The following is a 57,671-nucleotide window of genomic DNA, read 5'->3' as shown; positions in this document are numbered from 1 at the left end:
TCTACCTCATGGATTTCTGAACGCTGCAAACTCCGAATCTCCGTAGCAATATTTTCAACACCGGTCCCAATCAAAGCCAACGTGGCAATGTAATCGGCATGTAGGTCTCGTGGCAACACCTGACTAGCCACTGGCTGCGCACTGATACCTAACTGATCACAAACAAACGCCTCGACTTCTGGTGGCACGTTGGCAAACGTCCCAACGGCGCCACTAATTTTCCCAGTCTCAACGGCCGCAGCGACCCGGTCAAACCGGTCTAAGTTTCGTTGCATTTCAGCGTAGAACCGAGCTAACTTTAACCCAAATGTCGTAGGTTCCGCTTGAATACCATGTGTCCGGCCAATCATGACCGTTTCTTTATACTGAAGAGCCAATCGCTTTAACGTCGCGATGATGGCAACCAGGTCCTGACGTAAGACTGCATTAGCTTGCTTCAGTCGGTAACCCTGAGCTGTGTCGACCACGTCAGTACTCGTCACACCAAAGTGAATCCATTTGCGTTCAGCGCCTAAGGATTCAGAAACGTTACGTGTGAAGGCCACAATATCATGGTGGGTCACGGCTTCGATCTCAGCAATACGGTCAACGTCAAATTTGGCATTATCCCGGATTTTTTGAGCATCCGCAACCGGGACTTCTCCTAACTGCGCCCAAGCTTCGTCAATGGCAATTTCAACAGCTAACCAGGACTGGTACTGATTCTCAAGGGACCAGATTTTGCCCATCTCTGGTCGGGTATAGCGCTCTAACATAGTGTTTTCCTCCTGTGAATTCAGGTAAAACCCGAACATTAAAGACTTTATTCGTTCTTTTCTCCACAGACAATCATATCATAGAATATCCCATTTTAGCTAGTTATTCCACCTTTGTATCTTTATGTAATTAGTTGTTTCCCTTAATTAAAAGAACTTTAACCTATCATAAATAAATAATTGTTCGTTTTTAGCTTGCTTTTCTCATCCGAACTTGATACACTTATTTCTGCTGGGCGTTCGGCCTAGCAAATAATAACGATGAGGTGTTTGCAATGTCATCAACAGTAGTAGTTGGTAGTCAATGGGGCGATGAAGGTAAAGGAAAGATCACGGATTTTCTGAGTGAGAAGGCTGATGTCATTGCCCGCTACCAAGGTGGTGACAATGCCGGTCATACCATCGTCTTCAATGGTCAGACGTTCAAGTTACGCTTGATTCCTTCAGGGATCTTCTACGCCGACAAGACCAGTGTGATTGGTAACGGTGTCGTCTTAAATCCAGAATCTTTAATTGAAGAACTGGCCTACCTTAACGAACATGGCGTCGCAACCGATAATTTACGAATCTCTAACCGCGCCCACGTTATCTTGCCTTACCACATCCTGTTAGATCAGGCGCAAGAAAAGGCCAAGGAAAACAAAATTGGGACAACAAACAAGGGTATCGGTCCTGCCTACATGGACAAGGCTGAACGAATTGGTATTCGGGTGGCCGACTTATTGGACCACGATATCTTTGCTGACAAACTGCGCCAAAACTTAATCGAAAAGAACAATGTTTTAACCAAATTATATGATGAAGAACCTTTAGACTTTGACGAAGTCTTCAATAAATACTACGCTTTAGGGCAACAAATCAAAGACCACGTCACCGACACCTCCGTTGTCATCAACGATGCCATCGACGCCGGTAAGAACGTCCTCTTTGAAGGTGCTCAAGGGGTCATGCTTGATATCGACCACGGAACTTACCCATTCGTCACGTCATCCAACCCAGTTGCTGGTGGCGTTACTATCGGTTCCGGTGTTGGCCCTACCAAAATCGACCACGTTGTCGGTGTTTGCAAGGCTTACACATCCCGAGTTGGTGACGGACCATTCCCAACGGAATTATTTGATGAAATTGGTGATACGATTCGCGAAGTTGGTCACGAATATGGAACTGTTACGAAACGGCCTCGCCGAATCGGCTGGTTCGATAGTGTCGTCCTTCGCCACGCCAAGCGGGTTTCCGGCTTAACTAGTCTTTCATTGAACTGTTTAGACGTCTTAACCGGGTTAAAGACCCTGAAGCTCTGTACCGCCTACGAATTAAACGGCGAAACCATCTACCACTATCCAACTAGTTTGGTCGACCTGGACGCTTGCCAACCAATCTATGAAGAATTCCCTGGCTGGACGGAAGACATCACCCACTGTCATTCCGTTGAAGAACTGCCCGTTAACGCGCAAAACTACGTGAAGCGCTTAGCCGAATTAGTCGGCGTTGACCTGGCTACTCTCTCCGTCGGTCCTGACCGGGAACAAACCAACATCTTACAAGACGTCTGGAACGCCTAACCTAACTAAGTACAAGGAGTGACCCACATGCATCCTGCTGAAGTATTTGATTACGAAGACATCCAATTAATTCCCAATAAATGTATCATTGAAAGCCGTAGTGAAGCTGATACCAGCATTGAATTTGGCCCCCACCGGTTTAAAATTCCGGTCGTACCGGCTAACATGGAAACGGTGATCAATGAACCGTTAGCAATTTGGCTGGCGCAACACGATTACTTTTACGTGATGCACCGATTCCAACCTGAAGAACGGCGCGGATTTATCGAACGGATGCATGAAAAATCACTCTTTGCATCCATTAGTGTTGGGGTTAAACCCGATGAACAAGCTTTTATTGAAGAGCTGGCTGCCGCTGACCTGGTGCCGGAATACATTACCATCGACATTGCACACGGCCATAGTGACGCGGTGATTCGCATGATCAAGCAAATCAAAACGCACTTGCCAGACAGCTTTGTTATTGCCGGTAACGTTGGAACTCCTGAAGCTGTCCGTGAACTGGAAAATGCTGGTGCCGACGCCACTAAAGTTGGTATCGGTCCTGGTAAGGCCTGCATCACAAAGCTCAAGACTGGCTTTGGAACTGGTGGCTGGCAATTGGCAGCCCTGCGGTTATGTGCCAAAGCTGCCCGCAAGCCAATCATTGCCGACGGTGGTATCCGGTACAACGGTGATATTGCAAAATCAGTTCGCTTCGGCGCTAGCATGGTCATGATCGGTTCAATGCTGGCCGGTCACGAACAATCTCCTGGTAGCTTGCTGACTATCGACGGTCGGACCTTCAAGCAATACTGGGGTTCCGCCTCTGAAAAGCAAAAGGGTGCTTACCGCAACGTCGAAGGTAAGCAAATGTTGGTCCCATTCCGTGGTGACATTGCGAACACGCTCAACGCCATGGAAGAAGACCTGCAATCCTCTATTTCATATGCAGGTGGTCGTAATCTCTTAGATATTCGAACAGTCGACTACGTCATCGTTAAGAGTTCCATCTTGAATGGCGATAGTTATTAATTAAACAAAAACACGCCGATAAAATCAGGTGATCTGATTTTATCGGCGTGTTTTTTCTATAATAAGGCTACCGGACAACTAATACCGAAACCGGCGCATATTTGGCCATGTAAGCCGCCTGACTGCCAAAGTGCCGACTGACACCCTTCTTAGCAATCGACCCCACCACCAAAATATCTGGTTGTACCTGGGGAATCACATCCTTAACGATTGTTTCACCGGGCTCGCCCTCCGCAATCATCATACGCACATGCTTAACCCCAGCATCACGAGCCTGTTGCTGGTAACGTTGAATGTGCGCCTTCAATTCATCATATTCGCCATGAATGTAGTCATTATCCAAAACTTGATAGACACTCATCGTTTCATTTTCTAGGACAGACACAATCACTAACTCCGCCTCATCCCGAACTGCCTGATGAATCGCGTAATCAAATGCTAGTAAGGCGTCCGCCGAATCATCCACCCCAACTAAAATTCTTTTGAAAGTTGTTGGCATGTATCCTTCCCCCTACTCTGAATCTTTAGCTTTAGCTGCCGCCAGCCGCCGATTACCGCGGTGCAAATCGACTACCGTCCACGTTAACAACGCCAACACTGCAAAAATTAATACGTAAGCAATGCCATTGGCAAGTATCAGTTTATCGCCCGTCACATTGCTCCCAAAGAAGCCCTGGACCTGGCCCGGCAAGCCTTCCATGTTCAAAAAGGTCAGACTGATTACGGAGAACCAGCCAAGAATCTTTAACCACCAAGAATTCTTGAACCGTTCTCCCATCTCTAACTTGCTATCCGTCATCATCAGCAATGGTAACATCGAGAATGGCAACGCAAACGCCAGAAAGACTTGTGAGTTATTCATTAGATCGTTGAGGGCTTCGTGTTCAGCGATGTCGCTCTTCCCGCTAGTCAACATGACACAGATCAAAACGGGAATCACGGACAACAACCGGGTCACTAACCGCCGCAACCACAGTGGCATCCGCATGTGCACGAAGCCTTCCATAATAACTTGCCCAGATAACGTCCCGGTAATTGTGGAATTTTGCCCAGAGGCTAACAGCGCCACCGCAAATAGCGTAGATAAAACGCCGGTCCGCGCAACACTACTCAATAACCCGTTGCTCATGGTGCTAGTATCTGACAACGCGTGGAACAGCCCGAAGAACGAGGGATCCTTGACCGCACCGGTCTTGAAAACCGCTACCCCCATGATTAGGAGTAAGGCGTTGACGAAGAAGGCAAAGGTCAACTGAATGTTGGAATCCAGCCCCGCAAACTTAACCGTCCGCGCCACATCATCCTCATCATTATGGTCAATCGACCGCGTTTGAGAAATGGCAGAGTGCAAGTATAAGTTATGTGGCATGACGGTCGCACCAATGATGCCTAATGCCCCATTTAACGGGGTCATCCCACTGACCTGCGTGCCCGTAGAGAAAGTTTTCGTCGTCGGAATCAATCCCTTAACTACCCCTAACCAATCCGGTTTGGACAGCGCAACCTGATAAACGAAGACGAACAGAATCACCATGATCAAACAAACAACAATTGCTTCAATCTTGCGGAATCCCACCTTCGTTAATAGCAAGAGCAACAGGACATCAAACACCGTGATAAAGACGGCAATGACTAATGGAATGTGGAAGAGTAGGTACAACGCGATTGCCGCCCCAATGACCTCGGCAATATCCGTCGCCATAATAGCTAACTCCGTGAGTAACCACAGGACCACGCCCAATGATTTACTGGTCCGAGCCCGAATGGCTTGGGCCAAATCCATCTGACTCACGATGCCAAGTTTAGCCGCCATGTACTGCAAGAGCATCGCAATCAAACTTGACATCAAGATGACAGACATCAATAAATATTGAAAGTTTTGGCCACCAGTAATGGAAGTCGACCAGTTCCCAGGATCCATATACCCCACGGCAACCAACGCACCAGGTCCGGAATATGCAAACAGCGTTTTCCAAAATCCCAGGTCTTTGGGAACCTTGACCGTGCCATTGATTTCTTCCAATGACCGTCCGTTGGCATACTCAATCAGTTTGTGTTTCTTTTCCTTGTCCATCCAATCACTCCCCCTAACGACCCAACTTACCTGAGCCACGGCAAGTGTAAGGCTAGTCGCTCACGAAAAGTACCGTTTGCCCTCCCATTTAAAAAGTTTCTTGTGGCCACCAAACAATCGATTGCAAAAAGCCGGCCAGACTGGACTTCCAGCTTGACCGACTTCGGATAAGTTATTTTACTTTCGTAATGTTTAACGGACTACCATGACCGAAATCTTGGCGTACTTGGCCATGTAGGCTGCCTGGCTCCCAAAATGCCGGCTAACCCCTTTCTTGGCAATCGATCCAATCACTAGTAAATCCGGCTCAACGTGAGGAATCACATTCTTCACAATTGTTTCACCGGGTTCCCCCTCAGCGATGATCACCTTAACCTTGGTAACGCCTGCCTCTTCAGCCTGTTGTTGATACGTTTTAACGTGTTCCTTCAGTGCATCCCGTTCCCCATGGATGTAGTCACTGTCCAGTGCCTGGTACACGTTCATTTCATCATTCTCCAACACGGAGACAATGACGAGTTCAGCATCATCCTTCTTTGCCTGGTGAATCGCGTAATCAAAGGCTAATAAGGCGTCCGCCGAGTCATCGACCCCAACTAAAATTCGTTTAAAAGTCGTTGCCATTGGTTAGGCCTCCTCTTTCGCGGTTGCATCCTGTTCAGCACGGAGCTGAGCGGCAACCCGCTTACTACCACGATGTAATTCAAGAACCGTCCAGATCAACATGGCAACAATTGCAGCATCCAAGACATAGGCCAAATCATTCGCAAAAACTTTTTGACTAGCCGTAATCGCATCCCCATAAAATCCTTGAATGGACGCTGGCATATTAATCAGGTTCAGGTAAGTCAGTGCTAACACTGAAATCCACCCCAGTATCTTAACCCACAGGGTGTTCTTGAACCGCTTACCCATTTCCAGCTTACTATCTGTCATTAACAACAACGGCAGCATAGAGAACGGTAGCGCAAACGCCAGAAAGACTTGCGAGTTATTCATTAAATCGTTCAAGGCTTCGTGTTCGGCAATCGCACTCTTACCACTCGTTAACATCACACAGATCAGAACTGGAATCACTGAAATCAATCGGGTGACTAACCGCCGTAACCACAGTGGCATCCGCATGTGAACGAAACCTTCCATGATAACTTGACCCGTCAAAGTCCCTGTGATAGTTGAGTTTTGCCCAGAAGCCAGTAAGGCAACGGCAAACAGCGTCGAGAGAATTCCTGTTTTAGCTACGCCAGCCAATACACCGTTACTCATGGTGCTCGTATCAGATAAGGCTTGGAACAGACCAAAGAACGATGGGTCCTTCACGGAACCACTCTTGAACACAGCAACTCCCATGACCAACAATAAAGCGTTAACGAAGAAGGCCAAGGTCAACTGAATGTTGGAATCCCAGCTGGTGAACTTAACTGTACGTGCAACATCTTCTTCATCATTGTGGTCAATTTCCCGTGTTTGAGAAATTGCTGAATGCAGGTAAAGATTATGTGGCATGACCGTGGCCCCAATAATTCCTAAGGCCCCACTGATTGGGGTTTGGCCACCAACCTGTGGTGTAGAAGAAATCGTCTTAGCACTTGGTACTAAACCGCCAATAACGCCACCCCAATCGGGATTAGACAGCGCCACTTCATAGGCGAAGACCACTAAGATAACCAGGATCAGACAAACCACGATGGCTTCAATTTTCCGGAAGCCAATTTTAGTCAGCAGTAATAATAGCAAAACATCTAATACCGTAATAAATACCGCAACAATCAACGGAATGTGGAAGAGCAGATACAGGGCAATTGCTGCCCCAATAACTTCCGCAATATCCGTGGCCATAATCGCAAATTCAGTCATGATCCATAAAACAATTCCCAAGGACTTGCTCGTCCGTGCCCGAATAGCTTGGGCCAAATCCATCTGACTCACGATACCAAGTTTAGCCGCCATGTATTGCAACAACATCGCGATCAAACTTGAGATCAAGATAATCGACATTAATAGATATTGGAAATTTTGTCCACCAGTAATGGACGTTGACCAGTTACCTGGATCCATGTAACCAACCGCAACTAACGCACCAGGCCCCGAATACATAAATAATGTTTTCCAGAACCCTTTCCCCTTGGGTACTTTAACCGTACCGTTAATCTCTTCAAGTGAGCGCCCGTTGGCGTACTCAATGAGTTTGTGCTTCTTTGGTGTATCACTCAAAACGAAGACCCCCTTCTATTTCCTACAAGGCCCATTGTAACCCAATGTTTTGTTAAATCAAACACTTTTTTAGGGACACTTAACTCTTTAATACGCTCAAGTTAATTTTTATTTTAGCATTTTAAGCGCTTTCATCATTGCTAGTCCAGTCATCATTTCATTGACGACATCATCCGGAAATTTATGTAAAAATAATTTTAAATCAGTGAAAGAATGCCCAATCCACGGCATTTGCTTTCTAAAAGTACGCACAATTAGTCACCAAAATTGCGGTTAGAAAAAGATAACTTGCAACGTTCGCCACTTACAGGTAAACTTTTAGATGGAAAAAACATTTTTTAGGGGAGATTAACATTTTCTGATCTTACTGGGGAGTTGATTAGATGCAACACCAACGTCATTCATATTTAAAAATCATTGCTGAGTGCAGTTATGCTCGGCCACGAGTCAGCAACAAACAGATTCGTCACTTCGCCAATGTTTCACCAGCTACCGTGACAGAAACCACGCGGCTACTACAACGTGACGAATTGGTCGACCGCCGCCGCTACACTGGAGTAACCCTCACCGACCGGGGGCGTCGCCTTGCCTGCCAACTACTACATAACTACCGGCTTTGCGAGGTTTTCTTAACGCAACAATTGAAGTTGCCTTTATCGCAAGTCCCCGCTCAGGCCTGGGCCATGGCGGACACGTTAACACCGGAAACGGCCACCGCCCTCAATTCTTATCTCGGCCTACCAGAACGTAGCCCCTTTGGTGGCGTTCTGGAGCCCTGTCGCGTTCTGGATGACACCCATGTCACCCGCCTTAGCGACGTCGTTACTGGTCAACAAGTAATTTGTCAAAGTTACTTAGAAACCGCCGATTTAGTCGATTACCTCCAAGAAGTTGCGCTGCCGTTGGACGTCCCCGTGCAGATTACCAAATGTGACCGCAACTTGAATCTATTGTATTTAGAATTGCCACAGCACCGGGAAATTACGTTGAATCTTAACGCCGCAGACTACATTTACACAAAAAAAAGCCAACACCTCTAGGGTGTTGGCTTTTTTTACAAAATTATTGATTAACGGCCATCAGCAGCCATCGTTGCCGCCGTAGCACTACTGTCGTCACTAGAAGGCAGGCGCTTCAACCCAACACCAGTGAAACCACTGAGGATGGAGAAGATTGGCGATAAGAGACTGAAGAAGCAGAATGGCAGGTATGCCAACGTAGAGACGCCTAACGTGTTGGCAGCGAACACGGCAGCAACCCCCCATGGAACCAGGTAGTTGATAACGGTCCCACCATCTTCAAGGACCCGGCTCAAGGCCAAGTTGTCTAAGCCACGGTCGTTGAAGGTTTGTTTGAAGGCCTTCCCAGGTAAGATAACGGATAAGTACTGTTCACCAACGAAGATGTTCACGCCAATCCCTGACAGGATAGCAGCTGTAACCAATGAGCCGGAACTCTTCAGGCGCTTAGCCAACGGTACCATCGCCGTTTGGATGATGTTGAACTTCATCAACAAGCCGCCTAAGGTCAACGTCAGGATAATCAAGGAAACGGTGGCCATCATGGCACTGATCCCACCACGTGTCAGCAAAGCATCTACACTAGCGTTACCAGTCTTAGAAACAAAACCAGATTCAATCATGGTCGCGATACTGCTCAGAGACGTTGAAGGCTTTTCAATGAAAATCATGACAATGGCCAACCCAATGTTGATCAACAACGTTGCGATTGCGGGAACTTTCCGCCAAGCACAAACCAGCATAACAACTAATGGTAAAGCTGCCCACCAAGTAATACTAAAGTGGCCGTTTAACGTAGCCAACGTCGTATTGATTTTACCTAAAGCATTGGTATCAGAGGCACCAGTCCCCAAGATGAAGTACAGAACTAAGGAAACTAAGAAAGCGGGAATCGTGGACCACATCAGATTCTTAATGTGAGCAAATAATTCAGATTCAGCGATGGCCGATGCCAGGTTAGTTGAGTCAGAAAGTGGTGACGTCTTATCACCAAAGATAGCACCGGAGATGATGGCCCCAGCAACTAAAGCTGGGTTGAAGCCCATTGTGGTCCCCATTCCGAAGAGCGCAATTCCGATAGTTGAGATGATGGTGAAGGCACTCCCAATGGACGTTCCGATAATAGCACAAACTAGGAATACGGAAGGAACGAACCACTGTGCAGAAATTAAATGAAACCCGAAGACCATCATGGAAGGAATAATTCCAGCGGCGATCCAAACACTGATCAACGCCCCGATTAAAATAAAGATGAAAATGGGAATAATACCAGTTTTAATTCCTTCAATAATGCCGCTGTGAATGTCATCCCATTCGGCGCCACGAAGCTTGGCCCACAGAATGACTAACGCGATCACCAATAACACGGGGGTCATTGGTGATAACCCAAACTTGATAACCCCAAATCCCATAATGACTAACATTGCTAATAAAATGGTAATGGCTTCGCCAAAATGTACTGGCCGCCAATTTGTCTTTGGTTGTTCTTCTTTCATATCAAATCGCTCCTCTTTATATCTTATCTTCGCCAAGTTATGTACAAAAAAATCGTCCCCGCTGCAACTATGCAACAGGGACGATTAGACTTAAACCGTGGTACCACCCAACTTGAGCCACTGGTTCTAGACCCAGCAACTCCACTCTCTAGATGGTAACGGCTCTAGTAATTGTCCGCCTGGCGTACCAGGACATTCCACTGTATTTCGTCGTAATCACCCTGATCGGTTCGCAGCAACCACCGACTTTCTGACACACAGATGACACGCTACTTGGTAATGGAAATTAGCGTTCGTTATTTGATTGATTTGATAATAGCACGATGAGAAAACCCCGTCAACCTCTAATCTAAATTTTATTTAAATGAGGCTGGGTATTCGATCATCCCACCAACGTGAGCTAAAGCCCCAGCCGTCAGTGGTTTGATCAAGTTACTCCCCATCGGTACTGGTAGTGAATTATGAATTGAAAAATCTTCGGCCATCACGTAACCGCGACCCCCGTAGAAGTTCATATCCCCCACCACGCTGACCGCCGTAAATCCAGCCAGTCGTGCCCGGGTCTCTAATTCACTCAGCAATTGACTCCCGATAGCCTGTCCCTGTTGATCAGGTGCCACAGCCAGGGGTGCTAAGGCCACGATGGTCGTGTTATGCCGACTTCCTCGGATAGTTACGGGGGTCAGTAACCCATGGCCGACCACCGTCGTTAAATCGGTCTTAGCGACCACTTCTAAACTAGGTTGATAGTCGTACGTTGCTCGCAATCGGTGTATCAGAGGTACCTCATCGCCGTCGCTTTCTTCACTAGCAGCGAAGGCACTCTTGACGATCTGGTCGACCTGTTCGTAGTCGGCCGGCTGAATCGTTTCAAAACTTAAACTCACTTTGTCTACCTCTCATTTCTTCGCGATTGACTTCATCATTGTTCTTGATTTTGGTTGGTTTCTTGGGTTGGCCGCCTTGCCAGGCGAGAAAAATAGGCTGGAACGCTGTGAACGCGATTTCGAGACAAAGAGCGGTCTCGAAACTCGGTTCTGCCTAACCACGGAAAATCGCCGCGCTAAGGCAGTGCCACGGCTGAGCCTATTTTTCTCGCCCTCTCGGCTAACATCGACGTCAACCCAGTTATCTGGTCTAAGCTAACTTCAGCCGTGAGGGCCGCCCGGTAAGGCGTATATTACGCCCAAACTAGATAATACCGTGTTATTATACACGACTGGGGGTTAATGTCTAAACTTTCGGGGAAGATTTAACGAAATTGCTTGAATTTCCCCAACCAAACCACGTACACTAGGAGCACAAATCTAAACAGAACGAGGTGCTACATTTGACGCATAAACAGCGTTGGGCCGCTCTTTCCATCGGGCTTTATCTCATCTTTGTCGTGGCCGCAATCTTCATCGGGTTCCTCAACCCCAGTACAATTGGGCTAGAATGGACGATTTTCTGGTATTTTGTGGTAGCTGGACTCTGCTACTACTTCTATTTTAAAAACTTCAGTTACCGGGAAGTCGTATATTACGCAAAAAAACTAGATCTTCACAAGGAAGACCTAGTCGCATTAGTCCCTAAACTTAAGGAGACCCAGGACGTTCCTGACCCGGATCATCCCCACTTCTTCAGTCCATTTGCCCGGATACCTATTACGGTCGTGAACACATTGACCGATCAATTGGCACCCCAGGCAACGGCCAAAGACATTCCACCGTACCGCTAATTACTTGCGGCTACTGTAGGTCTGTGACTTCTTTAACCAGGCGGCATCGTCTGGGTCTGGACCCACTCGTTTGCCGGCGTCGAGGTTCGCAATGGCCCGCATTTCATCTTGATCCAACCCAAAGGCAAAGATATCGCGGTTCTGTTGAACCCGAGCCTCATGAATGGACTTTGGAATTACAATTTCTTCGCGTTGAACGTGCCAACGTAAAATGATTTGGGCAGCACTAACGTCATGCGCAGCGGCTAATTCATTAATCACTGGGTCGCTCAAGGCGTTGTTGTTCCCGCCGCCAAGTGGACTCCAGGCTTCATGCAAGATACCCTTGCTTTCAAGGTAAGCGTGCATCTCGTCTTGTTGGAAGTATGGGTGCGTTTCAATCTGGTCAACGACTGGTTTAACCGTCCCTGCTTCCAAAATCTCATCCATCTGCTTCTGATTGAAGTTGGAAACCCCAATGTTCTTGATCTTACCTTCCTTGTAAAGGTCTTCCATTGCTTTCCAGCAGTCAACGTAACCAGGAGCTGGCCAATGAATCAAAAACATATCCAGGTAATCCAATCCTAAACGGTCCAACGTTGCTTGGAAGGCCGCCTTCGTCTCATCATAACCACGTTCGCTGTTCCACAGCTTAGAGGTCACAAAGATGTCCTCACGCTTGAGGCCACTCTCACGAATAGCTTCGCCGACCCACTGTTCGTTGCCGTAGTATGCGGCTGTATCAATGTGACGGTATCCAGCTGCCAAAGCCCACTTAATCGCGTTCTTGGTATCTTCAGCGTTATCGACTTGGAAGACCCCTAAACCGAGTTGGGGAATCCGGTTGCCATTATTTAACGGTAATGCAGGAATATCATTATGCAAAATAAAAACCACCTTTCAGACTTAGTTCCACTCCTATCATACAATAGGTTGACTGATTTCGCGGTAAGAAAGGTTAAGAAATCTCCGAAATCAGCAGGAAAATTTTGTTCTGGCGGTGTTTTGCGGTATTATGAAGGGTGTGGTAGTTTGTCGTCTCGACGGCAAGCTTGTTTTTTCACACCGTTCTGGACATGGAGGTTTTTCAGTTGAACAACCAAGAACCAAAATCACGCGTACAACGGTATAACTTTAACCAGGGGTCAGATCAGCCCACTCGCAAACGGCCAAGGAAGCCGCGTCGCTGGTGGCCATGGATCATGACGTTATTAACGCTGGCTATTGCCATTTTGCTGGTCCTAGCCATTAACCACCACAACAACCCTTCTGGTGCCAGCACTGGTAGCTCATCCAGTGTTAGTGCTTCCGTTGCGGCTCGTTCCTCTTCTGTTTCGGAGCAGTCCGCCTTTGAGAGCTTCAAGAAGCGCTACAGTCAATACGATGACAGTGGCCTTACCGTTACGCAAAAACAAAAATTACAGAATATTATTAACAATGAGTCGAACAACGCTGTTCAGACCCGCGAGCAAAAACTACTGGATCAGGCACAAACGAAGAAGAGTTCTGCTAACAGCACATCTAGTGCGCCTAACAAGAACAGCAGTCACAACCCAACTTCGTTTGGCACGACCCACACTTTTTCGTCGGTCGCTGATGCCCAGAACTGGGCCCAGGCCTCCAAGAACCAATGGCTTCAAGAAGGTTACAGCACCTATACCATCACCTCTGATGGTCAAGGAAATTACAATTTACAATTTGTTCATTAATCACGGTGACACGCCACTTCCTAATGGGAGGGCGTGTTTTTTTTCGTCGTTTTTTCTAAGGAAGTAATCTTATCTTGGAGCTGATCGACCTTCGCGGTGAGGGTGTCGATTTTCGTCAATAATTTCACCAAGTCAGCCTGCTGCTGGGCTTCGTGGTCAGTGGCTAATTGTGTGGTCCGACTAGTAAAGAAGTCCATGATGGTACTGGTCAACAACCCAATGAAGCCAACCCCCCCGAACATCAGGAAACTGGCGACAATCTTGCCCACTGCCGTATGAGGTGTCTCATCCCCATATCCCACGGTCGTGGCTGTCGTAATCGCCCACCAAAGTGAATCGGCCAGACTTTGTTTCTCAGCCAGCGAGAAGAGAAAGGCACTCAGAACAATGATAGCCACACTGATTGAAAATAAATAGATAAATCCCGTTTTATAGATGAACCGATGGTAGGTCTTCGTCCATTTGCCCGCAATCCCTAACCGCCAAAAAAGGTGGTGAAACCGAATCAGTCGGACCAACCGACCTAGTCGAAAGAAAGCAAAGACGGGGTGCAGCGGAATAATCCCCAGCAAGTCAAAGGCCGACTGAATGAGAAAAATTTTACGGTTCTTCGTCACAACTAACCGGACGAAATAATCAATGGCAAACACCACTAATAAACTGTTAGCAATCGTCAATTCAACCGCATGGCTTCCCAGTCGCAGAATCATCAGACTCACATTGATCACCGACCAAAGCGTTAGCAGCGTCACGCCAGTATGATAAATAACTAATCCACGTTGTGTTCGTTTCGCCATCAGACTTACTGCCCCCTTACCCAATTACTTTTAAATATAATCAAATCGGTCAAAATTACCAGAAATTTGATGCAAGCTTAATTAGTTTGCTAGCTTCTATTCGCAATCTTAATAATTAGATACCTATCGCGGCCTCCGGTTGGCGGGATGGGTGCCCGCTGTGGGGACCGCCTAAAGCCACAGTGCGGTCTTTAGGCTCGACTTGAAACCTCGAAAGTTCATCGAGTTTTCAAGCTCGTCCCGTAGTCTTAGCTGAGCTCACTCAGCTAAGACTACTTTCACGGCTGGCACCCACCCCGCCAACCTCTGGCTACACTGGTTTTCTCCAATTAATTTTGTGATTGCGCTCATCAAATAATAGTGAGGATCCATCAATTTGGCTACTTAACCTTACATTCAATCTACTCCCACGATTACAATACATAATTAATCTTTACATCAAAAAGGGCCGAGATCACCTCTCAGCCCTATTACTACACTACATTCACTTCAGTACCGGCAGTTCCTAGTCAACTGCCAACTACTCACCACACAACTAGTCCACCGCTGCCTTCAACGTCTCCTCAAAGAACGCTGGGACCAATGCCTCGTAGACCTCAACAGCCTGTAAGAATTCCTTAACGGAAATGTATTCATCAACTTGATGTGAGGTGTTACTCCCCGGGCCAATTTCAATGCTGGTAAAGTCTGCCTTAGCCCGCAAGAACTCGGCCCCATCGTTGGCGCCACCAGAACCCACGATCTGCGTATCGTGCCCACAGACCTCATCGCTAATTTGCTTGGCTAACTGTACCAATGGGGCGTGGGGATCACCTGGGATTGCTTCTTCAGGATAACTGTAACTCAGCGCCAAATCTACATCAGGTTCTTCATTTAATTTAGCAATCAATGCTTCCAGCTCATCGTAAATCACCTGGTTAGGGTAAGCAGGAATCGTCCGCATGTTGGCCATCAGTTCCGCGTGAGCCGGGATCGAGTTGATTTGTTCACCACCAGAAATTAAATCAACGTTGTGCAAGAGACCACCCAAAACGGGATCAGTTTTGGTGTGTTTCGCCATAATCGGTCCCACCGCGTTATAAAATTTCATCAAATTATCAATCGCATTGACGCCTTTTTCTGGCCGCGCACTGTGACTAGCCTTGCCCGTAGACACGACCTTATAGTCAATGACTCCCCGCGCCGTGTAGACCACGTTGCCCAAGCCACTAGGCTCCGCAATAACCAAACCCGCCAAATGATCTGCGTACCCTTCATCCGTGAGCTTTGCCGCACCGTATTCCCCGGTCTCCTCGCCGACGGTCCCCATCAACCGGACGCTCCCCTTGAGTTGAACGCCCTGTTCCAAAAACTCCAGCAAAGTGATGACGATGGCTGCCAGACCACTCTTCATATCAGAAGCACCCCGACCAAAGAGTTGGTCGCCGACCACTTCGCCAGCAAATGGCGCGTGGCTCCAGGCCGATTCATCCCCGGCCGACACCACGTCCATGTGCCCACACAGTCCTAGCTGAGGTCCGGTTGGATTACCAATCGTTACCACTAGATTATCTCGGTTCTGAGCAAACGGCACTTTTTCAATCTTGGCTTGCGGATATGGTGCAAACAAACTGGCAATGTAGTCGGCAACGTCAGTCTCATGATCATTTACTGAGGGAATCTGAATTAAATGCTGAAGAATTTCAACCTTTGCTTGGGGGGTCATACGAATCATCCTTTCTGAGTAGCGAACTAATTGTTTCTAATCATACGCTAATAATTCCGTAAATCAAGCTATTTTTGAAATTATATTAGATATATTCCTCTTATACGGATAATTATACATTATTCATGAATATTCACAGTTTGCCAGCTGCCTGCGGTATAATGAAGGGAGTTAAGCGTCATCAATAGGAGGGATTTCATGCGAATTTTTGTGCCAACAGAAGACGGCTATTTAGCCGATGAATACAGTAAGCACGCCACTGGCGACGATGTGTACGCCGGTGACCCCGTCAAATCATTTCCCATTAGTCTATCGAAACTACCTAAGAAAACCAGCACCATTGCCTTAAACCTGATTGATTTCGATGCTGTTCCAGTCAGTGGCTTCCCCTGGATTCACTGGGTAGCCGCCAACTTTCCCGGAACCACCCGTGAAATCACGGCCGACGTTTCCCGGACGAACGCGATTCCTCACGTCCACGGCCGCAACAGCAATGCCGGTTCCTTGGTTGGCAATACGGATCCCGCTATCTTTCAAAATTACACGGGACCATTCCCCCCAGATAAGGACCATGACTACAGCTTGACGGTCTACGCGCTGAACACCAAGCTGGACTTGGAAGACGGCTTCTGGCTCAACGACTTTCTTCATCAAATCAACGGCCACGTCCTGGATACAGCCACCATTACCTTAAAGGGACGCGTCTAAACTACTATTAAAGAAGGTTAATTATGGAACAGAATTACTCACGTATCCTGGTTCCCCTTGATGGATCCGTTCAAGCCGAACTGGCGCTTAAAAAGGCCGTGGACGTTGCGCAAAGAAATCACGCGCACATTGACCTCCTGAACGTCTTACGCATCAATCACTATGGTTTTTACGCCAGTGGGGCGATGCCCGGTGGTGTCATCCACGAACTCGCTGAAGACGCCCAGTCCTACCTGAACTCACTAGTGGAAACGACCAGTGCTGCCACTGGCTTCAAGGATATGGACATCCACGTGCGGTTCGGCAATCCCAAAACGGTTATCTCTCATGAATTTGTACAAGACCACCATGATGATCTGATCATGCTGGGTGCTACCGGATTGAGCGCCATGGCCCGCGTTGTCGAAGGTTCCGTAACGGCCTACGTCAGCCGCATGGCTAAGGTTGATGTCTTTGTGGTTCGGACTAACGAACAGGGCGAACCCATCGATGCCAAACGCGCCGCTGCCAAGAACGCTGAACAGCCTAAGCTTTCCTAGCTAGGTGGTCTGTCTCCGGTTGGCGGGGGCTGGTCGCTGTGGGGATCGCCTGCGGCCTGAGGGGCGGTCCTCCGGCTCGACTTTAAACCTCGGAAAACCACCGAGGTTCAAAGCTCGTCCCGTGGCGTTAACTCGGTAAATCACCGAGTTAACGCCACCGACACAGCGACCAGCCCCCGCCAACCTCCGACTATCCAAGCTCGACTTCAACTGTTCACTATCTTGTTTGCTAACTCAATATGCGGCAGACAACTTTGTTAAACGAACTAATTTAAGATCAACCTAAAAAGATTCCTCAGCCTATTACGGTTGAGGAATCTTTATTTTTACCATTTTTAGTTCCAAAGATAATAGCAAATCCGAATCTTTAACTCGCGACAAAAGATGCTAATTCAATCTAAGCCGGAGGTGCTCAGGGCTGGGGACAGCCATGGGCGCCTTGAAAGACACGGGTTTCTACGTGGCTTCAAATCGAGCGAGAAGCCCGCCCTTTGGCTGAAGCGTCCCCACGGTAGGCCCCGCTTCTGGCCACCGGAGATACTAGATTATTTTCGCCAAAATGTCGTACAGTCCGCCTTGTCCGCAATGTTAAAGGCAATGATCTGTTTTAATAGGTCGTAATCCACGTCTTGGGTCCATTTAATCCGACCAAATTTCTTGCCAGGATTGTAATGTGCCGCCGCGATCTGGTCAGCGAACGCTTCCATGACTGGCCCTTCCGGTGCAAATGCCATGTGGGGCTTGGCTACGCTGAAACCAATAATAAACGTGCCGTGGTCCGTAAACATGGGCTGGTTCCACGCATACCGTTGTTCTAGCTGCGGGAAGGTCTCCTGGACCCAATTTAAAACGGTACGCACCCGTTCCTGATGCGCTTCATCTTCAATCTTCCCTAGGTACTCCTCAAACTCTGCAATCATCTAGTCACCCCTCAACATTTTCAAAAAGTTGCCCCCATTGTACCATGTTCTCTTAGTCGTTAGGCCAGTAAACTTTTATTACAACAAAATTTATGTTCGGATTTACAGCATCTGTACAGAAACCTAATTGAACCGTGACATTCATCTGATAACGTGAGAAATGGTTAAGGATCACAAACTATTTCCTAGGGAGGAATTACCATGTCTCACTCAGTCACTGCTCGATCAATTAAACTGCTCTGTCTGTCACTCCTGCTGGCCGGTGTTATCGCGCCAACCGCGTCCGCAGCAACTCAGGCTGCCCCAACTGCACCAACGACAACCAAGGCTAACACTGCTAAATATTCTTCTGCCAGCAGTTCCAGCTACGTCATCCCCGCCAAGCCCAATCCCGACCACCGAGTCGTCCTCAGCGGGACAAGGAACACCCGTGACATGGGTGGCATCAAGACTGCCGATGGTAAATGGCAGATTCGTCCCAAAGCTTTGATCCGGTCGGACCGGCTGTACAGGCTGGATGACCACGACGTCACCGTCCTCAGTCACGACTACAACGTAAAAAACGTCGTGGACTTTCGGACGCCCGGCCAGGTAGCTGGTTCACCCGACGCCGCCATTCCTGGAGCACCCATCACCTATCTCTCAATCTTCGGGCCCCAAGCGGCAGCCAACCACGGTCTAGGTGATGGTGACTTCTACGGTTCGCGCCTTGAGTTAGGCTACTACGCCATTACGGGCTATCGTCAATTTCTAAACAGTTTGTTAACCAATAAAGGTGCCACCCTTTTTCACTGTGTCACCGGGAAAGACCGAACGGGAATCGCAGCCGTCCTCATCCTTTCCGCACTGGGAATGGACAAGCAAACGACCGTCGACGACTTCATGTTATCCAATTTTTACTATGGTCGAGAAGCCGTTAAGCAGAGCTGGATCGATGAATACTATCAGGTCATCTCACAAAACTACACCAACATTTCAAATTATCTGACTCGCGAGCTGAACTTCCCGGTTGCCAAACGTGAACAACTGAAGGCCCGCTACCTGGTCTCAACTGACGGCAAGAACACGCCTTACAGCTCGGCTTATACCACGGCTAAGCCCAATCCTAGCGTCCCCACCACGCCAGCACCTAGCACACCTAAACCCGCAACTCCCGCACCAGTAACGAAACCTTCTACCACTACGACCGTCACTGAAGCTGGGCAAGGCGACACCATCAAACCAGCGAAGAAAGCGAAAAAGACCGTTAAAATTACGGCTACTAAGAAACGCCACACCAAGTACATCTACCGGTTAAAGGGTCACAAAGTCTGGTTCAAGGACGCTCACCTCAAGCACAGCAAGGGAAAGACTGCCAAATCAGCTAAAACTAAGTGGCGGATCACCAAACAGGAAACTATCAAAATTAATGGCAAGAAGGCCACGTATCTAAAAGTACAGGATAACCACCATCACACCGCGTGGATCTTGAAAAAATACGTCGTGAAGATTAAGCAGTAACTAGTCTAATCGTACAAATAAGGTCGGGACAAATAGTTGTCCCGACCTTATTTGTACAAAATGCGCGCTAATGGAATTGCATCCCACCATCAACTTCAATCGTTTGGCCAGTAATGTAGTTTGAGTCGGGACCAGCCAGGAAGGAGACCACGTTAGCAACGTCCTCAGGCTCTTCTAGCCGGCCTAACGCGATATCCTTGGCAAATGTCTGCATCCCCCATTCATCGCTCTCACCGGCATTCTCGCCGACCTGATGGGCGATGTCAAACATCATTGGAGTCCTAACGATTCCCGGTGCGTACGCGTTGACGGTGATTCCCTCAGCCGCCAAGTCCCGAGCGGCAACCTGAGTGATCCCTCTGATGGCAAATTTAGTGCCACTGTACAGGGCTAAGTTAGGATTCCCCACCACACCTGCTTGGGAAGACGCGGAGATTATTTTGCCACCATGACCTAACTCACGAAACTTGATGTGGGCCGCCTGGATTCCCCAGAGAGCGCCACCAGCATTGACCCGGTAGACCTTATCAAATTGTTCCGGGGTAATCGTGTCTATGGGAGTGGTTGGTCCGAGGCCAGCGTTGTTGACCATCACGTTGAGGTCACCAAATTCTTCGACAGCAGCGTCAACCGCCTTGAAGACACTTGCGCGGTCCGCAACGTTGGTCCGAATCGATCCCGCCCGACCACCAGCGGCTTCAATCTCTTCTTCCACTAAGTGTGCATTCTCTAAGTTCAAGTCTGCCAGCATAACCGCAAACCCGTCGTGCACCAGTCGCATGGCGATGGCTTTCCCGATTCCTTGACCACCACCAGTAACCAGTGCTACCTGCTTTTTTTCTTCCATAACATTCACTCCTTAAGGTGAGTCTTTTTTGATACGACTGAACTTTAAGTGCTTAACGACTTAAACGGAAATCCTTTTATCCAAATAGACGTAGTTTGTTAACTAAACCTTGAACCTTGGTCGGTCTCAATGGCCGCCTCCGGTTGGCAGGGAGTGGGCTGGCTGTGGGGACCGCTTTCGGCCTGAGGGGCGGTCCTTCAGCTCGACTCAAAGCCCCCGCCAAGTTCGCGCGGTCTCTGAGCTCGTCCCGTGCTGTAGGCCCGGGCAACCCCGCCCGGACCTACAGCACCGACACAGCCCGCCCGCTCCCTGCCAACCTCCAGCTATACTAATATTGATCAATTAAACCGGCTTGGTAAATGCCCACTGATTTCACGTTTAGTTTCAATCAAAGTAGCATCCCAGTTAATCAAACTAACCAGCAGCCTCTCACCAAAACCTGCTCATGACGCCCTTTAACCACCAAACCTTCCTCACTAAAAAACTGAAAAAAAGAAGCCACCCTCTCAGGAGTGACTTCAGTCTTTCACTTAATTTTAAATTGTGCGCCGGGAAATTGACCACTCATAGCGTTATTGGCAATTTCTCAGGCACCACGTTCATTTACTTTTGTGCGGCGCTCAAGCTAGAAGCATCTTCGCCAGCCTTAGCACGTAAGGTGGCTTCGATATCTTCCAAGGAACGGTTCCGTGTTTCGAAGACTTTCTTTTGGACGAACCAGATGGAAACCAAGCAGAGAACACCATAACCGATGAACAAACTCCCAGTACCGAAGAAGTCCAACAGAGATGGGAAAGTTAAGGAAACAATCATGTTAGCAGTCCAGTTGATCACACTAGCAAATGAGTTCCCTAACCCACGAATGTTCAATGGGAAGACTTCACCAATCATAACCCACATTACAGGGCCCCAAGTTGCGGAGAAGAAGGCAATGTAGATGGTCAAGGCGATAACGGAAATAATCGCAGCAGTTTGAGAACCACCGGAGAACTTCATCCCAAGGCTCATCACGAACAGTGAGATGGCCATCCCAACAGCCCCAATGATCAGCATCTTCTTACGGTCAACCTTATCCATAATGGTTACGGCAACGGCAGTAACGATCACGTTAAAGATCCCGATACCAATGTGGGCTAACAGTGCGGCGGAAACCCCGAAACCAACATCCGTAAAGATGGTTGGTGCGTAGTACAGCACGGTGTTACATCCCATGACTTGTTGGAAAATTGCTAACCCAAAACCAATGGTCAATGAAGGACGAACCATCTTACTGAAGAGTTCCTTCCAGCCACCACTAACGATCTTGGCTGATTCTTCGATTTGGGCAACTTCCTTGTCAACTGCGGCTTGGTCATGCTTGTTCATGGTATCCAGCACCTCACGTGCTTCGGCCATGTGACCTGACTTAACCAAGAACCGAGGGCTTTCTGGCAGGACCAACCCACCAATGAACAACAGAGCAGCTGGAATAGCAGCGAACCCTAACATCCAACGCCAGCCGGTGTACATACCAGAGAAACTGTAGTTGGTGATGTAAGCCAACAGGATCCCAGTCATAACCATCAGTTGGAACAGACTAGAAACGGTCCCCCGCTTATCAGCAGGTGCCAATTCAGCCAGGTACGTTGGAATCAAAGCTGAAGCAGCCCCAACGGCCATCCCTAAGATGATCCGGGAAACAATCAGTGTCCAGAACTCTGGTGAGAAGGCAGATCCTAAAGCACCGACCAAGAAAATAATAGCTGAAAGCAGCAATAACTTCCGCCGACCAAAACGGTCAGAGGATGGTCCAATGATGGCGGCACCTAAGATGGCACCTAATAAGACGGCACTAACGACCCAGCCTTGTTGCCAAGACCCTAAATTCATTTGTTTCTGGATAAACAGAATTGCTCCTGAAATTACCCCGGTATCATACCCAAAGAGGAGACCCCCAAGGGCGCCGAAGAAGTAAACAAAGCCAGTTGAAACTTTTCGCATGTTCTTACTTCCTTTGACGGTTCGTCGCCGCATAATTTTTTTGCAATATGTAAGTTGGCACATTTAGCGTTGGTTGATTGCCACAACCAACTAGAAGCTATGATAGCACTTTCATCAAATTTTTGAAAGCGTTTCCTACGGAATTTCGTAAAGGTTTTCGCAATCAGGGTAAACGGTTTCACAGCACAATCTCGTGACTTTCCTTATAAACTCTATGTTTCTCACCACCACTGATAAATCCAAGTCACTTTAAAATTTTTTACAAAAAAAAACGAGAAAGCCATCCTCGCAGGAATGGCCCTCTCGCAATCAAAGGGAATACTTAACTTATTTGGCAGCGTTCAGGCTAGCTTCTTTTTCGTCAGCCTTAGCACGCAGCGTTGCTTCGATATCTTCCAAAGAACGGTTCCGAGTTTCGAAGACCTTCTTTTGAACGAACCAGATAGAAGCAAAGCAGAGAACCCCGTAACCGATAAACAGACTACCAGTACCGAAGAAGTCTAACAGAGATGGGAAAGTTAAGGAAACGATCATGTTAGCGGTCCAGTTGATCACACTAGCAAAAGAGTTCCCTAACCCACGGATGTTCAATGGGAAGACTTCACCAATCATAACCCACATTACGGGACCCCAGGTTGCGGAGAAGAAAGCAATGTAGATGGTCAAGGCGATAACGGAGATGATGGCTGCGGTTTGAGAACCACCGGAGAACTTCATCCCGAGACTCATAACGAACAGGGAAATCCCCATCCCAACGGCACCAATGTTCAACATCTTCTTACGGTCGATCTTATCCATGATCATTACGGCAATCGCAGTAACGATCACGTTAAAGATCCCGATACCGATGTGGGCTAACAGGGCTGCGTTGACCCCGAAACCAACGTCAGTAAAGATGGTTGGTGCGTAGTACAGAACGGTGTTACAACCCATGACTTGTTGGAAGATCGCCAAACCGATACCAATCGTCAATGAAGGACGAACCATCAGGCCAAAGAGTTCTTTCCAGCCACCGTTCTTCATCTTAGCTTGTTCTTCAATTTGTGCTAATTCTTTGTCAACAACGGGCGTGTTGTGCTTGTTCATGGTGTCCAAAATTTGGCGTGCGTGGTCACTGTGACCCGTTTTAACCAAGAAACGAGGACTTTCAGGTAAGATCAAGCCACCTAAGAACAGGATTGCGGCAGGAATTGCGGCAAACCCTAACATCCAACGCCAGCCGGTGTAGAAGCCAGCAAATCCGTAGTTGGTGATGTAGGCTAACAGAATCCCGGTCATAACCATCAGTTGGAACAGACTGGACATCGTCCCCCGTTTGTCAGCGGGTGATAGTTCAGCTAAGTAAGTTGGAATCAGGGCTGAGGCAGCCCCAACGGCCATCCCAAGGACGACCCGTGAAACAATTAATGTCCAAAACTCTGGTGAGAATGCGGAGCCCAAGGCCCCCACGAAGAAAATAATTGCTGATAATAGCAGTAACTTCCGCCGGCCATAACGGTCAGAGGATGGTCCGATGATGGCAGCCCCTAAAATGGCCCCCAACAGAACGGCACTAACGACCCAGCCTTGTTGCCAGGAACCCAGGTGCATCTGCTTTTGAATAAATAAAATGGCTCCAGAAATTACCCCGGTATCGTAACCGAATAGTAATCCACCCAAAGCCCCGAAGAAATAAACAAATCCGGTCGAAACTTTTCGCATAGATATCGCTCCTTATGCGGCTTTCGCCGTAAAATTCTAAAGTGGCAGTGTATGTGACGAAGTATAGCTGAAAATGTAAGTGTAAGTTGGTGTTTTTAACAGTTGTTGGTTGATTGGTTCAACCAACCATGTGCATATAATAACATGGTTCAAATCGTTTTGGAAGCGTTTTCTTGAGAAAATAAAAAAAACTCGGCATTTCGCCGGGTTTTTCTATCAGATTACTTGCATTTCATTGATGAAACGCAACGTGCTAGTTAAGTTCTTCGCGCCGGTAGTCCAGTAATTGCGCACTGATCGACTTGGTCTGTTGGTAGACCTGCTTGTAGATTTTGTGCATCTTAGCGTACTTTTTGGCGTTCTCAGGGTTTGGTTCGTAAGCCTTGCCAAAGTGGACGAAGGTTTCCGCACAATCCTGCAGGGAGTCGAACCAGCCGAGACCGGTGGCCGCAATCATGGCAGCCCCCATTCCTGGCCCCTGTTCGTTCGTCAGGCTGACAACTTTACGGTTAAAGATATCGGCTTGAATTTGCAACCAGAGCGGACTCTTGGCCCCACCACCAATGGAAACGACCGTATCAAAGTCGCCGCCATTTTCTTCGTAGATGTCAAAGAGATCCCGGAAGGAGAAGACGATACCTTCTAGCACGGCCCGCACGAAGTCGTAGCGTTTGTGAGTGCCATCGACCCCGGTAAAGCTCCCCCGGATATCAGCGTCGGCGTATGGTGCCCGTTCACCGACGATATAGGGCGTGTAGAGCAGCCCATTGGCCCCAACGGTACTTTTAGCCGCACTGGCCACAAAGTCCGTGAAATCGGCTTCTGGAGCGAAAGTCTTCTTGAACCAGCTCAAAGAATAACCGGCTGCCAGAGTGACCCCCATAGAGTAGTACTTGTCGGGAATGGCGTGGTCTTCAAACTGCACGACACCGTGATAGTTCACGTCAGCCGTGTCTTCATACTTCAGAACAACCCCAGACGTCCCAATACTGGACAGAACCATGTTGGGATGCAGGATCCCGGCACCAACGGCACCAGCAGCGTTATCAGCGGCACCACCATAGACCTTAGTGGCCGTGGTCAAGCCAGAGAATTCGGCGTAGGCCGGTGTAACCGTCCCAGCAAAATCAACGGACTTGATCAAAGGTGGGCACATGCTCATTGGGATATCAAAGGTATCACAAATTTTCTGGCTCCATTCACCCTTCGCAACGTCGAGGAGAACGGTCCCAGTCGCATCTGAATAGTCCATGGCCAGGTTACCCGTCATGCGGTAACGCACGTAGTCTTTAGGCAGGACAAAGTACTTAGCCTTAGCCCAAATGTCAGGTTCATTTTCTTTGACCCAAAGTAATTTCGTCAGCGTAAAGCCTTCGAGGGGTTGGTTCCCAGTGATGTCGACAAATTCGTCGCCCATCTTGGCTTCAATTTCTTCACGTTGTGGCGTGGTCCGCGTATCGTTCCACAAAATAGCGGGACGTAAAACTTTCTTATTTTCGTCAAGCAGAACCATCCCGTGCATTTGTCCAGAGTAACTCAGGCCTTCAATGTCAGCGGCATCTAAGTGATCGTTTAAAATCAACCGCACAATCGCCACCGTTGTTCCAGAAACCCAGTCCTCTGGGTTCTGTTCGTTATAGCCAGGCTTCTTTTGAATCAAATCATAGTCAAAACTTTCTTGGGCGACAATTTGCCCACTGTGGTCTAAGGCCGACACCTTAACGGCACTGGTCCCTAGGTCAACACCGAGTACATACTTCCCCATCGGTCATTCCTCCTAAATATTTTAGTGGTTGAGGCCGCTTCCGGTGGGGACGGGTCACGCTGTGGGGCAACCCCGGAAGCCACAAAACGGTCTTCCGGGGCGACTTGGTGCCCCACCAGAACCGTGGGTCACCAAGTACGGCCCATGTTCTAAGCGGCAAAAACCGCCACTAAGAACATCGACACTGCGTGACCCGTCCCCACCTCCAGCTAACTACTGGCAACATGCCGTTGCTAATACGCTGGTGAATGGGCCTAGCCATCTATTCGTTTGGTTATCCTAATTATGTTAAAACAGTTATTATTTCAGATAAATTACGTGAGTAAATCTAACACTTTACAGACCTCTATCACTTAGAAAGCCTACCAAGAATATCACAGTCATGTGCCAGATATTGTTTTGCGTGACCACCCTAGCTATCCAGAGCCGGTGGCCGCCAGTTACTGCGCAGTGACGGTGGTGTTAGCTAGCGTTCTTAGCTAGCTTAGACCACGGGCCACGAGGGAAACACGCGGGTTAGGCGGGGTTCTCTCGTGCCTTTTCAGACCGCACTTTGGCTGAAAAGGTTGCCCCCACTGCGCAGTAGCTGGCGGACGCAGGCGGCACAACTAACAGCAAGCCACAAGCATAAAAATGGCGGACGAACACACCGTCCGTCCGCCATTCTATATGATATTTATTTTCGCAAAGTCCGAGATTACTTGCTCAGAGTGTCAATGATGTAATGGTTGATCGTATCCTTGACTTCTTCCAAGTGGTCAGAGTGCGTAGCAGCAATCAATTCTGATTGTGGCTTGTCGATAGCGTACTTTTCAAGGGACTTGAAGTCTGCCTTGCCGCTTTCGATATCAGCACCGATACCGGATTCGTATGAACTGTAACGGTCCTTCTTCAAGTTGTCTAAGAAGCCGTCTTCCTTCATAGCAACAGCAACCCGTAAGCCGGCAGCAAAGCTGTCCATACCTACGATGTGGCCGTAGAAGAGGTCTTCTGGGGCAAATGATGAACGACGAGGCTTAGCATCGAAGTTCAAACCACCGCGAGGGCCGATGCTGCCGTTTTCAACAACTTCGTACATTGCAGCAGTCGTTTCGTACAGGTTAGATGGGTATTCATCAATATCCCAGCCAATCAGCTTGTCGCCTTGGTTGGCATCCAATGAACCTAACAGACCTGCTTCACGGGCAGTCCGGATTTCGTGTTGGTAAGTGTGACCAGCTAAGTTAGCGTGGTTACCTTCCAAGTTCAACTTGAAGTCTTTGTCCAAGCCATATTCCTTCATGAAGGCAATGGTGGTTGCGGCATCGAAGTCGTATTGGTGAGTCGTTGGTTCCTTAGGCTTTGGTTCGAGCAACATTTGTGCATCGAAGCCAATTTCGTTAGCGTAGTCCTTAGCCATGTGGAAGAACTTAGCAGCATGTTCTTGTTCTTCCTTCATGTTCGTGTTCCAGAGTGATTCGTAACCTTCACGGCCACCCCAGAAGACATAGTTTTCGGAGCCAACGCGCTTACCAATTTCCAAACTATGCTTCAATTGAGCGGCACAGTAAGCAAAGATGTCAGCGTATGGAGAAGTAGCAGCCCCTTCAACGAAGCGAGGGTTCGTGAACATGTTTGACGTGTTCCACAGAACCTTCATGCCACTCGTCTTTTGGTATTCGACGATCTTGTCAACGACTTTGTCCAAGTTAGCGTTGGTTTCACGTAAAGTGTCGCCTTCTGGAGCTAAGTCACGATCGTGGAAGCAAAGGTAATCTACACCTAATTTGTCGTAAAATTCAAATGCAGCATCAACCTTGGCTAAAGCCAAATCCATTGGATCTGTGTACTTGTCGTAAGGACGTTGGGCAGTTCCATCACCGAATGGGTCAACCAAACGTTGATCGAATGTGTGCCAGTAAGCTACGGCGAACCGTAACCAATCCTTCATTTTCTTACCGCCAATAACTTCTTCTGGGTTGTAGTACTGGAACCCTAAGCCTGACTTTTTATCTGAGTGCCCGACGTATTGAATCTTGTCGATGCCTTTCCAATAACTTGTTTTAGTATCCATAATTAGTAAAACCCTCCTAGTTAGTTCGTTGCGACAACCAACTTACAAATCCTAGTATAACAGGGAACAATCTAAATGCAAGCGTTTTCGAAAACTTTTTCCAGAAAAATGATAGCGGTTGCGCGTAATCCTTGTGCTACCAACTATCCACGTTCCAAAAGAATTTATCCCCAGTCTTTGGTGGCACCTATTTCCTCCCCCAACCAGCTTAGTTGGGCGAGAAACTTAATAAACTGAAACCAGTCTGTGACGGGAAAACCCAGTGTCTGTGAAAATCGTCACATCTAAATTGGTGAATTTAAGAATTATTCTTCTTATAATGAAGGCAATTAATGGGTAAGGTCACAACTCATTTATCTGGGAGGGATATCTGATGGATTTACATATAAATCATCAATGGGGGCGCCATCTGCTCACCCTACTAGTCGTGATTGGATTACTGTGCACTATTGGGGGAATCACTACAGCAACAACGACCAAAGCCTCAGCCTCTGCGCAGGTTACGCGCAAGGTCGACCCCAACGTCAAGGTCAGGGCCGCCGTGAAGGATTCAGTTACTTGGAACGCCGCTCACCAGCAAAAAGCGCTGTTACCACAAACCAATGACCAGATTGTTTCGCCCTGGTTAGGTATCGGCCTCTGCCTTATCGGAACGGGGCTGGTAGGCCGTCAACTGCGCCGCGTTAGAGAGCATGACTAACGAATTGCGATGCTTGCTAACTTCCCCAGCGAACTTGGTAAGCATTTTTCAGTTACTAAAGGTTGAAAGTACTGAAACACCCACTATACCTGGTACAACAAGAATTGAGTATTAGAGTTTAGTCAGACATCGTGGGAAATTGTCGCCTTACCGTTCGCCAAATTTGGACTGGAACGCGGTGGCAGGACGGGACAAGCCATTCAAGTAAAGTCCTTCGCCACGATTCACAAAATTTAACACTAGCACCAGTTGGAAGTCTGCCACTGCTAGCAATCATTTTTGCTCCTGATCAATGGCAGCACTGTCTTTGGAAGTCATTTATCCTGAGGGGGAGTTTAAAATGTTTAAGGGTAGCAACCAATCACGACACTACAAAATGTATAAGAGCGGTCGTGCCTGGGTTTTCGCCAGTATTGTCACCGCTGGAATGGCAGTCACCTTTGGTGGAACACAAGCCAGTGCGGACACCACCGCTGATAACGACCAGTCAACCACCGCCAGCCAATCAACTGAGCCGACGACCGACCAGCAGGAGTCAAAACTAAAGGAAACACCAACAATCCAACCCGCATCAACGTCAGCAGCGACCCCGACGCCAGTAGCCAAATCCTCTGAAACAGCGGTACATACTCCTAAGACACCTGAACAAGCACCCAACCCGGACAACACAACAACGCCGCCACTGGCGAAAAATCTTCAGACTAGTCGGCCAACCAGTCGTTTGGCCCAGTTGCCAGCCTATTCCGCCCCTAAGGTCGCCGTGCCAAAGGCTGCCCCAGCTACCGCAGAAACGATTGACCAGTGGATGCCCAATAAAAAGCTGCAAAGTCTCGTGGCTGCTGCGCTCGGCAAAAACGCGGCTGCCTTGACCAAAGACGACCTGTTAAAATTGACCAAGCTCGAAGTTGGCCACATGAACATCGCTACCACCACCTCCAACGACGGGATTCATCCCTACTCTCTGCAGGGATTGGAATTCGCTACGAATCTAACGTATCTGGATTTATCTTGGAGTACCAACGATATGATGTTGTTAGGCTACGATCGAGGCGACATCACAGACATTTCGCCATTAAGTGCGCTAACTAAGCTAACTTATTTAGACCTCTCCAACAACCACGTCAGCGACGTTACCCCGTTAGCTAACCTGACCCAACTGAAAACACTAATTCTCAACGGCAATGGCGTTTACGATTTCTCTTCATTAGATTACAATCAATTCACCAATCTTGAATTTTCCGAACAACAAGCAACGCTGACGACCCACTACGTCGTGGACCCAGCTAACCCCACAATCACCATTCCGCAACTCGTCAAACTACCCAAGAACTTCTCGGGTAAGTTATCGATCGACATTCCATCTGATTACAACGACGACCAAATTTTGGAAACCATCTATCAGGATCACATGAACGGTGGTGGACTCATGCGTATGTACTACCGGGGTGGCCACATTAAAACTGACGCGGACGGCAACCCCACCACCAACGCCGATGGTAGCGTGACCTTTCTCGACTTACCTGACCAAGTTTCACCATCCAATTATGGGGTTTGGCCTGGTTTCACGGCTGTTCAAAACCCAGTCAAGTACTACTTGATTGAGGACTTCTCGGGCTCTGGCGAAGGCAAATTTATCACGATTCGCCTCTTCATTCCTTACGTCAACCCGCAACCGGCCGAGGCCATCACCCTGCACTACCAAGACAGCTCCGGCAAGGCCATCAAGGACGATACGACCCTCCCCGCTGGGATGATCGGTGACGCCTACACGGTTCCCGCTGAAGACACAGTCATCAACGGTTACACACTCGTCCAAACAATTGGTGAAACGACTGGGACTTACGCGGACACCCCCATCGACATCACCTTCGTTTATGAAAAGCAGGCAACACCACCAGTTGTCACACCAACCACCCAATCCTCAGTGACCGTGCATTACGTCGACCAGCAAGGCCTGCAACTCGCCGCGGACAAAGTCCTGACCGGTGATACCGGCACCTCCTATCAAACCGCGCCACTAACCTTGTCCGGGTACACGTTGACTGCCACGCCAACCAACGCCACCGGGACGTTTGGCACGACAGATCTTGAGGTAACATATATTTACCGGGCCAATAAAACCGACGAGACCGGAAATACTGGGGACACTGGTAACAGCACTCGGCCTAAGAAGCCTAGTAAACCGGCCAAAAAACTAACTACGACCACGACTACGCCCACCCAAGTAGCCGCCCAGAACGGTGGTAACGCCGCCGGTATCATCAACAACCAGCGCGGGGGCAGCGCCGCCACGGTGGCTGGTCAAACCACCACCCTTTCCGCTAACGGTAACGCTAAGGTCGGCGCTACAATGCAGGACTCAGTTGCCTGGCATGTTGCCACTAAGCAGCAAAAAAGTGCATTACCACAAACCAGTGAACCAGCTTCCTCACCACTCATTGGAATCGCTCTCTTGCTTAGTTCTCTAATTGGATGGGGTATCTGGCGGAAACAAGACTAACTCATGACATGTAAAAAGACGTGCAATTCTGCACGTCTTTTTACATGTCTAATTTTATTCGGCATCTGGCCGTTCAAAGTTTAATTCAAAGTGATCCAGACCTAACACCCGGTGGGTAATCAGTGAGCAACCACCTAATACCGTGGCTAAACGGGCATTCTTTGTTAACTCAATACTCATTTCTACCTGTGCTAAGTTCGCAAAAATGGCGCGAATCTGGGTCAATAGCTCTGGCAACTCCTCAACCAACGGTGAGTTCAGGAAGAACGCATCAGGATCCAACGAACGCATCAAATTGTAGAGCATTCCCCCAATGGCGGCAGCAAAGTTAGCCAATGTCATCATTGTTTCCGGATCCCGTTCCCGATATAACTTCACGATGGCCGCTCGGTCCAAATTGTCGACGCCCTTCAAGTCCTCAATCCGTTGGATAATGGCGTCTTCTGAGCCAATATCTTCGGCGTGCACGGGATGTGGTGAATCCGCGGCATCCATCTGAATATCTGCGATGGTCTGACCGATTTCACCAGCATCCCCGTGTTCCCCACGGAAGAGGTCGCGGTGCAAGATAATCCCGGCACCGATCCCTCTATGGATACTGACGGTCACCGTACTATTGAGCTGGCGGGCACCGTTAAAGTCCCGTTCATAAATAGCGGACAGGTTGGCTTCGTTTTCCAAAACCACGGGCACCTGGTAGGCCGTGGAGAAGACCTGTTCCAGGTTTACCCCATCCATATCAATAAATGGTGACGTCTTCACTTGGTTGTTGAAGACGATTCCGTGGATGGAGAAGCAGATGCCAAGCAACCCATTACTGCTAGTATCTTCGCGTTGTAGATCCGTGATGTATTGATTGATGCGGTCGACCATTTCGTGAATTGACTGGCCCTTGGTATCGATCCGGTCATACTTCCAGACACTCCCGTCGAGCCAAGTTGCGAGTGCGTGCAGGTGCCGGTAGCCCAGATCAAACGTCAACGTGTAGCCGTAGCTATTGTTGATCTCAACCAAGGTTGGTTTCCGCCCACCAGCGGTTGACGCCTCCCCCAAGCCTAGTTCTGTTAAGTAACCTTCGGCCATCAGGGTATTGTACAACGATGAGACCGTGGACTTATTCAGGTTAAGCTGGTGAGAAATTTCAATCCGCGAGGTTGGGTGATTGTTGAAAATCTGTTGCAGGACAAACTTCAGGTTCTGGTCATGCAACTGATTTCGATTCATACTACGTCGAACCATTTAAATTCCCTCCTCAAAAACGATAACCGTTCCTCATTGCCGCCCCAAGTTAGTCTTATTGAAAAACCAACCAACCGTTCAGTCACACTTCCGCGATTAAATCGACGTTGCAAGCGGTAACAATATTTTTCATCATGGTTCAGTGAACCAACTAACCCCAGTATCGCTTATGTACAATCAAAATTCAACCGTTTTACCGAAATTTGTTCCGTTTCCCCGGAAGTTGTTGGCCAACTTAGTTAACGATTGAAAGGAGCCGCCCGCAGATTTGCTGGGCAGCTCCATATTTTGGTCGTACATTAATTTTCTAATCAGTCGTTTGCAGGGTGGTGATCAACTGCGCTACTTTGGTCTGAATCTCATCGCGAACTTCTCGGAATACGTCGAGGACCTCCTCGGTGCTGCCCGTTGCCTGCGCCGGATCTGGAAGCGGCCAATGTAACTTTTTGACGGTTGGTGGCGTAACTGGGCAACGGTCACGGGCATCCCCACAGAGTGTCACGACAATATCGCTCTGGTTGAGATACTCAGGATCAATCAACTTAGACTGTTGCTGCGAAATATCGATATCACACTCGGCCATGACCTTTACCGCTAACGGATTCAGACCGTGTTGCTCCACCCCCGCACTAGCTACCTGCCAGGTCTTCGGTGCGAGCTGACGGGCAAACCCCTCTGCCATTTGACTCCGACATGAATTACCCGTGCACAGAAAGTATAATTGGGTCATCGATGAGACCTCCTCTAATTATTAAACAAATGATATTGGTGGTACTATTCTACACCTTTTCTTTGGAAAACCAGACTTTTAAATGTCGCTAGTTTTCCTACTGTACCAGTCTGTTACGCTACCCCCTAATTGCCAATTACGGTCTATTATATTTGTCATATCATCCGGCCAGTATTAACCATTTTATAGCGGATTTATCCCTGACGGCAGAAAGTCATAGCTATTCCAACGGCTAACCGCTATGATGAATCTTAACAGCTTAATTCCTGAAAAGCTAGTCGGTCATTATCAAATGTAAACTCACAGGGGGTCAATCATCGATGGAGAACTACAAGAGTACCTGTATCAAATGTGGGAAACCTATTCCTTTAGGCGCCAACTTCTGCCATTACTGTCAAACGGCACAGGGCATCGATGCGTTCTCATATTCGCCAATAGACGACCATCCCGACCGACCTTATAACGAAACGACCGCCCCAGACCTAGTCACATCTAGCGTCCTTTTTTGCCGGAACTTAGGCAATTTAACAGGTCATATGGGTCGTGCTGACTTCTGGTGGTCGACCGTTGGTATCAGCTTGGTAGAAATGGTGTTAGGCTTCTTAGCCATTATTAGCTTTGGCAGTTTTCGCCGCTTGGGTGAAGAGACGAGTCTCCTAACCGCCGCTCCATTGCTGATTTTGTTGGCCATTGTGATTGCCGGTAACATTACGGCCCAGGTTCGCCGCCTACACGATACCGGCCATAGTGGTCGTTTGTGGTTGATCAATTTGATTCCGTTGGGAAGTCTGATTTTCCTCCTTATTTTATGTGAACCTTCGCGCCAACAACACAATCGCTACATTCAAAAAACCGGCAAGTAGTCGCCTGCCGGTTACCCATTAATCTGATGACCGATGCTCTTGATGCCACCGCTTAATGTACGCCAATCGTTCCTTGAAGCGCCCCTCGCGCCCCTGTTCCGTGGGTTCATAGTACACGTGGCCACGAAGTCCTGGCGGCATCGTCTCCATTTCAGTCAATTTATCCTTCGTGGAGTGAGCATACTCATAATCTTTACCGTACCCTAGATCCTTCATCAATTTCGTTGGCGCGTTACGAATCTGCAGTGGAACCGGTTCATCACGGGTCTCTTTCACATCCTTCTCAGCAGCCAGCCGTGCCTTATATAGCGCATTCGACTTGGGAGCCAAGGACAGGTAACTCACGGCCTCGACCAAATGGACGTCACACTCTGGCATTCCTAAGAACTGACAAGCCTGAAAGACGTTTACCGCAATGTTCAGCGCATTCGTATCCGCCAGGCCGATGTCCTCACTGGCGAACCGCACTAAGCGACGGGCAATGTATAACGGATCCTCGCCGCCCTCTAACATCCGGGACAACCAGTAAATAGCCGCATCGACGTCAGAATTTCGCATCGATTTATGTAGCGCCGAAATGATATTGTAGTGCTCTTCACCTGTTTTATCGTATAGGACAAATTTTTGGCTGATCAGTTGTTTTAAATCATCCATAGTGATCGTCACTTGATCACCCTGCTTGTCCCCATTTAGTACGGCCATTTCTAGTGTGTTCAAGGCCGTCCGCGCATCGCCATTGGCAAATTCCGCAATGGCGTGTAACTCATCAGCACCAATCTTGACCTGGACGTCAAATCCCGCGGGATTCTTTAAGGCGTTGGTTAATAGCGCCTCAATGTCCGCGGTCTCTAAGCCCTTTAAGACGAAGACCTTACACCGTGAAAGTAGCGCCGAATTCACTTCAAATGAAGGATTTTCCGTCGTCGCACCAATTAGAATAATACTGCCGCGCTCCACATATGGGAGAAAGGCATCCTGTTGTGCTTTATTAAATCGGTGAATTTCATCAACAAATACAATCGTCTGTTCCCCGATTTCACGGTCGTCTTCGGCTTGGTGCATAATCTTTTTAATCTTACTGATACTGCTATCAACGGCACTGAAGCTCAAAAATTTTGCCTGGGTTTGGCGGGCAATGATTTCAGCCAACGTGGTCTTACCGACACCCGGTGGCCCCCAAAAGATCATCGACGATACTTGATCATTTTCAATCAATTCTCGTAAAATCTTACCCGTTCCCAGCAAGTGCGTTTGACCCACGAATTGTGCGAGGGTGTGTGGTCGAACCCGACTAGCCAATGGCGAATTCTGCCGATTATTTGAAAACAACGATTCTTGTTCCACGAGAAGTCCCCCCTTTTATAGTCAATCATAACCCGTTTGGAACCGAAGAAAAAGCCCCGACCATCGGCCGTGACTTTTCTCGGATACATGACTACAGCCGGTCGCTTTCGGGAACTGTTCCCCGCTGGCTTGCCCAACGAAGATGGCCCCACAGCAGCCCAATGCCGAAACCAATGAAGGTTGGAACCAGCCAACCCAGACCAATGCTAGCGAACGGAATCACCCCGTGGTAAAACGCCAACAGGCTCTGAATTGGACCGAAACTGGTGATAACAGCTGGTGAGTTGGCCAACATATCTAAGATGGCCGGTAGAACCGTAAAACCAATCGTTACCTTGTAAACAATGCCCGCGTACGGCCGTTTGGAAACGGTCAGAGACAAGAGAATCAAAGCTAAGGACAACGGGTACATCAGCATGAGAATCGGGAGTGACCAGCTGATAATGGTATCCAACCCGGCATTGGCCACGCAGAAGGAAAGAATCGTGGTGACCCGCAACCAAGTCCGGTAACTAATCTTAGAGAATAACTTGTGGAAATCCTGGGCGAAAGAAGAAATCAGGCCAATCGCGGTCGTCAACACACCCAACGTTACCAGAGCACCTAACAATAACGTCCCAACGTTGCTAAAGTAATGACCCACAATCTGGGAAAGCGCCACCCCACCGTTGGCGGAAAGCTTTAATTCACTCATGCTCATGGCGCCCAGCAAAACTAAACCAAAGTAAATGATAACTTCTAGTGAAATACTGAGGATCCCCGCCTTAGCGGTTAATTTCGTCAGGTCACGCCCCCGATATCCGAGACCACGAATTGCGTGAATCAAGGTAACGCTCAAGGCTAAGAGTGCCACAGCGTCCAAGGTATTGTACCCTTCAAGCATGCCACCAATCGTGGCGTTAGCTTGGTAGGTCGCTGTTGGTGCTTGGGATAAATTCCCCATCGGCTTGATAAAAGCAATCAGAAAAATAATGGCAAGTAAGGCTAAGAAACCCACGTTCAGGTACTTCCCGACAATTTTGAGTAAGGCCCCCTGATGCATCGCTGCCAGGTACGCAATGGCGAAGAATAATCCAGTGAATAGGAGCATCCCAATCGTGGAAAAGCTTTTTGGAATAAAGGGTTCAACGGCCATTTGGTAAGCTGTCGCAGCCGTCCGGGGCGTTGCGAAGAATGGCCCAATGGTCAAGTGAACCAAAATCAAGAACATGGCGGCGTAGTGACGGCCAACTGGGCGGGCAAGGTCTAAGAGGCCATCACTCTTGGTAACTACCACGGCCAGGATAGCCAACAATGGGAAAAGTGACCCAGAGATTGCGAACCCAAATGCGGCCATGAACCAGTTTGACCCGGCCATTTGCCCCAAGTGAACTGGAAAAATCAGGTTACCTGAGCCAAAGAACATGCCGAAGATTAAAGAACTGACGACGAGTAATTGCCCCATATTTTTCTTTGGTGTTGCTGCAAGTTCTTCCATAATTGATTCCTCCAGTTTCTATATTTTTTACTCTTGAACGTTAAAAGAGCCCTCTTCCCATACTGGGAAAAGGGCTCTACAAGTAGAACGGTACCACCTTTTTGTGGCCAATGACGCACCACACTCATCGCGGACGAACATCCGCTAGCCATGTAATGGTGGCACCCACGATGGCCTTATCAACCACCGAACTCAGAAGTAACTTTCACGCACCCTTGACGGTCACTTTCCACTTACCGTGACTCCCTAGGCATCGCTGGGCGTGCTACTTTTTTCCTCAACGTTTATTAAGTATTGTTTTGTATTATAGTCACTATTTTCTTAAATTACAATGATAAAATGAGAAAAAGATGAGATTTTTTATTTTATAGTTGATTGCTGTCGGGAACGGTCAACTGAGTAGCCCACCGAACACGGCCCCAAACAAAGCCGATGACGAAGCCCAACAAGGTTGGCACAATCCAGCCTAATCCCAGGCTAGCGAACGGTACGACCGCGTGATAGAAGCTAAGTACGGCGGCCACTGGACCAAAGCCGGAAACAACGGCGGGAGCGGTGTTTAACATATCTAAGACAGCGGGAACGGCGGCGAAGGCAATTGTCAGTTTGTAAACCAAACCGGCGTAAGGCCGCTTGGAAACCGTCAGGGAAACTAAGATCAAGGCTAAGGAGAGTGGGTAGAGCAGCATCAGTACTGGTAAGGACCAAGCGATGATGGCGTTCAACCCAGCGTTCGCAACGACAAAGGAAACGAACGTCGTGACCCGTAGCCAGTTCAAGTAACTAACTTTTGGGAACAGCTTGTGGAAATCTTGGGCAAAGGAAGTGACCAGTCCTAAGGCTGTTGTGAAGACCCCTAACGTGACTAAGACCCCTAAGAACAGCGTCCCAAAGTTACTAAAGTAATGACCAACAATGGCAGATAAAGCCACCCCACCGTTAGCGGAGAGTTTGAGCTGACTCATACTGAAAGCACCCAGCAGGACCAGACCAAAGTAGATAGCGATTTCTAAGACGATACTCAACGTCCCAGCATGGGCGGTCAACTTGGTCAATTCACGATCCCGGTAACCCAGGCCACGAACGGCATGGACAAAGGTCACACTCAAAGCCAACAGGGCAACGGCATCAACGGTATTGTACCCTTCCAACAACCCACTGACAGTGGCGTTAGCTTGGTAAGCGGCGGTTGGTGTGTGTTGCAGGCTGCCCATTGGATTGAAGAAAGCGACGACGAAGAGGACGGCTAACATGGCTAAGAAGAAGGCGTTCAAATACTTACCAACCACCTTGACTAGGCTATTTTGATGAGTCGCTAACACGTAAGCGGCAGCGAAGAACAGGCCCGTGAAGACTAACATCCCGACCGTGGTGAAACGGGTAGGCAGGAATGGCTGAACGGCCATTTCATAAGCCGTAGCGGCGGTCCGAGGAGTACCAAAGAACGGTCCGATAGTTAAGTGGACCAAGACTAGGAACAGGGCGGCGTAGTGGCGGCCAACCGGCTTAGCAAGGTCATACAGGCCATCACTCTTAGTGAAGACCACGGCCAAGATGGCCAGCAATGGAAACAGGGAGCCAGAGATGGCGAACCCTAGAGCGGCGACGAACCAGTTGGAACCAGCCATTTGCCCCAGGTGCACGGGGAAAATGAGGTTCCCGGACCCAAAGAACATCCCGAAAATCAGGGAACTAACCACTAATAACTGTTTGAAACTTCTACGCGGTGCAACTGAACTATTTTCCATATTGAAACCTCCACTCATTTTCCCCTTAACGTTAAAAAGAGCCCTCTTCCCATACTGGGAAAAGGGCTCTACGAGTAGAACGGTACCACCTTTTTTGTGGTCGCATACGCCACCACACTCATCACGGACAAACATCCGCTAGCCAAGTAATGGTGGCAACCACGATAGCCTACTGATTCAGCATCGAACTCGGAAATGATTTTCACTTACGCTAAACGGTCACTTTCCACTAGACGTGACTCACTGGGCATCGCTGCGTTCGCTACTTTTTTCCTCAACGTTTTGAAGTATTTGATAGTTATTATAGCGAGCGGAAGATTAAAAATCAATGATAAAATGGAAAAAGTTCTAATTTTTCTGATTTTACTGCGTAGTTAGTCTGTGAGGGCTACTTGAATCTGGAACCAGCTACCTAAAAATTAAAATCATTCAAATCGGCAATATCCATTGTAAATTCGATTTCTGTTTTCTGACCACTGCTCATGTTTTCAATTACCAGGTAGTATTGGCGTTGCTTATCATAATCTCGATCTGCTAAAATAACTTGAACGTTTTGCATCCGTTCTTTAACCGACTCTGATCGACTATTGGCATTAACCGTTATCTGACCAGATATTTGTTGATCCTGGTCATTTACAAAATATAGTTTGAATTCTGCTGGAATAACCGTCGCGCTAATTGCAGCTGACTGCCGAACAACCAGTGGTACCGTTAACGATGTAATCTGCCGATTCATACTAAAGAGCTCTAATTCAACATCATGAGCGGCTGACCGATTGGACGTTGTTCTAACTTCTAAAAGCGGTACCAGCATTTCCTGAAGTGAAGCACCACCATGTACATAATTAAAAGAACCCGAAGATTTAAAGATATTCGCCGTCTTTGGATAATAGACAAAGCGTAGATCATCATTCGCTAGAATCTCGCTTAGCTTTTGTTGCCCAACACCCGGAATCTCAAAGTTTTTTGGTGTTACCAAGTAACGCTGAGATTTCAAATCATCTTCACCCTTGGCAACTTCAATTTTATCCGTCTCTTTTAATTGATCATTTCGATAAATATACCCGTGATCGGCCGTGACATAGAAATGTGAAATGCCATTCGTTCGAAGCCGTGAAATTAACTGCTGGATCTCCGTAATTGCTTCGTCTGTGGCTTTAAAGACATCATCCTCAGTCTTTTTATTATCACCGATCGCGTCAATTTGATTGTGATAAATGTAGACGACCTCTTGCCCCGCAAACTTGGCCCGAATTTCTTTGGACGTCGCCCCTTTTAAATCATCTAAGGCATATGCGACGCTCTTAGGATTCTGCCGTTTCAGGATTTCCTGCCGTGCCTCACGATTAATCGCTAACTGCCCATCCACTAATAACGTTTTATCTTTCAATGCCAATTGACGATGTGGTAACAACGCCGGCATGCCCATGTACGTAACTGATGGGAGTCCTGTAAGTAAGTAATTCATCGATAATGCTGTAACTTGATCTTCGCGACGCAACTTTTTTTCCAATTCCTTAGCAGCCTCAAACCGAAAAGCATCGGAAATGATGACGACAATTCGATTTTTCTCCGGCCCAATATAGTACCGGTAGAAGTTACGCTGTAGTTGCTTGGGCTTCAAATCAGTAAAGTCCAAGTGATCATTCCAAGCGTAGATGGCATTATCCAAATAATTATTTACGTAGATTGATTCAATCAACTTTTTTGTTTTAGCAAATTGCTCTGGCATACCAGCCATTTGGTAGTAATACGTAAACTTACGGTAATCAGTATCTACTTTGTACCCGTCTTGCGAAACGTAGTCGCTAATAAGCCCTTGCATACTGTCTGCTGGTTGTTGATGAGCTTTATGGATAATGTTCCAGGCCCGCCGCATCATTCGGTACAGACGAGAAAAACGCGGTTTATTCCCATAATGCGTCTCAAGCCGGGCCCGAGTAACTTCCGGAATCGTCTGATCAGCTAACCGACTGTCAAGATCTTCAAGCTGCAGTCGTTCCTGAATCCATAAGAGAATCAATTGATCAAATCTTGGAAAAACATCAGATTTCGCTAAATCGTCGATTTTATTGCCCTTAAAGACCTGGTCGCCATCAATATTTTGCCAAACCAGTTCCCCAATACTATCAAAGCTATCCTCTGCCCCAGAGCCATCGGAATCTTTGCGACTACTGAACTGCTGCATAAAAGTCTGAACGTTAGCCGCATGATCGCTTAAATCATACATTACCTGCTCTTTGGGAACTGCCCTCTCCATCTGCTGAAACGCCACTGTTACGTAGAGTCCTGTCATTAGCTCTTCCAGTTTAGGCGCTTCACTAGCATACCCAAAACGCGTACTAATTTCTGACCAGAAAGCTTGACTAACCCCATAGTGCTCAAAGCTAGATAAGGCCGTACTTTCTTTAATTCCTTTGCGTAAAACTGCTTGGAGAATATCAAAAAAATCAACAATCGGCTGGTTAAGTTGCACTAACGCAGCCATAATTGCTAATTCAGGATTTTCTTGATAGCTAGTTAAATCATACTGTGCGAATAATTTCCGACGACGATTACTACCAAAATACGCTGCATATTTTTGAACAAACGGCTTCAGTTCATCTGGTAACCCCAGCTCTTTTCGTAATATCTCTTTTGAGTCGGCTGAGAACCTTCCAGAGTACAAAACAATGCTGCGCAAATGGTCTTCCTCTAAGGCCGGCTCCGCAGTAGGTGAATAAACCAATACCTTATCTTGACGATCAAGTGTTAACAAATGCTGTTTTGTTTCCAGCTGATGCCCAGGCTGCATGATGTAGACATCCGCAACAGTCGATAACGCTTCACGAATTGCCGCAATACTATCAACAAAATCACCATTATCGTCGTACCAGAAAACAAACTGATTTTGTTCAGTAAACCTTTTTTTGAGAGTGGTTATAATTTGATTGATATCCACATCTGCCATGGCTCTACTCCTCTTTTTTGTCGTTTTATGAATGTACGTTAATCATAACGTACTTCAGTACTAACCGCAGTAGAATTTGTGAATTTTATTGTTCACTCCAAGCTATCATGATGGCGTTATTCAGCATTTAATTACCGATGTTAGTGAAGATGATTTTAACGTGGCCGTTGGTGGTCAAGTGGAGATTATTGGGTGGCTGTATCAGTACTATAATACGGAACCTCACGACCAAGTTGTCAATATTACGGGTGGTCCAGTAAAAAAGAATGATATTCCAGCTGCAACACAATTATTTACGACCGATTGGGTTGTTAAATACATGGTTGATAACTCGCTTGGAAAATACTGGTTAGAACGACATTCAGACAGCCACTTGGCCGATAAGCTGGACTTCCTACTACCGGGTGAATTATCAGTTACAGTTGACTCAGAGAATATTGAAGAACTCAAAATTATTGATAATGCAATGGGATCCGGTCACATTTTAGTCTATACATTCGACGTTCTAATGACGATTTACCAGGAACAAGGATATTCATCACGCGACGCTGCGGTATCAATTGTTCAGAACAATTTATTTGGGTTGGAGATAGATAAACGAGCCTATCAACTGGCATACTTTGCGTTAATGATGAAGGCTCGCCAGTTTAATCGACGCGCCTTGCGTCCAGATAATCTGGTACCAAATCTTTTTGTTTTTGAAGATACTGATGATATCTCGGAAGAACTTTATGCTCAGGTTTCAGATGATTTAGCGGACAGGTTGCATGACGTGGCTAATATGTTTAGTAATGCACGTGAGCTAGGATCAATTATTCATCTTGAATCAAAGAAAAATGACTATTCAGAACTCTCCGAAGCTGTTCAGCAAATCGAAGTAGATGATTTGGATATCTTTGGTGTTCAGAATTCCAAGGCCAAGCTCTTGCGCACATTAAAAATCGCACAAGTTTTAACAACTCAATACGATATCGTGGTAACCAACCCACCTTATATGAACAAAATGGACCCGGCCCTAAAGAAATATGTCAAAAGGTTCTATTCAGACTATGCTGGTGACCTGTTCTCAATCTTTATTTTTAATAATAGTAATTTAGCGAAGCCAGGTGGATATTCAGCGTTTATGACACCTTTTGTTTGGATGTTTATTAAAACATATGAAAAGCTGCGTAAATTCTTGATTGAAAACAAAAAGATTGACAGTTTAATTCAGATGGAATACTCAGCCTTTGAAGAAGCTACGGTGCCAATTAACACATTTGTCTTAAAAAATACCAAAGATGAAAGCTTAGGATCTTATTTGAAGCTTTCTGCCTTTAGGGGTGGTATGGACGTTCAAAAAGATAAAGTCTTAGAGGCCATTGAAGATCCCAAGGTTGACTATCTTTATCGAACTAACCAAGCGAACTTTGCCAAGATTCCGGGGATGCCGATTGCTTATTGGGCTAGTGAGAATCTTGTGAAGAGCTTTGTAAGCAATCCAAAATTAGGTGATATTCTAGAAATGAAAGTGGGATTGTCAACTGGCAATAATTTACGATTTTTAAGGCTTTGGTTTGAAGTTGCGATAGAAAATACATGTTTTCATGCAAGCAGCAATTCAGAAGTTCCCATAAATGTTAAATGGATACCGATTGACAAAGGTGGGGCTTATAGAAAATGGTACGGGAATAATGATTACATTATCAACTGGGAAAAGAATGGCATGGAGATTAAGCACTCAAATGCAACCATTCGAAATCCCAAATTCTACTTTAAAGCTGCATTTACTTGGTCTGATGTTACAAGTGGGAACTTTGCTTTGAGATATAGAGAGGCTGGAAGCATATTTACTACAGTAGGCTTATCCGCCTTTTCAAAGGAAAAAAGAGCGATAGTACCGTCATACTTAATGGGGATTTTAAATTCTAAAGTTGGAAATTATTATTTTAAATTATTGAACCCAACCATTCATCTCAATATTAGTGATGTCGCCAATCTTCCGGTTGTTAAGCCAGATGCGTCAATTACTAAAAATATTACTAACAATATTGAAATTAGTTGTAGCGACTGGAATTCATTTGAAACCTCCTGGGATTTTACTCATTATCCACTCCTAGCTCACATCGCTGACGATAACCTATCACATTGTCGTTCTCCCGTTGGCTAGCAAGTTGATATGTGACAAACTTGTGCCAAGTAATACACAATGGAGGAAAAATACATGGTTAGTTATCGAAAACGTGGCAACGCATGGCAATACGAAATTTCCTATAAAGATTCACACGGTCAGTACAAAAAGCTTCGGAAATCAGGATTTCTTTTAAAATCTGAGGCTATCCTTGCCGCAAGTAAGGTTCAGACAGAGCATCCGAACCTTATGACAGTTCAATCCGGAAATGAAACCTTAGTCTCTTACTACAACCGATGGATCAAGGTTTACAAACAGAATGCCGTCTCCCCCATCACATACAATAAATATCAAAATACAGCAAAACATGCTGCCCACTTATTTGGAGAACTAAAACTCAAAAGCTTAACCAAAATAATCTACCAAGAAAGAATTAACGAATTTGCAAAGAATCACGCTCGAAGAACCGTCTCATGTTTCCATAAGCAGCTCCGAGCCTGTATTCTTGAGGCGTTAGATGAAAAGATAATCACAACGGATCCCACTCGAAAGGCTGTAATTACTGGGAAAGAACGCCCCAAGATCGCCAAAACCTTAGACTATGACAATTGGCGTAAACTACTTCATAGTCTTGACACCGCCCAACCTGGTGAACTAATTATCTATCTCGCCGCAGTGACCGGTATGCGTTACGGCGAAATCGTCGGCTTAACCACAGATGACATTGATTTTGAAAGCTATTTAATTAAAGTCAACAAAGCGTGGGACTACAAGTACAAAACTGGATTCATGAAAACGAAAACTCCTTCCTCTGTACGAGAAATTGCAGTTAGTAAGCAAACAATCAATAAAATCATTCAATTTCTATCAAATAAAGACATCTCAAGTAAGCAACCGATTTTTATGAACAATTTGGGGCACGTACTAGTTAGTGCTGAAATCAACAAAATCCTAACAAACAAACTGGCCAGTCTTCATATCCCTAGAATCACTTTTCATGGTTTACGACATACACACGCCTCAATACTGTTATATAAGGGAGTTAGTGTCCTTTCAGTCTCGAGAAGACTTGGACATAGTAATATTACAACTACTCAATCTTCTTACTTGCACATCATCAAAGAGCTTGAGTCTCAAGACCAAGATAAGATCATTTCAATCCTAAATAGTGCATCAAAATAGTTGGCACATCACTTGGCACAAAAGGAGCTTCTCATAAATTTGAGAGGCTCTTTTTGATATTATTTCAGCTTGGATAAAATCGTGGTCCCATCTTGAAGCTTGCTGTAATTTACAAGTACCCCATCATCTAAATCTAAGCTAATTTGTTGATTTGCAATATGTTGAATTATTGGATCATACTTTTTAATTTCTGTTAGCTGTTGATTTAAATGCTTTAATTTCTTTTCATACTTTTTCTTCTGACTAACTACATTCTCATCGGCTAACAACTGTGATAATTGACTGATTTTTTGCTCATACTTTCCTTGCAACGGATGTAAGTAATTCGTACGAATCATCGCCAATTCATTTTTATCATAGCGATGAAGATACATTAATGCTTTAAAACCATTCCGTTTCCCACTATTGAACTCCCAATAGATTGGTCGCTTTTGATAAATTTTAGAATGGTCTTTAAAGAAGTCATCGACAAAGTAGCGTCGAATAGAGGCTTCACTACTATCTGCCCTTTTTCCAACAACAGAAGCGATGTAATCTAAGTTATCCTGAATATTTTCAGTACCAAAAGCGGCTCCAAGAAAGGCCCGCAGACGATTTATGATGTCCCTTGAATCACCAAAGTAATCATCATCATTCAATAGTAAAAGGTTATCTTCGTTTGGCACAAATGTTTGATAGTTACTTTGAATCCAGTCACCACCTGCATATGCCAAGCCCTCCACATCCAATGAATAACGACCAAAAACAACTCCTACAAAATACGAAAGGAACGACTTAATATCTCTAACTTCGTCTGCCAAACGTACTGATACATCTTTATCTGCCACTTCTGGAGTCAATTCATCATTCAGCCCATACAGGTCGATAAAGATTCGGTTAAGCTCTTCTTCATTTGCCTTTAATTGATCAAATCGTTCTCTTGCTTCACCCTGCCATATTTTAAAAGCATTTTTCAACTTCCCATCAACTTCAGTTCGCTTATCGTCAGCGATGTGAGTCAGAAGCATCTGATTTTTAAAATTCCAAGAAGTTTCGAAGGCATCCCAATCTTTTTTGGAAATTTGAATATTTTCTTCAACGTAATATTCAATTATCTTCGTGTTATCCACTTTCAATGGAATGTTTGTTATATCACTAATATTTGTATTAAGTGTAGGATTATAAATATTTCGAATATAAGCTGCAGCTTTGGAATTTAAGAACCCCAACAAATAATCTGTGTTCTTAACATTTTTTGCAAACAACGAAGGTGCCGCAAGATTGAAGGTAGCTGTTTCGGGTAGTACACGAACAGCTAATCTGCTGTCTGCAGAAATTAGGGTCCAAGTAATCCCTTTTCGAAACCAAATATAATCGGGAGCTATACGTGCAACGTTATCATTTTTATAGTGGGACCTTGCCGAGAATGACCAATCTATGATATGAGTTAAGTTTCCATACCACCGGCGAAAGCTCCCCCCTTTAGCATGTATAACCCATCTTTTAGAACTACCGATTTGATTCGCTGAAACTTCCCAAAGTAGTCGTAAATATTTGCTATTATTACCAGTTTTTGTCTGTCCATCAGAAATGGTGTAATTTTTAATTAATTTTTGAGAAAATACTTCCAACGTTTTTGCTTTAATCCAGTAAGCAATCGGCATCCCCGGAATCTTGGCAAAGTTCGCTTGGTTAGTTCGATAAAGATAGTCAACGCTAGGATCAAGAACGGCCTCTAAATAGGCGTGCTCTTTCTTCTGTTGAGAATCAAAACCGACTAAACGTTCATAGGTGCCAACGTAGTCAGGCACTGTTTCCCGTTTAAACACAAAGGTTGTTGATTGAACTACCTCACCGCCAATTTCTTCAAATGCTCGCGTACCTAAATGAGCCATATTAACCAAGGTATCTTCTTTTAGAATTCCACGTAGTTTTTCAAAACTGGATAAAAACATCCACGCATGCTGAGTAATCATCGCATAGTAGCCGGCCTCTTTTGTCAGTGTACGTAACCGTTCCATGAATACTGCAAACAGATCCGCTTTACTGTTTGGGAAAGTCTTTTTAACATAGCCACCTAGTACACTGTCCATCTTTCCAGATCCCATGTAAGGCGGATTCATCGCGCCAATTGTAAACTTCTTGGCCAATACTTTACCAACGTTGCTAATTTCTTTTAGTTTCCCTTGGTTTTCAGCTAGCAATACGGAGTTTAAGGATAATTGGCCCGTTGACATTTTTCTAGTTGCAATTTCATCAATAACAGACCAATCGATTGACGGTTTAGGCTGAATCAGCGACCCATATTCATTTCCTTGACGAAACTCATCTAACAATTCATCCAACTGCTCTTTTTCGTTTTCACTTTGTAATAAGTCCCGATAATCACCTGAGCTTAGGCGACCGGAGTCTGGAATATCAAAAACATTTGGTCGAATAGCCAATGTTAAAAATCTGCGATTAGTTTCTCGGGCTTTCATCATTAGTGAAAAATATGCTAGTTGAAAGGCACGAGTATCAATATCTAGACCGAATAAGTTGTGTTGAACGATTAGTTTTGCAGCATCCCTATGTGAATAACCTTCCTGTTCATAGATTTGCATGAATACGTCGAATGCGTAAATCAAAATATGACCAGATCCCATAGCAGCATCAATTAACGTTATCTGTTCAATGTTTTCATTAGCTAAGTCATTTTCACTAGATTTTACAATTACTGATTCACTTTGTTGGGCTTCTGCCATAAAATAGTTCCAGCTAAATTCAGCTGCAATTTCTCGACCAGAGCGTTGATCTCCCTTAGCTTGGAGCACCTGTATCCAATACCGACCCAAGGAATTTTCCACCATGTACTTAACAATCCAATCTGGCGTAAACAGTTGTGTTACAGCAGGTATATCGGATTCTAAATATTTTTTCTTCTTAAACGCACGGTCCTTCGGTTCCGTATTGTAGTACTGATAAAGCCACCCAATAATCTCTACTTGACCACCAACAGCCACGTTAAAATCATCTTCACTAACATCGGTAATTAAATGCTGAATAACGCCATCATGATAGCTTGGAGTGAACAATAACTCCGCATAATCATTGGTTTTCTCAAACAAATATGGCAGATTCTTATTCAACGCATTAGCTTGCTTAATAAACAGCATTTGATACTCTGCATCCATATCACTTGGTAACTCAGTGTCTTGCGCTTTATCAATTATCGACCGTTCAGCTGATGAAAAGCCACCTAAATCATCTTCGACATCGAGTGCCGACAACATAATATCCGGCTCATTTCGATTCTCAGTACTTGAAAGAACCCGTGTCCGACTTGGTAAATAATCATTCACTTCCATAAACCGAATGGCAATAATCCGATTAAACCAAGTATAAGCAACCTCCTCTACGAGGTCCCTAAAAGCTGTTGCAAAGTCACTCTTTTGCGCCCGTTGTTCTAATTCGGCAACCAACTTTTGTCGCTTACTGATATCTTTGCCAGTGATTGCACTCTGATCATCTACGTAATACTCGATTTCTGACGTCGATATTGATAATTTATCGCCTACACCGTCTTTAGTTATTCCTAACGTTGCAGCCTTTAATTGAATACTTTCGATGAGTGAACGACGCGCTTCAATCGCAAATTTTTTTATCGCTGTTTTATCCATAAACTCTTCCTTCACTCTCAATGACTTTCATTTACTTACAGTTCAAAGTTGATTTTCCCGTGTTCTTCCAATTGTTGTAACAATGCCTGCTGTAACTGATTGATTTGAATTTTAACATCTTCTGCACTCTGCAACTGCCACGTCTGATCAACTGGTAACGTTTTAGCACTGATATCTCGGGGCTCCTGAACCGGTTCACTATCCTCATCTGATATCTGCGTCGGCTCAACAACATCATCGTTCTTATCATTAACCGGACTATTCTCGTTCGTCGTAGCAGTTACTTTCTGCTCTTCAATTTTACGTTGACGTTCTGCTGCGGCAAGCCGCTGTGCCAATAAGCTGTCAATTTCACGAGTCAAACGAACCCGCCGTGCAGTTGCCTGCTGTGGAATCACATAGAGTCCATTCAACGTGGTTGCATCACGTGCATTATCCAGCAGGTCGGCAAACGTCCGTTGAATTTTGCTAGAAAATTCATCTTGAACGCCATGATCAGTACTGTATTCATTGACCACCTTTTGTTCCGCTGAAATCCGTTGCTGTACGTTACCTAAACCACTATCGAACTCTGCCCCGTACACTGATTTAAAATTATCAACCAGGTCCTTTAATTGCTTAATCTTTCCCTGTGGTCGATTCTTCATTATTGTAGAAATTTCACGAACAATCTGCTTAACCTGGTCACTGGTCACGAATTCTTTTGAATGTTCATAAACATCGCACTGTGTCTGGGCTGATTCCCAAATTTCTTGTTGGCTCACGCTCTGGTAAAACTCACTAATGCCAAATTCAGTCATATCTTCGCGCCAGTCTAAGAAATCGTCACGTTTTCGACTGATTAAATCATAAAACTTATCAGCATCTTTCTGTGCCAACAATTGATTAATTAAGGACTGGCCCGTCTCTAAAACATCCCTTCCAGGATAATAGGCCGGCTTAGCCAGATAGATTTTGATGGCACCCAATTCATTTTGCATACTGTTACTCAGCTCATCAACCAAAGTGTCATCTTCTGAATCACTAAACGATTGCTTACCAAAGGCCTCTAAGGCAACCTTACGCAAATCCTTCTTCTTATTCTCACTAATAGCTTGGCGTGGTTCTACCTGAACCGCATCAACAAATTTTCGATTGGAGAAGTATTTTGCCATTTCGTTCGCAACTATATCAGTGTGTAAACTCAATGCCTCGCCATTAACATAAACTTTTAGCTTAGAATCAACGAAAAGTTTCGCAACCAACCATTTTGTATCAATCTCACGATAGCCATACGGAATCTTACTGAAACGCTCCAACACAGACTTGTAAGAAATCTTATTATGGCCCGAATACTCGTGGTTAATTCTTTCCAAAACCGCCTGCGTTGCTTGTTCATTATCTGTATTCTTAACCAGCTCATTCGTATCTTTAAACAGCGCTACCACGTCGCTATCCTGTTTAACCGAATCAATATAACTAAGGTTACGATAGATTTCATCAATTAATTTTTCTTGAGCATCCGCCAATCGCCCAAAGAAGTCCTTCTTGCCGGCTTCAATCTTGTCCCCTTGAACGTAAATATCAGCCTGTTGTAAAACTTCTAACAATTCTTGGGCAACTCGCTTTTTCAAAGTGGAGAGTTCCGTCTTTTTCAGATCAATAATTCTCTGCGAACGAGCATCCTGAGACTGTTCGTGTGGATTTAAAATAAACTTCTGAATCTTCTGGACCTGACGTTGATCTTCCGCATATTGCAGATCTGCTGGTAAATCAATAATGATCTGTGGCTGTTCGGGTGAACTAGACTGCCGACGCAGTTCAATTTCATCTCGGTTAGTTTCGCCTTCAACCGTTACCATCTTCAAATTAATATCCTGATTAGTTGGCCCAACTGGACGATCATCAACCCATTGATTGAATACAAATGTGTACTGCTGTTTTAATTGCGGATACGTATAGCGACGTGAAATAGCCACTGAACTAAAGAGATAGTCCCCAATTGCTTGAGATACATCCCCTGAATCCACACTCTGACGTTGAATTTGCTTACTAATATCCTGTTCAGCGTCCGTTAAGAACTCATAGCCTTTGCTGGTCTTCTCAACGATATTCTGTTCTTGAAGCACACGCAATGCCTGTTTAACCCTGGCTTCTAGTTCGATTCGATCGGTATCAATCGAATCAATCATCAACGTAACCAGATTATTTAAAGTTGCGTCGAAATCAGGGACATATTTCACCATAAATAATGTTTCTAATACCTGGACAGCGAACGGATTATCTTCCTTAGTAGGATTAATCAATTCGTTGTTTTGGGCACGCTGAATAACAATCATATGTGTATGATCTAGGAAATGACTAAGTCCTTGAAAAAAAATGCTAAATGGCACCAATGCCTTCGTATCCCGTTCTTCCAATCGTCTAGCTGATTCCTGAAAGACGGCTAACATTGACCGTTCACCATTAGCTAAGTGTTTCCCGTCCGACCCATTCTCCCGAATAGCCGTTAGCGTGTCTTGTAAGAGAAAAATTTGATAGGGCACAAACGGATAGAGATCTGCGAACATCCGCGGATCATCGTACCGTTTCCGTTCTTCTTTGCCATCAAAGCTAATTAAATTATTAATCACATGTTGATTCTCAACAAAGGTGTTCTCTAACAGCTGTTCACTCGCGTCCGTTTTAGCCAACAGACGCTTCTGAATAACCTCATCGACGTTAGCCGAAGACATTGCAATTCTGGTATTAAACCGACCTTGAATTTTAGAAAAGTCTTGGCCATTAATATTTTTTGTCACCTTATCAATTGCTTGCTGACTGGTCACAATGACCCACGCTTTACCATGCGTATAAGTTCCTAGATCTTCAACAATACTTTGTAGGTTCAGCATCCGTTGTTGACTAGAACCAATGTATTGACCAACTTCATCGACCAGAAAAGCCATATGGTAATCTTCGTCTTTGCTTTCAATGTACTGATTAACCAACTTGGCGAAGCTTTCAACACTGATGGGATACTCTTTCTTTAATTGGTCGATAAATCCATCAGCATCAGCCGTGGACATGAAATCAATGGCAACTAAAGCGTCACGAATTGTGCCCTTCAAGAAGGCATATGCATTACGAGCCTCTTTCCATTCACGATGTTGCTTATCCAATTCCTGAAATTCCGCTTGAAAGTCTTCATACTTTCCCTGAGAAATCAGGTCACGTTCCAAGTCAGCAATCCAAAAGTCAGCTCCAAACAAGCCTAATTGTTCATTAAACACTTGTAAAAAGACATTTAAAATGGCATCTTTTTGCGATTTATTCCCATTTTTAGCCTTTGAATCAATATTAAACAGCATCACTTCATTCGGAACAGTTGTTGCCAACTTCATATCTGCCAAGGTATTGGCATCATGAATTTTATCATCGTCAATGAAGTAGTCTAACGCAGATTTCCCGGCTACTTCACGGTTCTCTAATAAGTAAGCCAATATTTTTAAGAAATGTGATTTACCGGAACCAAAGAACCCTGAAATCCACACACCCATGTTAGTGGTATCATGTCGAATCCCCTCTGCATAGGCCGCAAAGAAGTCCTTAAAGTGATTATCCAACTCTTTCGTGACAACATATTCTTCTAATTCCTGCTTAACATTAGCATCCTGCTCATCCCCGATTGTGATAACACCTTTAATATCACGATCAATCGATTTTGCAAAAATATCTCGTATTTTCATTACAGTTCTCCCTTAGTTAATTTGGAATGCTCGATAATAGTTGTCTTCTTTAGATTCACCAAACATACTGAGACTTAAGCTGTCGTACGTACCTGGATAAAAGAAGACTACCGGCACACTAGTTACAATTTGATGCATTGTATTTAAAACCTTATGTGCACGAATCAATGGAAAGATCTCTCCAATACCAGTCACAAAAACCACCACTGGGGTCTTGGGTAAATGCCGTTGCATATACTGTACAAACATGTTCTCCGAGCTAGTCATCTCCAGCGCATTGTTTAATTGCTCCGTCAGATAATCAATCCCATCGCTTTCTTCCATTGCTAAAACATCTTCCCGAATTCCCATATCATCAAGCAATTCCCACATAATGTGGTAAAGATTAAATTCCACAATATCAATACCAACCGTTTCTCGATTCAACTGTTGCCGCATTGACCCAATCTCCTCGGTCACTAACGGCTGATCTTGTGGTGAAAAAGCTAAAATATAGTAGGAAACCTCATTGGATAATCCTCGACTCTGTTGAAAATCTGGATCAGCAACTTTTTCTCTTAAATGTTTTAATTTCAAAACTGTATCTGTCATGCTATCTCCCTACCAACGCAGCTAACTGTCGGTCTTCGCCTTTTGTATGTAATAACATCTCTAAACGTATATCCAAAAGGGGCCGTTTAACTAAATCGTAGTCCCCCTGATTCTCTAAGAGATCCGCTTCACGCAAGAAGGTCTTAAACGTTCCCGCCATTCGTCGAATTGTTTCCTCTTTCCAACTAGCAATTTTCTCATTTTCAACTTGTTTTTGACTAAAAAAAGCTTCAATTTCATAACTATGCAGCTTAGCATCTCCCAATAATAATTCATTCCGATAAACTTCATACATGAATTCATCAAATAATCGGTTCAAATGCAAACTAGCCAACAAGTTAACAATTTTTTGATTTTCTAAATCTAATGATGGAAATAAATCAAAATAATCTATATCAAGAGTATTTACTCGCCGCTTAACTACGCGCACCATGTCTAAAGCCCGTGCTGTTGACTGTTGTTGAAAATAATTATCGTCAATACTCATCGATCGAATATCTACATCATCGATGCCCTGATTCCGTAGTTCTAAATATTGTGAAAACTCCGTAAACCAAAATGAATGTGTAATTATTGAAGCACTGTATTGGGACATAACTAATTCCCGCTTTCTATACCGTTCTAGCTATTAAGTCGGACTCTTTCCCAAGTATATAAGATATCTGACGTTCACGCGAGAGTTACTACAAATTCCAAGGAACATATTTGAGATTTTTTTTGAAATTTGGATTTTATATAATAATGCTTCTAACGCACATTATTTTTGTATCCCCTCATTCTTACAAACGAAATTACACCTGCTTTTGTAACCCTGACCTTCTGATCAAGCTCAAATTTGGATGGCAATCCTTCGATAACTGACACAATTCAAGGGATTATCTTCCCACGTATAATCATACGTGTTAAGCTCTAGTTGTCTCACAAGGAGATAACTCCATGGACTCTCGCGAAGTCTTAAAGATACTGAAGCATCACGGATGGTACCAAGTACGAGTAACTGGTGATCATTGTCATTTTAAAAATGACAATCTCCCTGGTACCGTGACCGTCCCTCACCCCAGAAAGGACATTCCAAAAGGTACCCTCAACAGTATCTGGAAGCAAGCTGGGCTCAAGTGAGCCTTGTTTGTGGTGTCTCCTTAATTTCTACTTGGAGGTCAATTCCATGAAATACTTATATTTTGCACGATTCACTTTAAACGAAAACGGCCAGGTCGAGGTTACCTTTCCAGACTTAGAGCCCAACGCTGCTACTTTTGGAGAGGATATTGCCGATGCCTTGCACATGGCTGCAGATGCACTCCAGGGCTATTTACTAACTGCTGAGGACTTTAACACACCACTTCCTGAGCCCTCTGATCCTTTGGCAATCCCTCATTCAGAAGAACAATTACTCGTTCCTATTGAGGTTGACACAAAAATTGCTCGCGAACGAGAACAGAATCGAAGCGTCAAAAAAACACTTAGCATTCCCAAATATCTCAACGATTTAGGAATTGCAGCTAATCTTAATTTTTCTGCCACACTAACTGAAGCTTTGAAAGACAAATTACAATCTTAAACATGCGAAATCTGCCACAACCAAGCCCCTTTCGTTGACCCACCAAGATAGCGCGGGGTATGCTAGAAAATACCATTAAACACACACTAAACTAGGGAGGTGCACCATGTTTAATCAACACAAAAAATTTCTTACCACATTACTATTGCTGTTCAGTATCTTTCTATTCTGGCAAGCACCGGCCACTACTCACGCCGCCGTCAAGGCTTCTAAATTGCCTACCCGGCAGGGAATCTTGATTGACCTCGGCCGGCATCCTCTAACCGAAAAATCCGTTAAATCAGTCATCCAAGCGGCTCGTGATCAAAAATTAAATTACGTGGTCCTGCACCTCAGTGATAACGAACACTTGAGCTTCCAGTCCACCTATCTTGGTAATAAGGCCAGCAAGAAGGTCCTTTCCAAGGCGGCCTTAAAACGCTTGGTTGCCTTTGCCAAAAAGAAACACATTCAGCTCGTCCCAGACGTTGATGCCCCTTCACATGCCGGGGCCATCCTCCGCCAACTCAAAAAGAAGCGGCCCAAAACCTATAAACAGGTCAAAATGGATAGCCACACCTTGGACTACACTAAGAAGCAATCCATCACCGTCGTCCAAAAAATCTACGGTGAACTTGATACTATTTTCAAAAAGCAATCTTCGCGGGACTTTATCATAGGGGCTGACGAAGTTCCAGGTAGCCCTGAGGCGTACAAGTCGCTGACCACCTTCATTAACCAGCTTAACCGTTTCCAGAACAAACGGGGCTTCACTACAACCATTTGGAACGACTCAATTTTGAAGAGTGAGCTTCCCCGGATAGACAAAAATATCGTCATCAACTACTGGTCCCAGGCGGGGAACCGTTCCGATAAAAAGACGCTAACCAATCGGCGAACGCACCGGGTTTCCGTGAAGAACCTGGTGAACGCAAAACGCCGCGTTGTTAACGCCAACAGCTACGCCACCTACTATCAACTAAAGCATATTGGCAATAAAAATGACGATAATTACTTTATCAATTACCTGCGTAACCATTACAAACCCACGATGTTTAACGAAATTACCTCTAAAAATAAAAACAGTCACCGGATCATGCAACCAAAGGTAAAAACCAAGGGGACGTTAGTCAGTCTGTGGGGCCATAACTCCTCCCACATCTCCACCCAAGCTATCGTGAAATTTATCCACCGTATTAAGATTCCGAAGTAACATAAAAGACCGCCGATTCTAAAGAATTCGGCGGTCTATTTAGCGTTTTTAACCAATTATCCTCTAATCCCATTACCTTGACTGAAATCCCCCAACAGCGTACTGTAATAGCAACTTATAATCATGTACACCTACTTTTCTTTCCACCACCTCTGGAGGTATCACTATGGATCCAACCGTTTTTGACCAAAAAATTGCTTACTTCAAACAGAATATGCCACCTCAATGCCCCATCTTATACTCTTTAAAAATCATCGGGTCGAAGTGGAAAATCCCCATCCTCTGGCACCTGATGCTGGAAGACGGCCAACACTACAATCAGCTTAAACGAACCGTCGGCAATATCACCAACACCATGCTGACTAAGAGCCTCCGTGAGTTAGAACACGACGGCTTAGTCCGGCGTCACAGTTATGAGACCGTTCCGCCCGCCGTGACCTATCACCTCACCGATTTGGGTAAAAGCCTAGTCCTTACCATGGGCGAACTTTTCGATTGGGGCAAGGCCTTGGAAGAACAACACGGTGTTCCCACCACACCCACATCAAATCGTGAAGAGTCCTAGCGCAATTAACACCTTCTGGCTGACAATTTTTTTACGGGATACTTCCAACCACGAAAAACCCTTTCCCCCGGCCATCCATCATAAAAGAAGCGGTCACTGTGACCTCCCAATGTCCATCATTTTAACAATTTATTTGTTAATCAATGAAACCGTTACCCCCATTTATGGTATGCTTGAAATGAAACTAGAACATCACAACGATTGGGTGATTCTATGGGTATACTTGAGAATTTTTTCCAGGATATTTTTAACATTAAATCAGTAATTATGGCCTTAATTACCGTCGGCCTCATCACACTCATGATGATTATGACCTACATTTTGGCCCAACGCACCGTTAGACTTTCCCGGCCCTACACCATCATCGTCGACTTACTCGAAGCCGGCGTGGTCGTCGGTGGAGTCGTGGTCTTAAGACAAACCTTCCTCGTCCTAAACGGTGGGAGCGTTCTAAGCTGGGGCTACGCCATTGCCCAGTTAATGGTTCTGCTATTTAGCCTATACGCCATGCAGACCCTCGCCGTAACCATAGTCAACCTGGCGATGCCACTGGTTTTCTACGCTGCCTCCCTGCGTTTAGGCGCTAGTCCACAAAGGTGGTGGCTATTTGCCACGATGACGGTAATTTTGTTTGGCGTGATTATTTATATCAGCCGCCATCAAACGCTAGCATTAGACTCAGAATGGCACTTTTTGCTTCTACAACTATTATACGGACTAACCTGGTGCCTAATCATTTGGTCGGTACGGCCCTATCATCTATTCTACATGGTCAACGTACTGGTCATCTTCATCCTGTATATGTGGATCATTCGATTCTTTGTGACGCGCATCAATCAAGTCATTAATCACTTTGCCCGCTTGAGCCAGGCCGCTAATTACGATGAATTGACTGGTGTTCGTAACCGGGCCAACTTCGATACCACCACGGTGGGGGTCTTTGGCGTTTACCGTCGCCACCCCACTAAGCCCATCACCATGGCTATGTTTGACATTGACCACTTTAAATATTTCAACGATGAATACGGCCACTTAGCGGGGGACGCCGTCCTTAAACACGTGGCCCAGCACTTTGACCAGGAGCTGGTGCGCCAAACACCCCACGGCGAACTATTTCGCTATGGTGGCGAAGAATTTGTCATCATCTTTGAAGACACCTCACCGGCCGACGCGCAAATTGCCGTCACGGCCATCCGAGAAACGTTAAAACAACACCCCGTCCACCTAGACAACCAAAAACTAACGGTGACGGTCTCCATTGGTATTTCAGCCTTACAACCAACCGATATAAATTTTGACAGTTGGTTTAAACGCGTTGACCATTACCTTTATCTATCCAAGCAGAGTGGCCGGAACCGCATGACGGTTGAAGGTCAGACTCGTCACTTATAAGTTAGGTAAAGACGAATACAGGGTTTGGGACAAAAGTCTCAAACCCTGTTCCTACGTTTAGTCAAGCTCTGTAAATAAAAATGTTTCGAAATTTTGTGTACACTAAACAGTATCTCACTGAGGAA

General features: G+C 45.9%; 44 protein-coding genes (1 of these 44 running past the window's edge). 18 read left to right on the top strand and 26 right to left on the bottom strand.

All coding sequences use genetic code 11. The features are described 5' to 3' along the window. Positions 1-755 carry the 5' portion of an adenylosuccinate lyase gene (gene purB / locus EKM87_RS06305; protein WP_125682986.1) on the bottom strand. Its footprint begins 544 nt before the window's first position, so only the first 755 of its 1,299 coding nucleotides appear in the window; it begins with the start codon at positions 753-755; its stop codon lies beyond the left edge, outside the window. Between the two features lie 275 nt (positions 756-1,030). On the opposite strand from purB, the gene EKM87_RS06300 reads away from it, so the two are divergent. Together EKM87_RS06300 and EKM87_RS06295 are read left to right on the top strand one after the other, a co-directional pair. Further along, entirely contained in the window at positions 1,031-2,317 is a 1,287-nt protein-coding gene (locus tag EKM87_RS06300) for an adenylosuccinate synthase (RefSeq protein WP_125682984.1), read from the top strand. Positions 2,318-2,344: 27 nt separating this feature from the next. Next, positions 2,345-3,331: a GMP reductase gene (locus EKM87_RS06295; RefSeq protein ID WP_125682982.1), complete on the top strand. Its 987-nt coding sequence runs from the start codon at positions 2,345-2,347 to the stop codon at positions 3,329-3,331. Between the two features lie 67 nt (positions 3,332-3,398). On the opposite strand, the gene EKM87_RS06290 is transcribed toward EKM87_RS06295, so the two are convergent. The 4 genes from EKM87_RS06290 to EKM87_RS06275 form a co-directional block, all read right to left on the bottom strand. Then, positions 3,399-3,830, bottom strand: coding sequence for a universal stress protein (locus EKM87_RS06290; RefSeq protein ID WP_125682980.1), 432 nt, complete (start codon positions 3,828-3,830; stop codon positions 3,399-3,401). A 12-nt stretch (positions 3,831-3,842) separates the two neighbouring features. Then, on the bottom strand, positions 3,843-5,405 hold the full coding sequence (locus EKM87_RS06285) for an Nramp family divalent metal transporter (protein WP_125682978.1): 1,563 nt from the start codon (positions 5,403-5,405) through the stop codon (positions 3,843-3,845). Between the two features lie 192 nt (positions 5,406-5,597). Beyond that, the gene (locus EKM87_RS06280) at positions 5,598-6,029 is read right to left on the bottom strand and encodes a universal stress protein (RefSeq protein ID WP_125682976.1); all 432 of its coding nucleotides are present in this window, start codon (positions 6,027-6,029) and stop codon (positions 5,598-5,600) included. 3 nt (positions 6,030-6,032) lie between these two features. Further along, on the bottom strand, positions 6,033-7,619 hold the full coding sequence (locus tag EKM87_RS06275; RefSeq protein ID WP_125682974.1) for an Nramp family divalent metal transporter: 1,587 nt from the start codon (positions 7,617-7,619) through the stop codon (positions 6,033-6,035). 383 nt (positions 7,620-8,002) lie between these two features. On the opposite strand from EKM87_RS06275, the gene EKM87_RS06270 reads away from it, so the two are divergent. Continuing rightward, positions 8,003-8,659, top strand: a complete 657-nt coding sequence (locus EKM87_RS06270) for a metal-dependent transcriptional regulator (RefSeq protein ID WP_125682972.1) — start codon at positions 8,003-8,005, stop codon at positions 8,657-8,659. A 29-nt stretch (positions 8,660-8,688) separates the two neighbouring features. Here EKM87_RS06270 and nhaC read toward each other — a convergent pair whose 3' ends face one another. Together nhaC and EKM87_RS06260 are read right to left on the bottom strand one after the other, a co-directional pair. After that, positions 8,689-10,134 (bottom strand): Na+/H+ antiporter NhaC, encoded by a 1,446-nt coding sequence (gene nhaC, locus EKM87_RS06265; protein WP_125682969.1) that lies wholly within the window; start codon positions 10,132-10,134, stop codon positions 8,689-8,691. A 356-nt stretch (positions 10,135-10,490) separates the two neighbouring features. Further along, positions 10,491-11,021 carry a GNAT family N-acetyltransferase gene (locus tag EKM87_RS06260; protein WP_125682967.1) on the bottom strand — a complete coding sequence of 177 codons (531 nt, stop codon included), beginning with the start codon at positions 11,019-11,021 and terminating at the stop codon, positions 10,491-10,493. Between the two features lie 443 nt (positions 11,022-11,464). Between EKM87_RS06260 and EKM87_RS06255 the strand changes: the two genes are divergently transcribed. Then, positions 11,465-11,854 (top strand): hypothetical protein, encoded by a 390-nt coding sequence (locus EKM87_RS06255; protein ID WP_125682965.1) that lies wholly within the window; start codon positions 11,465-11,467, stop codon positions 11,852-11,854. Here the strand turns inward: EKM87_RS06255 and EKM87_RS06250 are convergent, their stop codons facing one another. Further along, entirely contained in the window at positions 11,855-12,718 is an 864-nt protein-coding gene (locus tag EKM87_RS06250) for an aldo/keto reductase (protein WP_125682963.1), read from the bottom strand. Positions 12,719-13,035: 317 nt separating this feature from the next. On the opposite strand from EKM87_RS06250, the gene EKM87_RS06245 reads away from it, so the two are divergent. Then, positions 13,036-13,542, top strand: a complete 507-nt coding sequence (locus EKM87_RS06245; protein ID WP_225428407.1) for a hypothetical protein — start codon at positions 13,036-13,038, stop codon at positions 13,540-13,542. A 20-nt stretch (positions 13,543-13,562) separates the two neighbouring features. Here EKM87_RS06245 and EKM87_RS06240 read toward each other — a convergent pair whose 3' ends face one another. Next, on the bottom strand, positions 13,563-14,339 hold the full coding sequence (locus EKM87_RS06240) for a potassium channel family protein (protein WP_125682959.1): 777 nt from the start codon (positions 14,337-14,339) through the stop codon (positions 13,563-13,565). 535 nt (positions 14,340-14,874) lie between these two features. Beyond that, a complete protein-coding gene (locus EKM87_RS06235) occupies positions 14,875-16,044 on the bottom strand; it encodes an ArgE/DapE family deacylase (protein ID WP_125682957.1) in 1,170 nt (389 codons plus the stop codon). Positions 16,045-16,242: 198 nt separating this feature from the next. On the opposite strand from EKM87_RS06235, the gene EKM87_RS06230 reads away from it, so the two are divergent. Both EKM87_RS06230 and EKM87_RS06225 read left to right on the top strand, forming a co-directional pair. Beyond that, positions 16,243-16,752, top strand: coding sequence for a YbhB/YbcL family Raf kinase inhibitor-like protein (locus EKM87_RS06230; protein ID WP_125682955.1), 510 nt, complete (start codon positions 16,243-16,245; stop codon positions 16,750-16,752). Between the two features lie 23 nt (positions 16,753-16,775). Then, positions 16,776-17,291, top strand: coding sequence for a universal stress protein (locus EKM87_RS06225; RefSeq protein ID WP_164506447.1), 516 nt, complete (start codon positions 16,776-16,778; stop codon positions 17,289-17,291). A gap of 545 nt (positions 17,292-17,836) precedes the next feature. On the opposite strand, the gene EKM87_RS06220 is transcribed toward EKM87_RS06225, so the two are convergent. After that, complete coding sequence (locus tag EKM87_RS06220) at positions 17,837-18,211, bottom strand: iron chaperone (RefSeq protein ID WP_125682951.1); 375 nt, start codon at positions 18,209-18,211, stop codon at positions 17,837-17,839. A 201-nt stretch (positions 18,212-18,412) separates the two neighbouring features. Between EKM87_RS06220 and EKM87_RS06215 the strand changes: the two genes are divergently transcribed. After that, complete coding sequence (locus tag EKM87_RS06215) at positions 18,413-19,711, top strand: tyrosine-protein phosphatase (RefSeq protein WP_125682949.1); 1,299 nt, start codon at positions 18,413-18,415, stop codon at positions 19,709-19,711. Positions 19,712-19,778: 67 nt separating this feature from the next. Here EKM87_RS06215 and EKM87_RS06210 read toward each other — a convergent pair whose 3' ends face one another. The 5 genes from EKM87_RS06210 to xylA form a co-directional block, all read right to left on the bottom strand. Then, positions 19,779-20,558 (bottom strand): (S)-acetoin forming diacetyl reductase, encoded by a 780-nt coding sequence (locus EKM87_RS06210; RefSeq protein WP_125682947.1) that lies wholly within the window; start codon positions 20,556-20,558, stop codon positions 19,779-19,781. A 603-nt stretch (positions 20,559-21,161) separates the two neighbouring features. Then, complete coding sequence (locus EKM87_RS06205; protein WP_125682945.1) at positions 21,162-22,538, bottom strand: sugar porter family MFS transporter; 1,377 nt, start codon at positions 22,536-22,538, stop codon at positions 21,162-21,164. Between the two features lie 327 nt (positions 22,539-22,865). Continuing rightward, positions 22,866-24,239: a sugar porter family MFS transporter gene (locus tag EKM87_RS06200; RefSeq protein ID WP_125682943.1), complete on the bottom strand. Its 1,374-nt coding sequence runs from the start codon at positions 24,237-24,239 to the stop codon at positions 22,866-22,868. Between the two features lie 253 nt (positions 24,240-24,492). Further along, positions 24,493-26,004 carry a xylulokinase gene (xylB, locus tag EKM87_RS06195; RefSeq protein WP_125682941.1) on the bottom strand — a complete coding sequence of 504 codons (1,512 nt, stop codon included), beginning with the start codon at positions 26,002-26,004 and terminating at the stop codon, positions 24,493-24,495. 697 nt (positions 26,005-26,701) lie between these two features. Beyond that, the gene (gene xylA, locus EKM87_RS06190) at positions 26,702-28,057 is read right to left on the bottom strand and encodes a xylose isomerase (RefSeq protein ID WP_125682939.1); all 1,356 of its coding nucleotides are present in this window, start codon (positions 28,055-28,057) and stop codon (positions 26,702-26,704) included. A gap of 373 nt (positions 28,058-28,430) precedes the next feature. Between xylA and EKM87_RS06185 the strand changes: the two genes are divergently transcribed. Together EKM87_RS06185 and EKM87_RS06180 are read left to right on the top strand one after the other, a co-directional pair. Next, positions 28,431-28,757 carry a hypothetical protein gene (locus EKM87_RS06185; protein WP_125682937.1) on the top strand — a complete coding sequence of 109 codons (327 nt, stop codon included), beginning with the start codon at positions 28,431-28,433 and terminating at the stop codon, positions 28,755-28,757. Positions 28,758-29,097: 340 nt separating this feature from the next. Then, positions 29,098-31,257, top strand: coding sequence for a MucBP domain-containing protein (locus EKM87_RS06180; RefSeq protein ID WP_164506446.1), 2,160 nt, complete (start codon positions 29,098-29,100; stop codon positions 31,255-31,257). 54 nt (positions 31,258-31,311) lie between these two features. Here the strand turns inward: EKM87_RS06180 and EKM87_RS06175 are convergent, their stop codons facing one another. Next, positions 31,312-32,496 (bottom strand): ROK family protein, encoded by a 1,185-nt coding sequence (locus EKM87_RS06175; protein ID WP_125682933.1) that lies wholly within the window; start codon positions 32,494-32,496, stop codon positions 31,312-31,314. A gap of 307 nt (positions 32,497-32,803) precedes the next feature. After that, on the bottom strand, positions 32,804-33,226 hold the full coding sequence (arsC, locus tag EKM87_RS06170; RefSeq protein ID WP_125682931.1) for an arsenate reductase (thioredoxin): 423 nt from the start codon (positions 33,224-33,226) through the stop codon (positions 32,804-32,806). Positions 33,227-33,546: 320 nt separating this feature from the next. Here arsC and EKM87_RS06165 point away from each other — a divergent pair, with 320 nt between their 5' ends. Then, a complete protein-coding gene (locus EKM87_RS06165; protein WP_125682929.1) occupies positions 33,547-34,089 on the top strand; it encodes a zinc-ribbon domain-containing protein in 543 nt (180 codons plus the stop codon). 18 nt (positions 34,090-34,107) lie between these two features. Here EKM87_RS06165 and EKM87_RS06160 read toward each other — a convergent pair whose 3' ends face one another. The 4 genes from EKM87_RS06160 to pglZ all read right to left on the bottom strand — a co-directional run bounded on the left by EKM87_RS06160 (position 34,108) and on the right by pglZ (position 41,599). After that, positions 34,108-35,433 (bottom strand): replication-associated recombination protein A, encoded by a 1,326-nt coding sequence (locus EKM87_RS06160; protein WP_125682927.1) that lies wholly within the window; start codon positions 35,431-35,433, stop codon positions 34,108-34,110. 91 nt (positions 35,434-35,524) lie between these two features. Continuing rightward, on the bottom strand, positions 35,525-36,910 hold the full coding sequence (gene brnQ, locus EKM87_RS06155) for a branched-chain amino acid transport system II carrier protein (RefSeq protein ID WP_125682925.1): 1,386 nt from the start codon (positions 36,908-36,910) through the stop codon (positions 35,525-35,527). A gap of 365 nt (positions 36,911-37,275) precedes the next feature. Then, positions 37,276-38,658: a branched-chain amino acid transport system II carrier protein gene (brnQ, locus tag EKM87_RS06150; RefSeq protein ID WP_125682923.1), complete on the bottom strand. Its 1,383-nt coding sequence runs from the start codon at positions 38,656-38,658 to the stop codon at positions 37,276-37,278. 412 nt (positions 38,659-39,070) lie between these two features. Continuing rightward, positions 39,071-41,599, bottom strand: coding sequence for a BREX-1 system phosphatase PglZ type A (gene pglZ, locus EKM87_RS06145; RefSeq protein WP_164506445.1), 2,529 nt, complete (start codon positions 41,597-41,599; stop codon positions 39,071-39,073). 97 nt (positions 41,600-41,696) lie between these two features. On the opposite strand from pglZ, the gene pglX (EKM87_RS06140) reads away from it, so the two are divergent. Together pglX (EKM87_RS06140) and EKM87_RS06135 are read left to right on the top strand one after the other, a co-directional pair. Beyond that, complete coding sequence (gene pglX, locus EKM87_RS06140) at positions 41,697-43,757, top strand: BREX-1 system adenine-specific DNA-methyltransferase PglX (protein ID WP_164506444.1); 2,061 nt, start codon at positions 41,697-41,699, stop codon at positions 43,755-43,757. Positions 43,758-43,811: 54 nt separating this feature from the next. Further along, positions 43,812-44,900 carry a tyrosine-type recombinase/integrase gene (locus tag EKM87_RS06135; RefSeq protein WP_125682917.1) on the top strand — a complete coding sequence of 363 codons (1,089 nt, stop codon included), beginning with the start codon at positions 43,812-43,814 and terminating at the stop codon, positions 44,898-44,900. Positions 44,901-44,959: 59 nt separating this feature from the next. Here the strand turns inward: EKM87_RS06135 and pglX (EKM87_RS06130) are convergent, their stop codons facing one another. Genes pglX (EKM87_RS06130) through EKM87_RS06115 form a run of 4 tightly spaced genes read right to left on the bottom strand, consistent with a single transcriptional unit; the run spans position 44,960 to position 53,431 of the window. Continuing rightward, positions 44,960-48,538, bottom strand: coding sequence for a BREX-1 system adenine-specific DNA-methyltransferase PglX (gene pglX, locus EKM87_RS06130; protein WP_125682915.1), 3,579 nt, complete (start codon positions 48,536-48,538; stop codon positions 44,960-44,962). A gap of 35 nt (positions 48,539-48,573) precedes the next feature. Then, positions 48,574-52,245, bottom strand: a complete 3,672-nt coding sequence (brxC, locus tag EKM87_RS06125) for a BREX system P-loop protein BrxC (RefSeq protein ID WP_125682913.1) — start codon at positions 52,243-52,245, stop codon at positions 48,574-48,576. A 12-nt stretch (positions 52,246-52,257) separates the two neighbouring features. After that, positions 52,258-52,836 (bottom strand): DUF1788 domain-containing protein, encoded by a 579-nt coding sequence (locus EKM87_RS06120; protein WP_125682911.1) that lies wholly within the window; start codon positions 52,834-52,836, stop codon positions 52,258-52,260. Position 52,837: 1 nt separating this feature from the next. Next, a complete protein-coding gene (locus EKM87_RS06115; RefSeq protein WP_125682909.1) occupies positions 52,838-53,431 on the bottom strand; it encodes a DUF1819 family protein in 594 nt (197 codons plus the stop codon). Between the two features lie 341 nt (positions 53,432-53,772). Between EKM87_RS06115 and EKM87_RS06110 the strand changes: the two genes are divergently transcribed. From EKM87_RS06110 to EKM87_RS06090, 5 genes are all read left to right on the top strand, one after another. Continuing rightward, on the top strand, positions 53,773-53,955 hold the full coding sequence (locus EKM87_RS06110; RefSeq protein ID WP_125682907.1) for a type II toxin-antitoxin system HicA family toxin: 183 nt from the start codon (positions 53,773-53,775) through the stop codon (positions 53,953-53,955). Positions 53,956-54,001: 46 nt separating this feature from the next. Beyond that, positions 54,002-54,397 carry a type II toxin-antitoxin system HicB family antitoxin gene (locus tag EKM87_RS06105; RefSeq protein WP_125682905.1) on the top strand — a complete coding sequence of 132 codons (396 nt, stop codon included), beginning with the start codon at positions 54,002-54,004 and terminating at the stop codon, positions 54,395-54,397. A gap of 106 nt (positions 54,398-54,503) precedes the next feature. Further along, entirely contained in the window at positions 54,504-55,589 is a 1,086-nt protein-coding gene (locus EKM87_RS06100) for a family 20 glycosylhydrolase (RefSeq protein WP_125682903.1), read from the top strand. A 166-nt stretch (positions 55,590-55,755) separates the two neighbouring features. After that, entirely contained in the window at positions 55,756-56,154 is a 399-nt protein-coding gene (locus EKM87_RS06095) for a winged helix-turn-helix transcriptional regulator (protein WP_125682901.1), read from the top strand. Positions 56,155-56,421: 267 nt separating this feature from the next. After that, positions 56,422-57,546 (top strand): GGDEF domain-containing protein, encoded by a 1,125-nt coding sequence (locus tag EKM87_RS06090; protein WP_225428406.1) that lies wholly within the window; start codon positions 56,422-56,424, stop codon positions 57,544-57,546. The last annotated feature ends 125 nt before the right edge of the window (positions 57,547-57,671 follow it).

Origin of the sequence: Levilactobacillus yonginensis (assembly GCF_003946265.1) — a bacterium.
Lineage (GTDB): Bacteria > Bacillota > Bacilli > Lactobacillales > Lactobacillaceae > Levilactobacillus > Levilactobacillus yonginensis.
The sequence above is the reverse complement of the archived record's forward strand: the minus strand, read 5'-3'. Positions and strand labels throughout refer to the sequence as shown.

What these genes read in the sequence shown, in the direction of transcription:
- EKM87_RS06225 (WP_164506447.1), top strand. Translation starts at nt 16,776, where the DNA reads ATGGAACAGAATTACTCACGTATCCTGGTTCCCCTTGATGGATCCGTT.
- pglX (WP_125682915.1), bottom strand. Translation starts at nt 48,538, where the DNA reads ATGGATAAAACAGCGATAAAAAAATTTGCGATTGAAGCGCGTCGTTCA.
- EKM87_RS06280 (WP_125682976.1), bottom strand. Translation starts at nt 6,029, where the DNA reads ATGGCAACGACTTTTAAACGAATTTTAGTTGGGGTCGATGACTCGGCG.
- EKM87_RS06210 (WP_125682947.1), bottom strand. Translation starts at nt 20,558, where the DNA reads ATGGAAGAAAAAAAGCAGGTAGCACTGGTTACTGGTGGTGGTCAAGGA.
- brnQ (WP_125682923.1), bottom strand. Translation starts at nt 38,658, where the DNA reads ATGGAAAATAGTTCAGTTGCACCGCGTAGAAGTTTCAAACAGTTATTA.
- EKM87_RS06165 (WP_125682929.1), top strand. Translation starts at nt 33,547, where the DNA reads ATGGAGAACTACAAGAGTACCTGTATCAAATGTGGGAAACCTATTCCT.
- xylA (WP_125682939.1), bottom strand. Translation starts at nt 28,057, where the DNA reads ATGGATACTAAAACAAGTTATTGGAAAGGCATCGACAAGATTCAATAC.
- EKM87_RS06300 (WP_125682984.1), top strand. Translation starts at nt 1,031, where the DNA reads ATGTCATCAACAGTAGTAGTTGGTAGTCAATGGGGCGATGAAGGTAAA.
- nhaC (WP_125682969.1), bottom strand. Translation starts at nt 10,134, where the DNA reads ATGAAAGAAGAACAACCAAAGACAAATTGGCGGCCAGTACATTTTGGC.
- brxC (WP_125682913.1), bottom strand. Translation starts at nt 52,245, where the DNA reads ATGAAAATACGAGATATTTTTGCAAAATCGATTGATCGTGATATTAAA.
- EKM87_RS06090 (WP_225428406.1), top strand. Translation starts at nt 56,422, where the DNA reads ATGGCCTTAATTACCGTCGGCCTCATCACACTCATGATGATTATGACC.
- brnQ (WP_125682925.1), bottom strand. Translation starts at nt 36,910, where the DNA reads ATGGAAGAACTTGCAGCAACACCAAAGAAAAATATGGGGCAATTACTC.
- EKM87_RS06290 (WP_125682980.1), bottom strand. Translation starts at nt 3,830, where the DNA reads ATGCCAACAACTTTCAAAAGAATTTTAGTTGGGGTGGATGATTCGGCG.
- EKM87_RS06100 (WP_125682903.1), top strand. Translation starts at nt 54,504, where the DNA reads ATGTTTAATCAACACAAAAAATTTCTTACCACATTACTATTGCTGTTC.
- EKM87_RS06230 (WP_125682955.1), top strand. Translation starts at nt 16,243, where the DNA reads ATGCGAATTTTTGTGCCAACAGAAGACGGCTATTTAGCCGATGAATAC.
- EKM87_RS06175 (WP_125682933.1), bottom strand. Translation starts at nt 32,496, where the DNA reads ATGGTTCGACGTAGTATGAATCGAAATCAGTTGCATGACCAGAACCTG.
- EKM87_RS06095 (WP_125682901.1), top strand. Translation starts at nt 55,756, where the DNA reads ATGGATCCAACCGTTTTTGACCAAAAAATTGCTTACTTCAAACAGAAT.
- EKM87_RS06285 (WP_125682978.1), bottom strand. Translation starts at nt 5,405, where the DNA reads ATGGACAAGGAAAAGAAACACAAACTGATTGAGTATGCCAACGGACGG.
- EKM87_RS06120 (WP_125682911.1), bottom strand. Translation starts at nt 52,836, where the DNA reads ATGACAGATACAGTTTTGAAATTAAAACATTTAAGAGAAAAAGTTGCT.
- EKM87_RS06295 (WP_125682982.1), top strand. Translation starts at nt 2,345, where the DNA reads ATGCATCCTGCTGAAGTATTTGATTACGAAGACATCCAATTAATTCCC.
- EKM87_RS06185 (WP_125682937.1), top strand. Translation starts at nt 28,431, where the DNA reads ATGGATTTACATATAAATCATCAATGGGGGCGCCATCTGCTCACCCTA.
- EKM87_RS06180 (WP_164506446.1), top strand. Translation starts at nt 29,098, where the DNA reads ATGTTTAAGGGTAGCAACCAATCACGACACTACAAAATGTATAAGAGC.
- EKM87_RS06105 (WP_125682905.1), top strand. Translation starts at nt 54,002, where the DNA reads ATGAAATACTTATATTTTGCACGATTCACTTTAAACGAAAACGGCCAG.
- EKM87_RS06135 (WP_125682917.1), top strand. Translation starts at nt 43,812, where the DNA reads ATGGTTAGTTATCGAAAACGTGGCAACGCATGGCAATACGAAATTTCC.
- EKM87_RS06270 (WP_125682972.1), top strand. Translation starts at nt 8,003, where the DNA reads ATGCAACACCAACGTCATTCATATTTAAAAATCATTGCTGAGTGCAGT.
- EKM87_RS06205 (WP_125682945.1), bottom strand. Translation starts at nt 22,538, where the DNA reads ATGCGAAAAGTTTCAACTGGCTTTGTTTACTTCTTCGGCGCCCTTGGG.
- EKM87_RS06220 (WP_125682951.1), bottom strand. Translation starts at nt 18,211, where the DNA reads ATGATTGCAGAGTTTGAGGAGTACCTAGGGAAGATTGAAGATGAAGCG.
- EKM87_RS06215 (WP_125682949.1), top strand. Translation starts at nt 18,413, where the DNA reads ATGTCTCACTCAGTCACTGCTCGATCAATTAAACTGCTCTGTCTGTCA.
- xylB (WP_125682941.1), bottom strand. Translation starts at nt 26,004, where the DNA reads ATGGGGAAGTATGTACTCGGTGTTGACCTAGGGACCAGTGCCGTTAAG.
- EKM87_RS06235 (WP_125682957.1), bottom strand. Translation starts at nt 16,044, where the DNA reads ATGACCCCCCAAGCAAAGGTTGAAATTCTTCAGCATTTAATTCAGATT.
- EKM87_RS06240 (WP_125682959.1), bottom strand. Translation starts at nt 14,339, where the DNA reads ATGGCGAAACGAACACAACGTGGATTAGTTATTTATCATACTGGCGTG.
- EKM87_RS06200 (WP_125682943.1), bottom strand. Translation starts at nt 24,239, where the DNA reads ATGCGAAAAGTTTCGACCGGATTTGTTTATTTCTTCGGGGCTTTGGGT.
- EKM87_RS06115 (WP_125682909.1), bottom strand. Translation starts at nt 53,431, where the DNA reads ATGTCCCAATACAGTGCTTCAATAATTACACATTCATTTTGGTTTACG.
- EKM87_RS06110 (WP_125682907.1), top strand. Translation starts at nt 53,773, where the DNA reads ATGGACTCTCGCGAAGTCTTAAAGATACTGAAGCATCACGGATGGTAC.
- arsC (WP_125682931.1), bottom strand. Translation starts at nt 33,226, where the DNA reads ATGACCCAATTATACTTTCTGTGCACGGGTAATTCATGTCGGAGTCAA.
- EKM87_RS06245 (WP_225428407.1), top strand. Translation starts at nt 13,036, where the DNA reads ATGACGTTATTAACGCTGGCTATTGCCATTTTGCTGGTCCTAGCCATT.